The sequence below is a fragment of the Brevundimonas lutea genome, from assembly GCF_003704105.1.
In the GTDB taxonomy this organism is placed as follows: Bacteria; Pseudomonadota; Alphaproteobacteria; order Caulobacterales; family Caulobacteraceae; genus Brevundimonas; species Brevundimonas lutea.
In genome coordinates this window covers 717,819-773,193 of sequence record NZ_QUOQ01000002.1, presented here as the reverse complement: position 1 = coordinate 773,193, position 55,375 = coordinate 717,819, and the positions used below count along the sequence as shown (strand labels likewise).

Annotated in this window: 59 protein-coding genes (2 of these 59 only partly in view); 38 read left to right on the top strand and 21 right to left on the bottom strand. The window is 67.3% G+C overall.

Annotated elements, in window-relative coordinates:
* Nucleotides 1–486, top strand: partial view of a hypothetical protein gene (locus EES48_RS04010; RefSeq protein ID WP_122465053.1) — the 3' portion only. It extends 849 nt beyond the left edge of the window; the window shows 486 of its 1,335 coding nt (coding positions 850–1,335); the start codon falls outside the window, past its left edge; it ends in the stop codon at nt 484–486.
* Nucleotides 487–561: 75 nt separating this feature from the next.
* On the top strand, nt 562–813 hold the full coding sequence (locus EES48_RS04005; protein ID WP_122465052.1) for a hypothetical protein: 252 nt from the start codon (nt 562–564) through the stop codon (nt 811–813).
* A 32-nt stretch (nt 814–845) separates the two neighbouring features.
* Here EES48_RS04005 and EES48_RS04000 read toward each other — a convergent pair whose 3' ends face one another.
* The 3 genes from EES48_RS04000 to EES48_RS03985 all read right to left on the bottom strand — a co-directional run bounded on the left by EES48_RS04000 (nt 846) and on the right by EES48_RS03985 (nt 3,520).
* Entirely contained in the window at nt 846–1,298 is a 453-nt protein-coding gene (locus EES48_RS04000) for a hypothetical protein (RefSeq protein WP_122465051.1), read from the bottom strand.
* 159 nt (nt 1,299–1,457) lie between these two features.
* Entirely contained in the window at nt 1,458–1,832 is a 375-nt protein-coding gene (locus tag EES48_RS03995; RefSeq protein ID WP_122465050.1) for a hypothetical protein, read from the bottom strand.
* Between the two features lie 569 nt (nt 1,833–2,401).
* Nucleotides 2,402–3,520, bottom strand: coding sequence for a helix-turn-helix transcriptional regulator (locus EES48_RS03985; protein ID WP_122465048.1), 1,119 nt, complete (start codon nt 3,518–3,520; stop codon nt 2,402–2,404).
* A gap of 175 nt (nt 3,521–3,695) precedes the next feature.
* Here EES48_RS03985 and EES48_RS03980 point away from each other — a divergent pair, with 175 nt between their 5' ends.
* The 4 genes from EES48_RS03980 to EES48_RS03965 all read left to right on the top strand — a co-directional run bounded on the left by EES48_RS03980 (nt 3,696) and on the right by EES48_RS03965 (nt 7,388).
* On the top strand, nt 3,696–4,238 hold the full coding sequence (locus EES48_RS03980; protein WP_205679336.1) for a hypothetical protein: 543 nt from the start codon (nt 3,696–3,698) through the stop codon (nt 4,236–4,238).
* Nucleotides 4,239–4,407: 169 nt separating this feature from the next.
* Entirely contained in the window at nt 4,408–5,484 is a 1,077-nt protein-coding gene (locus tag EES48_RS03975; protein ID WP_162998002.1) for a hypothetical protein, read from the top strand.
* 307 nt (nt 5,485–5,791) lie between these two features.
* Nucleotides 5,792–6,133 (top strand): helix-turn-helix domain-containing protein, encoded by a 342-nt coding sequence (locus tag EES48_RS14985; RefSeq protein WP_205679335.1) that lies wholly within the window; start codon nt 5,792–5,794, stop codon nt 6,131–6,133.
* 4 nt (nt 6,134–6,137) lie between these two features.
* Nucleotides 6,138–7,388 carry a type II toxin-antitoxin system HipA family toxin gene (locus tag EES48_RS03965; RefSeq protein ID WP_122465045.1) on the top strand — a complete coding sequence of 417 codons (1,251 nt, stop codon included), beginning with the start codon at nt 6,138–6,140 and terminating at the stop codon, nt 7,386–7,388.
* Between the two features lie 60 nt (nt 7,389–7,448).
* Here EES48_RS03965 and EES48_RS03960 read toward each other — a convergent pair whose 3' ends face one another.
* Nucleotides 7,449–7,880 (bottom strand): hypothetical protein, encoded by a 432-nt coding sequence (locus tag EES48_RS03960; protein ID WP_122465044.1) that lies wholly within the window; start codon nt 7,878–7,880, stop codon nt 7,449–7,451.
* A 630-nt stretch (nt 7,881–8,510) separates the two neighbouring features.
* Here EES48_RS03960 and EES48_RS03955 point away from each other — a divergent pair.
* Together EES48_RS03955 and EES48_RS03950 are read left to right on the top strand one after the other, a co-directional pair.
* The gene (locus tag EES48_RS03955; RefSeq protein WP_162998001.1) at nt 8,511–8,903 is read left to right on the top strand and encodes a hypothetical protein; all 393 of its coding nucleotides are present in this window, start codon (nt 8,511–8,513) and stop codon (nt 8,901–8,903) included.
* Nucleotides 8,900–9,097 carry a helix-turn-helix transcriptional regulator gene (locus tag EES48_RS03950; protein WP_122465042.1) on the top strand — a complete coding sequence of 66 codons (198 nt, stop codon included), beginning with the start codon at nt 8,900–8,902 and terminating at the stop codon, nt 9,095–9,097. The genes EES48_RS03955 and EES48_RS03950 overlap by 4 nt, the downstream gene beginning before the upstream one ends.
* 263 nt (nt 9,098–9,360) lie before the next feature.
* Here the strand turns inward: EES48_RS03950 and EES48_RS03945 are convergent, their stop codons facing one another.
* Both EES48_RS03945 and EES48_RS03940 read right to left on the bottom strand, forming a co-directional pair.
* Nucleotides 9,361–9,759: a group III truncated hemoglobin gene (locus EES48_RS03945; RefSeq protein ID WP_122465041.1), complete on the bottom strand. Its 399-nt coding sequence runs from the start codon at nt 9,757–9,759 to the stop codon at nt 9,361–9,363.
* 158 nt (nt 9,760–9,917) lie between these two features.
* Nucleotides 9,918–12,158: a fused MFS/spermidine synthase gene (locus tag EES48_RS03940; RefSeq protein ID WP_122465040.1), complete on the bottom strand. Its 2,241-nt coding sequence runs from the start codon at nt 12,156–12,158 to the stop codon at nt 9,918–9,920.
* Nucleotides 12,159–12,684: 526 nt separating this feature from the next.
* Between EES48_RS03940 and EES48_RS03935 the strand changes: the two genes are divergently transcribed.
* Nucleotides 12,685–16,302: an SIR2 family protein gene (locus EES48_RS03935; RefSeq protein WP_122465039.1), complete on the top strand. Its 3,618-nt coding sequence runs from the start codon at nt 12,685–12,687 to the stop codon at nt 16,300–16,302.
* Nucleotides 16,303–16,369: 67 nt separating this feature from the next.
* Here EES48_RS03935 and EES48_RS03930 read toward each other — a convergent pair whose 3' ends face one another.
* Together EES48_RS03930 and EES48_RS03925 are read right to left on the bottom strand one after the other, a co-directional pair.
* Entirely contained in the window at nt 16,370–17,011 is a 642-nt protein-coding gene (locus tag EES48_RS03930) for a hypothetical protein (RefSeq protein WP_122465038.1), read from the bottom strand.
* A gap of 285 nt (nt 17,012–17,296) precedes the next feature.
* Complete coding sequence (locus tag EES48_RS03925) at nt 17,297–17,725, bottom strand: Rrf2 family transcriptional regulator (protein ID WP_122465037.1); 429 nt, start codon at nt 17,723–17,725, stop codon at nt 17,297–17,299.
* A 100-nt stretch (nt 17,726–17,825) separates the two neighbouring features.
* Here EES48_RS03925 and EES48_RS03920 point away from each other — a divergent pair, with 100 nt between their 5' ends.
* Together EES48_RS03920 and EES48_RS03915 are read left to right on the top strand one after the other, a co-directional pair.
* Entirely contained in the window at nt 17,826–18,734 is a 909-nt protein-coding gene (locus tag EES48_RS03920) for an NAD(P)/FAD-dependent oxidoreductase (RefSeq protein ID WP_122465036.1), read from the top strand.
* Nucleotides 18,731–19,399, top strand: coding sequence for a class I SAM-dependent methyltransferase (locus tag EES48_RS03915; RefSeq protein WP_122465035.1), 669 nt, complete (start codon nt 18,731–18,733; stop codon nt 19,397–19,399). Before EES48_RS03920 ends, EES48_RS03915 begins: the two co-directional genes overlap by 4 nt.
* Before the next feature lie 155 nt (nt 19,400–19,554).
* On the opposite strand, the gene EES48_RS03910 is transcribed toward EES48_RS03915, so the two are convergent.
* Nucleotides 19,555–20,331: an alpha/beta fold hydrolase gene (locus tag EES48_RS03910; protein ID WP_122465034.1), complete on the bottom strand. Its 777-nt coding sequence runs from the start codon at nt 20,329–20,331 to the stop codon at nt 19,555–19,557.
* Nucleotides 20,332–20,572: 241 nt separating this feature from the next.
* Between EES48_RS03910 and EES48_RS03905 the strand changes: the two genes are divergently transcribed.
* Nucleotides 20,573–21,199 (top strand): tyrosine-type recombinase/integrase, encoded by a 627-nt coding sequence (locus tag EES48_RS03905; protein ID WP_122465033.1) that lies wholly within the window; start codon nt 20,573–20,575, stop codon nt 21,197–21,199.
* A gap of 726 nt (nt 21,200–21,925) precedes the next feature.
* Here EES48_RS03905 and EES48_RS03900 read toward each other — a convergent pair.
* The 8 genes from EES48_RS03900 to EES48_RS03865 all read right to left on the bottom strand — a co-directional run bounded on the left by EES48_RS03900 (nt 21,926) and on the right by EES48_RS03865 (nt 30,474).
* Nucleotides 21,926–23,350 carry a hypothetical protein gene (locus EES48_RS03900; protein WP_205679334.1) on the bottom strand — a complete coding sequence of 475 codons (1,425 nt, stop codon included), beginning with the start codon at nt 23,348–23,350 and terminating at the stop codon, nt 21,926–21,928.
* 893 nt (nt 23,351–24,243) lie between these two features.
* Nucleotides 24,244–24,651: a hypothetical protein gene (locus tag EES48_RS03895; RefSeq protein ID WP_122465031.1), complete on the bottom strand. Its 408-nt coding sequence runs from the start codon at nt 24,649–24,651 to the stop codon at nt 24,244–24,246.
* An 81-nt stretch (nt 24,652–24,732) separates the two neighbouring features.
* The gene (locus EES48_RS03890) at nt 24,733–25,599 is read right to left on the bottom strand and encodes a hypothetical protein (RefSeq protein WP_122465030.1); all 867 of its coding nucleotides are present in this window, start codon (nt 25,597–25,599) and stop codon (nt 24,733–24,735) included.
* Nucleotides 25,596–28,079 (bottom strand): fimbria/pilus outer membrane usher protein, encoded by a 2,484-nt coding sequence (locus EES48_RS03885; protein WP_122465029.1) that lies wholly within the window; start codon nt 28,077–28,079, stop codon nt 25,596–25,598. Before EES48_RS03885 ends, EES48_RS03890 begins: the two co-directional genes overlap by 4 nt.
* Before the next feature lie 3 nt (nt 28,080–28,082).
* Nucleotides 28,083–28,832, bottom strand: a complete 750-nt coding sequence (locus EES48_RS03880; protein ID WP_162997998.1) for a fimbrial biogenesis chaperone — start codon at nt 28,830–28,832, stop codon at nt 28,083–28,085.
* Nucleotides 28,833–28,866: 34 nt separating this feature from the next.
* Complete coding sequence (locus EES48_RS03875; RefSeq protein ID WP_162997997.1) at nt 28,867–29,379, bottom strand: hypothetical protein; 513 nt, start codon at nt 29,377–29,379, stop codon at nt 28,867–28,869.
* A gap of 49 nt (nt 29,380–29,428) precedes the next feature.
* Nucleotides 29,429–29,893 carry a PLP-dependent aminotransferase family protein gene (locus EES48_RS03870; protein WP_122465026.1) on the bottom strand — a complete coding sequence of 155 codons (465 nt, stop codon included), beginning with the start codon at nt 29,891–29,893 and terminating at the stop codon, nt 29,429–29,431.
* A gap of 104 nt (nt 29,894–29,997) precedes the next feature.
* Nucleotides 29,998–30,474 carry a hypothetical protein gene (locus tag EES48_RS03865; protein WP_122465025.1) on the bottom strand — a complete coding sequence of 159 codons (477 nt, stop codon included), beginning with the start codon at nt 30,472–30,474 and terminating at the stop codon, nt 29,998–30,000.
* Nucleotides 30,475–30,991: 517 nt separating this feature from the next.
* Between EES48_RS03865 and EES48_RS03860 the strand changes: the two genes are divergently transcribed.
* The 3 genes from EES48_RS03860 (at nt 30,992) to copD (ending at nt 34,998) form a co-directional block, all read left to right on the top strand.
* Nucleotides 30,992–33,448, top strand: coding sequence for a membrane-bound PQQ-dependent dehydrogenase, glucose/quinate/shikimate family (locus EES48_RS03860; RefSeq protein WP_240623202.1), 2,457 nt, complete (start codon nt 30,992–30,994; stop codon nt 33,446–33,448).
* Nucleotides 33,449–33,737: 289 nt separating this feature from the next.
* Nucleotides 33,738–34,091: a copper homeostasis periplasmic binding protein CopC gene (gene copC, locus EES48_RS03855; RefSeq protein WP_122465023.1), complete on the top strand. Its 354-nt coding sequence runs from the start codon at nt 33,738–33,740 to the stop codon at nt 34,089–34,091.
* A gap of 1 nt (nt 34,092) precedes the next feature.
* Nucleotides 34,093–34,998 carry a copper homeostasis membrane protein CopD gene (gene copD, locus EES48_RS03850; RefSeq protein WP_122465022.1) on the top strand — a complete coding sequence of 302 codons (906 nt, stop codon included), beginning with the start codon at nt 34,093–34,095 and terminating at the stop codon, nt 34,996–34,998.
* A gap of 3 nt (nt 34,999–35,001) precedes the next feature.
* Here the strand turns inward: copD and EES48_RS03845 are convergent, their stop codons facing one another.
* Entirely contained in the window at nt 35,002–35,481 is a 480-nt protein-coding gene (locus EES48_RS03845) for a YybH family protein (protein ID WP_122465021.1), read from the bottom strand.
* Nucleotides 35,482–35,600: 119 nt separating this feature from the next.
* On the opposite strand from EES48_RS03845, the gene EES48_RS03840 reads away from it, so the two are divergent.
* From EES48_RS03840 to EES48_RS03810, 7 genes are all read left to right on the top strand, one after another.
* On the top strand, nt 35,601–35,876 hold the full coding sequence (locus tag EES48_RS03840) for a hypothetical protein (protein ID WP_162997996.1): 276 nt from the start codon (nt 35,601–35,603) through the stop codon (nt 35,874–35,876).
* A complete protein-coding gene (locus EES48_RS03835; protein ID WP_122465019.1) occupies nt 35,873–36,310 on the top strand; it encodes a Spy/CpxP family protein refolding chaperone in 438 nt (145 codons plus the stop codon). Before EES48_RS03840 ends, EES48_RS03835 begins: the two co-directional genes overlap by 4 nt.
* Nucleotides 36,311–36,317: 7 nt before the next feature.
* Nucleotides 36,318–36,875: an RNA polymerase sigma factor gene (locus tag EES48_RS03830; protein ID WP_240623201.1), complete on the top strand. Its 558-nt coding sequence runs from the start codon at nt 36,318–36,320 to the stop codon at nt 36,873–36,875.
* A gap of 79 nt (nt 36,876–36,954) precedes the next feature.
* Nucleotides 36,955–38,760 carry a copper resistance system multicopper oxidase gene (locus EES48_RS03825; RefSeq protein ID WP_122465018.1) on the top strand — a complete coding sequence of 602 codons (1,806 nt, stop codon included), beginning with the start codon at nt 36,955–36,957 and terminating at the stop codon, nt 38,758–38,760.
* Complete coding sequence (locus EES48_RS03820) at nt 38,757–39,833, top strand: copper resistance protein B (RefSeq protein WP_122465017.1); 1,077 nt, start codon at nt 38,757–38,759, stop codon at nt 39,831–39,833. The genes EES48_RS03825 and EES48_RS03820 overlap by 4 nt, the downstream gene beginning before the upstream one ends.
* Nucleotides 39,834–39,845: 12 nt before the next feature.
* Nucleotides 39,846–40,307 (top strand): copper resistance protein CopC, encoded by a 462-nt coding sequence (locus EES48_RS03815; RefSeq protein WP_240623200.1) that lies wholly within the window; start codon nt 39,846–39,848, stop codon nt 40,305–40,307.
* Entirely contained in the window at nt 40,307–40,762 is a 456-nt protein-coding gene (locus EES48_RS03810; RefSeq protein WP_122465016.1) for a DUF411 domain-containing protein, read from the top strand. Before EES48_RS03815 ends, EES48_RS03810 begins: the two co-directional genes overlap by 1 nt.
* 3 nt (nt 40,763–40,765) lie before the next feature.
* Here the strand turns inward: EES48_RS03810 and EES48_RS03805 are convergent, their stop codons facing one another.
* On the bottom strand, nt 40,766–41,179 hold the full coding sequence (locus EES48_RS03805) for a MerR family DNA-binding protein (RefSeq protein ID WP_122465015.1): 414 nt from the start codon (nt 41,177–41,179) through the stop codon (nt 40,766–40,768).
* A 69-nt stretch (nt 41,180–41,248) separates the two neighbouring features.
* Here EES48_RS03805 and EES48_RS03800 point away from each other — a divergent pair, with 69 nt between their 5' ends.
* The 7 genes from EES48_RS03800 (at nt 41,249) to EES48_RS03770 (ending at nt 46,347) form a co-directional block, all read left to right on the top strand.
* The gene (locus tag EES48_RS03800; protein ID WP_122465014.1) at nt 41,249–42,013 is read left to right on the top strand and encodes a glutaredoxin family protein; all 765 of its coding nucleotides are present in this window, start codon (nt 41,249–41,251) and stop codon (nt 42,011–42,013) included.
* 387 nt (nt 42,014–42,400) lie between these two features.
* On the top strand, nt 42,401–42,586 hold the full coding sequence (locus EES48_RS03795; protein ID WP_122465013.1) for a hypothetical protein: 186 nt from the start codon (nt 42,401–42,403) through the stop codon (nt 42,584–42,586).
* 241 nt (nt 42,587–42,827) lie between these two features.
* The gene (locus EES48_RS03790; protein ID WP_122465012.1) at nt 42,828–43,445 is read left to right on the top strand and encodes a hypothetical protein; all 618 of its coding nucleotides are present in this window, start codon (nt 42,828–42,830) and stop codon (nt 43,443–43,445) included.
* 154 nt (nt 43,446–43,599) lie between these two features.
* On the top strand, nt 43,600–43,995 hold the full coding sequence (locus EES48_RS03785) for a Rossmann-fold NAD(P)-binding domain-containing protein (RefSeq protein WP_205679333.1): 396 nt from the start codon (nt 43,600–43,602) through the stop codon (nt 43,993–43,995).
* Between the two features lie 121 nt (nt 43,996–44,116).
* Nucleotides 44,117–44,728, top strand: coding sequence for a hypothetical protein (locus EES48_RS03780; RefSeq protein ID WP_162997995.1), 612 nt, complete (start codon nt 44,117–44,119; stop codon nt 44,726–44,728).
* The gene (locus EES48_RS03775) at nt 44,721–44,942 is read left to right on the top strand and encodes a helix-turn-helix transcriptional regulator (protein ID WP_122465010.1); all 222 of its coding nucleotides are present in this window, start codon (nt 44,721–44,723) and stop codon (nt 44,940–44,942) included. The genes EES48_RS03780 and EES48_RS03775 overlap by 8 nt, the downstream gene beginning before the upstream one ends.
* A 49-nt stretch (nt 44,943–44,991) precedes the next feature.
* On the top strand, nt 44,992–46,347 hold the full coding sequence (locus tag EES48_RS03770) for an acyl-CoA thioester hydrolase/BAAT C-terminal domain-containing protein (protein ID WP_162997994.1): 1,356 nt from the start codon (nt 44,992–44,994) through the stop codon (nt 46,345–46,347).
* Nucleotides 46,348–46,479: 132 nt separating this feature from the next.
* On the opposite strand, the gene EES48_RS03765 is transcribed toward EES48_RS03770, so the two are convergent.
* On the bottom strand, nt 46,480–47,424 hold the full coding sequence (locus tag EES48_RS03765) for a DUF5996 family protein (RefSeq protein ID WP_122465008.1): 945 nt from the start codon (nt 47,422–47,424) through the stop codon (nt 46,480–46,482).
* Between the two features lie 430 nt (nt 47,425–47,854).
* Between EES48_RS03765 and EES48_RS03760 the strand changes: the two genes are divergently transcribed.
* Complete coding sequence (locus EES48_RS03760) at nt 47,855–48,166, top strand: hypothetical protein (RefSeq protein WP_162997993.1); 312 nt, start codon at nt 47,855–47,857, stop codon at nt 48,164–48,166.
* 164 nt (nt 48,167–48,330) lie between these two features.
* Nucleotides 48,331–48,465, top strand: a complete 135-nt coding sequence (locus tag EES48_RS15240) for a hypothetical protein (RefSeq protein ID WP_276309581.1) — start codon at nt 48,331–48,333, stop codon at nt 48,463–48,465.
* A 394-nt stretch (nt 48,466–48,859) separates the two neighbouring features.
* On the opposite strand, the gene EES48_RS03750 is transcribed toward EES48_RS15240, so the two are convergent.
* Nucleotides 48,860–49,120, bottom strand: a complete 261-nt coding sequence (locus EES48_RS03750; RefSeq protein ID WP_205679332.1) for a HEPN domain-containing protein — start codon at nt 49,118–49,120, stop codon at nt 48,860–48,862.
* Between the two features lie 39 nt (nt 49,121–49,159).
* On the opposite strand from EES48_RS03750, the gene EES48_RS03745 reads away from it, so the two are divergent.
* The 7 genes from EES48_RS03745 to EES48_RS03715 all read left to right on the top strand — a co-directional run.
* Nucleotides 49,160–49,423 (top strand): DksA/TraR family C4-type zinc finger protein, encoded by a 264-nt coding sequence (locus EES48_RS03745; protein WP_122465005.1) that lies wholly within the window; start codon nt 49,160–49,162, stop codon nt 49,421–49,423.
* Between the two features lie 3 nt (nt 49,424–49,426).
* Complete coding sequence (locus tag EES48_RS03740) at nt 49,427–50,020, top strand: alpha-ketoglutarate-dependent dioxygenase AlkB (RefSeq protein WP_122465004.1); 594 nt, start codon at nt 49,427–49,429, stop codon at nt 50,018–50,020.
* Between the two features lie 132 nt (nt 50,021–50,152).
* Nucleotides 50,153–50,551 carry a GFA family protein gene (locus EES48_RS03735; RefSeq protein WP_122465003.1) on the top strand — a complete coding sequence of 133 codons (399 nt, stop codon included), beginning with the start codon at nt 50,153–50,155 and terminating at the stop codon, nt 50,549–50,551.
* Nucleotides 50,552–51,366: 815 nt separating this feature from the next.
* Nucleotides 51,367–52,482 (top strand): glycosyltransferase family 2 protein, encoded by a 1,116-nt coding sequence (locus EES48_RS03730; protein WP_240623199.1) that lies wholly within the window; start codon nt 51,367–51,369, stop codon nt 52,480–52,482.
* 76 nt (nt 52,483–52,558) lie between these two features.
* Nucleotides 52,559–52,810 (top strand): Hpt domain-containing protein, encoded by a 252-nt coding sequence (locus tag EES48_RS03725; protein WP_122465001.1) that lies wholly within the window; start codon nt 52,559–52,561, stop codon nt 52,808–52,810.
* 307 nt (nt 52,811–53,117) lie between these two features.
* On the top strand, nt 53,118–53,303 hold the full coding sequence (locus tag EES48_RS03720) for a hypothetical protein (protein WP_122465000.1): 186 nt from the start codon (nt 53,118–53,120) through the stop codon (nt 53,301–53,303).
* A 547-nt stretch (nt 53,304–53,850) separates the two neighbouring features.
* Nucleotides 53,851–55,375 carry the 5' end (the start) of a DEAD/DEAH box helicase gene (locus EES48_RS03715; RefSeq protein ID WP_122464999.1) on the top strand. 1,772 nt of this gene lie beyond the right edge of the window, so 1,525 of the gene's 3,297 nt are visible here — the first part of the coding sequence; its start codon is at nt 53,851–53,853; the stop codon falls past the right edge of the window.

Sequence of the window (55,375 nt, the reverse complement as noted above, 5' to 3'; positions counted from 1 at the left end):
GGGCCCCTGGACAAGCTCTTCCCCTTCGGACCGCCCGCCCCCTCCAGCCTGCCCAGCTGGGCCCTGCGCCGCTACGCCGAGGAGCGCGGCCTCATGCCCATGGAGGACGGCGAACGCGCCGGGCCCAAGAGCGCCCTCCCGCCCGATGCCGTGCTGGACCAGCTGCAGACCCGGCTCGCCGACGCCGACACGGCCCAGGACACGGGCGCGGCCCTGTACGAAGTCCTCGACCAGCTGCGCGCCGAGCATGTCGAAAACCGCGCCCCCGCCATCGCCCTAAAGCAGCTCACGCGGGCCCGCACGGCCGTCGCCGGTCTCGAGCGGGGACGGTTCAGCGACAAGCAGTTGCGCGCGCTGCGCAGCGAGATGGTGGCGCTCCAGGCCGATGTGTCCGCCCTGCTCGAGGAGACGGCGCCCCCCGTCGCCGCCCCGCTCCCGCCCGCGCCGCCCAAGGGACTGTGGCGCACTTTGAGAGGCAAGGCCTGACGCCTCCAACCCCGGCCGTTTGCGCCGAAGGCGGATGATGTTACCGGCTCACCGCCACAGTTCGGAGTCTTCACGATGAGCGAGCACGACATCCGCATCGAGGCCGGGGACGCCTGCGCCGCCCGCCCCGGCTTGAGATGGGCCACGGTCACCGTCCAGGCCGCGGACGGCAGTGAGGTCGCCTGTCGCGTACCGGTTCCCGCCGACGCCGAGGGCGAGGCGCTCCGCCGCGCCGCCATCGGCCACGCCTGGGTCGTCGCCGGCGACGCCGCCGACCGCCTCGAGGCCCTGGAAGCGCCCACGCCGGACGATCTCGAGATCGCCTGATCGCCCCTGAGGCGCCCAGCCGCGCCCCAAGGTCAGAGCGGAATCGGGTGGCGAACGACGGCCAGGCCCGCGTCCATCGTCCACGCCACCATCTCCTCGAGGGTGGCGATCCGTCCCCGCAAGGCCTCGACCGCCGCCGGCGAGAACACCGCCGCGCCGCCCAGCACCAGGCGCGCGGGCGGGTGAAGGTCCAGCACTTCCAGCCGGCCGTCCTCGGACACCGACAGAGCGTCCCCGGGCGGGAACCACCGCATGAGCTTGAGGGTGACATCCCCGTCGCCGTCCCGGTGGAGCTGGAGCAGCGAGGCGATCACCTCGGGATCGAGCGGGTGGTCCAGCGTCAGCAGGTCGAGACCCTTCACGACCGCGTCGCGCAGCAGCGCCCTCCCCTCGCCGGCGGTGTCGGGGCTCCAGACCAAGGCCTGGCCCTGCGCCGAAGGCTCCACGCCCCTCGCCGAGACCACGGCGTCGCTGATCAGCCTCATGGAGCCCGCCTTTCGCGTTCGGGGCGCCGCCCGCGCGTTCGCCATGCCCGCCGCGATCCCACCCACGGCCCCGACTCATCGCGCAAGCGGACACCCATCCCCGCCCCTGGGGCCCCGCGGTCGCGCCAGACCGGCTTCGAACCTTGACTCGCCATGCCGTCAGTGGACCGGCTTGACCCGCGCCGCCGGCGCCGGGTCCAGCGCCAGGGCGCGGTCGACCGCCTCGGCGAGTTCCCGGGCCTGGCTCGAATCTACGAAGAAGGCGCGGCTGCCGAGATCGGTCGTGCGGAAGGAGAGGACGAGATCGCCGTCCCCGGTCATCCCGACCTGCCACCAGTCGGCCTCATGGGCCAGGATGTCGACCTCGCGTCCCAGGGCCCGCGCCTCGAGCAGATGGGAGCCCTCCGCGATCAGTCGGCGGAACGCTCCGTCGTCCAAGACGAGCTCCCCGACGCCGTCCTCGTCCTCGACCGTGACCGCCACGCGGCCGTCCCCCGCCTCGCGGACGTCCTTGAAGGCCCGGATGGTTTTCATGAGGCGCTCCCCCGATCGTCCGGGTCCTGACCACGACCGCTGCGCTCCGGCAAGCCCGCTCCGCCGTGTCCGCGTCCCCGTCCGTCATCTCCCGGCGCCCGGTCGTCGGGGCGACCGCCCTCGCGACGCGGCCGGGAGCGCTGGAGCGTCGCCATGAGCATCGCCTCGCCCACCGGAAGCGCCTCGCCCACGCTCAGCGGTTCAACGTCCATCTCGCCGCATTCCGGACAGGTGTCCACGACGCCGTGACCGCGACGCCCCACCCAGAGCTCATGGCAGGCGTGGCAGGAATATGTGGCCGTCATTGGCTACCCTCCCCTGGCCATACAGGCTCCTGACAAACGAAGCCCACCTTATCGGACCCCCGCCCGTCAGCGCGCAAGGTCCGCCGTCTGCCCAACGGCGTCCGTTTGACTGTGATCCCGAAAAGGCTTCGATGGGTCATCCTCGGCCCGACCCGCCGTTTCGAGGGCCATGTAAGGCCCCAGGGAATGGTGGGTATGCGCAATCGTCCCAAGGCCCACGACGTCAGCGCTCATGCCGGCGCTCCCCCGGCAGGTCGCGGCCAGCTAGCGCAGCGCCCCCATCAGCGCCGCGAAGGCGAGCTGATTGCGCACTCCCGCCTTCGCATAGATGTTGCGTATGTGAACGCGCACCGTGCCCACGGCGATGCCGAGCCTTTCGGCGGTTTCCGACGGTGAACACCCCGACAGAAGATCGCGAGCCACGGCCTCCTCCGCCCGCGTGAAGGCCATCGTCGCTCCCCCCAGAAAGGCGGCCCGCGAGGCGCTTCGCGCGGGGTCGAGGTCTCTGGCCAGAACCAGCACGGTATCGGCTCCCCAAGCGCCGGCTGCGATGTTCGGGAGACGCTGGATCTCGATCACCAGCGGCCGCTCGCCGTCGGAGTCTCGAATCAGCCGCGAAGGGACGGGCGATGCGGCGTGGGCGTCGGACGCCGCCGCGATCGCGCCGGACAGCCATTGAGCGGCCTTTCGCGAGGGCGACGTCAGGCGCCCGCACCTCGATACGAGTCTGTCTCCGGTCGCGAGCAGGGTGTCCGCCTCGGATGTGCAGGACAGGATTCTTCCGTCCCGGCGGCAGGCGAGGACCGCGCCCGACATGCGCCCCAAGGTCGCGACCACGAGGTCTAGCGCCCTTTGCTCAAGGGTCTGCTGGACCCGCAGCGCGTGGCGAACACGATGCGCAACGGCCGCGAACAGCCGTTTGCCGTCCGCGTCCAGCCCGCCCTGCGCGGCGCCCCGGGTGACGCTCAGATTGATCGTCACCTCCGGTGATCGGACGACCGGCGACAGGCAGATGTATGGATAGTCGTGACGCCTCAGAAACTCGCCGTAGGCGGGGTGTCTGCGGACATCGGCTTCGGTGTCGAAATGCGCCTCGTCCAAGATCGCCATGACCGGGGCGGACAGGCTGGCGCGCCTGCGGGAATTGATACGCAGATCGGCGACGCCTGCCTCCAGGCGCTCCTGCGGGGACTCCTGTCCCGTGCACCAGCCAAACGACGCGGCCGTCGCGCCGATGGCGGACAGTTGCCCGACCCGCGAGCCGGTCAGGTCGCGAAGCTTCGCAAGGGCGGTGGACCAGGCTTCCAGCCCAAGGGCGGCCGCGTCGACAGTGTCGAGCGTGTCGTCGAGACGATCGGAAAGGCCTGTGCTCCCGAACGACATGAGGCGATCCCTCCCCCGCCGGCCGCTCACGATAATCCGCGCGAGCCGACTACCTCATCCTGCATATGACAACGACAGCCGGATTGTCGAACCTCTCGGGACAGCACGTTTCGCCCAAGCTCGTCACGGACGCTCGATCATGGATGCCTTCTACCGTCGCCGAGAAGACAATGGCGTGACCGTCTTCGAGATCACGCCCGCGCCCTATCCTGGGGCCGCCCTGAGCAATTTCGGCTTCTACGCCGCGATCGCGGTCGCCCTCATCTCGATTCCCCTCGTCGTGATCCTGGCGGGCATCCCCCTTCTGCTTCTGAGCCTCTGGGTGATGTGGCTTCATCACACGAACAGAAAGCGGATCGCGCGGGAGATCGCCGCACGCCGGCCGTCGACCGTGACGGTCTCCAACGACGGCATCGCCGCGCATGGCTCCCGGTTCGCCCTGACCGAGGTGCGGGACATCCAGGTCGGCCATGCCCACACAGGCCCCGCCGTCAGCCAGGTCATCGACGTGAGCACCGCCGGCGCTCAGCTGGGACATAACGCCCGCCTCCAGGTCGAAGCCGCCCAGCATCACGTCAGTTTTCAGGTGCTCGCGCGCCTGGTCAGCGACAGCCGCCTGCGTCTTGTGGCCGCCGGCTTGACCCAGCAGACCGCGACCGCCTTCGCCGAGGACCTGCGTATCGAGGTCGCTCGTCGCGACAAGGCGGCGTCCCCATGACGAAGGCCCCGTCTGTAACGCACCGCAAAAGCGACGCCGTGGATCCGCCGTCCGCCGGCGCGGGAAAGCGCGTGGCGGCCCTTTCGCGAACCGAGCTGTGTCGAGACCAGCGCGCCGCGGCCTGCTCCGCAAGGCGTTCGCCAACAGACTGAAGGAAAAGGAGCCCGTCATGAAGCGACACGAGCCTTACCCCACCCGAAGGAAGGCCTCTCCCGGACATGCCGCCGCCCTCGGCCTGGTTTCGGCCGCCCTGCTTGGCGCATGCGGTCAAGCAGACGGCGGCCAGCCGCGGGGAGCGGTCGCGGACGGGGCGCTGATGGTCCGCACGGCCCTGACGGACGGCGGCGCTCTTGCAGGGGGCTCGACCGCTCTTCAGGGCTTCGCGCCTCGCGCCGTGGCAGCCGCGATCGAAGAGCATGCAGCCGAGTGCCGCGCCGAAGGGGGCCAATTGATCCGGGGAGAGGGTTTCGACACCCGCATCGCGCTCAATGGCGACGACGCCCCGGACCACGTCATCGACTATGGCGCTGCGGAGTGTCGCGGCGCCGGCGAGGACTACGTCGGCGCGGCGCGTGGCGGCCGGCGTGACGATGGCTGCGGTCGTCTCGGCTGCCGGGTCGAAGTCTGGCTGTCGGGTCGAAATGGACATCAGCTTGCTTTCGGCTCTTCGGTCTGGGGCGTGCAGTTCGTTCGCGAGGCCCGGCCGGCCCGGCTTCGCTTCTCGGCCCTGGGCATGCCGGGCTGCTCCGCCGCGGCGGCGGACGGATGCCATGCGGAATGGGGCTGGAACGGCGCATCGTTCACCCGCCTCCGCTGGCTGACCGAAGAGGACATGACCGCCGGCGATGGGGCGACTGGACTCCAGGACCCCATGGCGGACGGATCGGAGGCCTATCCCCCTGACGGGTCTGGCGTCTCTCACCCATGGCCCTTCCGGCAAGGGGCCTACGAGCCGATATCCGCTGATCCGGACTATACCGGCTCCCTGTCGATCACCGCCTCGTCGATAACCTACAGCGACTCCGCCATCGCAGAGTCATGCCGCATCCTATCATCGCGAACGGACGGTCCGCGGGTGTGGATGACCTTGTCGTGCGGGGAATGCATCAGAGGCGATTGCGGGACCGTGATCCCTTATGACGAGCATCAGGACTGGACCATTCTCGCGGAAAACCCCAAGACCATTCGCATCGACGGCATTCAGCTGGGGTATGGCGAGGGACGTTACGCCTACGCTGGCCCGTAGCGGGTCGCGCGTCCCTCCAGCATGGTGGCACGGCGGCGGCCGAACCCAGGAGGCCTGGCGCGGTCGGTGCTCATTTTCTTGCGACACTCGTCCATCACAGACCTAAGTGATCCGGCCAGAGCGGCATACAGGTCAGCCTCGCCTAGCGTAGCATTAGGCTTGATCGGACACGCCGTCGCACACCAAGGGCGCCGTCGGTCTGGCTCTAGATATGCGCCTCCGAGCGCCAGACTGCGATCGAACGCCCTCTAATGCATGATCTATCATTCTAATTGCTGTTTAACGCATGATATGTCATTCACTTCGAATGGCTCGCACATCCGCCTCCAAGACGTCGCTTCCCGAACCCAGCCGGGCCGCCATAGCGGCGTTGGGCCGGGACATCGCCACGGCGCGCAAACGTCGCCGCATCCCTCAGCAGCTGTTCGCCGACCGGATGCTGGTGGGGCGGCAAACGCTCCAGCGGCTCGAGGCGGGCGATCCCGCGGTTAGTCTCGGCGCGTTTGCCAGCGCTCTGTTCGTCCTGGGCTTCACGTCGCGACTGCAGGATCTCCTGGCTCCGGAGCGGGACGCCGCAGGCATGAGCGAGGAGATCGCACGACTGCCTCGCCGCACCCATGCTTCGTCCAACGACGATCTGGACTTCTGACGTCATGCCGACCGTCGAGACGATCGTCTTCATGCACCTCCCCGATGGACCCGCCCCGGCGGGGCGGCTGACGATGACCCGCGAACCGCGCGCGAGCTTCGCGACCTTCGCCTACGGCCGCCGCTATCTCGGACGTCCCGATCGCGTGCCGATCGATCCGGTGCAGCTGCCGCTTCCCGACGCGGGCGGCGAAGACATCGTGTTCCGCACCGACGAGGGATTTGCGATCTTCAACGGCATTCGCGACGCGGCCCCCGACGGCTGGGGGCGCTATCTGATGTACAAGGCGCTCGATGATCGGGAGCCGAGCGAAGCCGAAATCCTCCTGGCTTCAGGAGATCATCGAGTGGGCGCCCTGGCCTTCGGGCCGACACCGGAGAAGCCCGAGCGGCTCACGCCCTGGGGCGAGGGTGATGCGCCCGGCGAGCATTTCACCCTGGAAGAGCTGGCTGTGGCCGTCGAGCGGGTCCAGTCGGTCGATGAGCTCGACGACAATCTGCGTCGTCTCCTGACAGCGGGCTCGTCGCTCGGCGGCGCCCGGCCCAAGGCCGCGACGGAGGTCGAGGGTCAGCCCTGGATCGCCAAGTTTCCCGCCAACGACGATCGCTACCCGATCTGCCGCATAGAGCTGGCGACCATGCGCCTGGCCGCGCGCAGCGGCCTGGACGTTCCCCGGCTCGCCTTCCGGCAGGTCCTCGGTCGCGACATCTACATGATCGAGCGCTTCGACAGGACCCTCACCTCAGGGGAGCTTCGACGGACACCCTTCGCCTCTGGACTGACCTTCCTCGGCGCGCACGAGAGCGATGTCGGGCGCCACAGCTATGCGGACCTGGCCGCGGCCCTGCGGCGCTACGGCGCCGATCCCCGGAGGGACCTCGTCGAACTTTTCCGGCGCATGGTGTTCAACATCCTCGTCACCAACGACGACGACCACCTGCGCAATCACGGCTTCCTATGGGGGCCAAAGGGATGGCGGCTTTCACCGCTCTATGACGTCGTGCCCAAGCCCCAGGTCGGGCATGAGCGCACCCTTGTCCTCGGGGTCGGTCCCCAGGGTCGGTCCGCGACTCTGGAAAACGCCGTGGCCGGCGCCGCGACCTTCGGGCTGACGGCCGAGCAGGCGATAGCCATGGCTCAGGAGCTCGCGCAGGTCGTTCGAAGCGAGTGGCGCGCCTGCTTCAACGACGCCGGCCTGGGGGAAGCGGAGACGCGCCGGTTTGCGACCTGCTTTCGGCAGGCCGAACTGGCTTGATCGAACGGCCCGGCTTGAGCTGAGCTCAGGCGGCGAGAGCGATGAGGCGGATCATGGGGGCTAACGGCGGACCATTCTCACGGAGCCAATAGGTCCGCCGATTGGCAGGCGACGGACTCTCAAGTCGGCCACGCCCGCGAATCCTTCACGCGTTCGATTCTCCAAGGTGTAGATTATCGTGAATCCGTCGCTTGGCGAGGCTATGCGAAATTCGCCATTCCTTATCCTGCATTCGCCGGGATCCCCGTCGATGATACAGTTGAGGCGTCCATTGGACTGAGGCGTGATCGCCAATGGAAAATCAAGCCGCTGGCTCCCATCCCTGGCCTTGAACGTGACGCTCCGGCCCTGTCCTTCGGCAGGGGTTATCAAGAGCCTCCAATCACCGACCACCTCCCCATGCGTGATCGGCGTCGCGTCTTGGGCAAAAGCGGCGTCGGATATGGCCAGCCCTCCGATGAAGGCCGTCAGGATCGTCGTCAGCTTCGGCATATTGGGGCTCCAAAGCACTTTTCCGTAGCCTCAATCGTCCGCGTTGGATTGCCACGTGAACGTTTGGAAAATTTTCAAGCGAGCGCGACGGATCGAGGTCCAATGTCTGCTTGAGGCCGGGCCGGTCTTTTGCGCCCCGGCGGACACCGGACTTTGGACGTGCCGCTCAGACAGGACGAATGTCGCGTCTCCAGCGAGCCGCAAATTTCCACGCCTGTGCTCAGCAGGCTCGAATCTTGCGAAAAGCGCCTAGCGACCGACGATGTCCTCGGGATCAGGGCGATCTGAGATTCGAAGGTCCGCGCTGGGCCTTACCCGCCTCATGGCCTGGGCTTGGAAAAGCAATTAAATTCGAAACCCGTGCGCAAGGGCGGGCGCCCGCGCCGGACGCCCAAAGGTGACTTTTCAGCGTGGGCCCCCGAGCGGCCGAAATCCCGTCATCGCGGAGAATGGACGAGGCTCGGGCCTCGGCCTGAACCTCGCCTGTCTGCCTGGCGCGTGCGACCAGATACTAACTTCGCGACCGAGATCTTCCAGACGGCGGCGGATAAGGTCACCGGAGACGGACCAAATGTGAGGTAGACATCACATCCCTTCGATGTTAGGTTAGACTAACATCGGAGATTTGGCATGCCCGACATTCTTTCCCGCCCCGCGAAACTCTACGGGCCCCGGACGCTAGGCTTCCTGGGACTCTATGCCCTGGTCCTCGTGCTCCTGATTGCAGCACCGGCAGCGTTCAGGGGGTTCTCCATGGCCTGGATCCTGGTGGCCGCCATCATGGCGCCGATCCTCGGTCAGACCTGGGCGGTTCTGGTCTTCATGCGCGACTCTGACGAGGTCGTCCGCGCCCTCACCGCAAGACGCTTCATCGTGGCGGCCGGACTGGCGCTCAGCGTTTTCGCCGGCTGGGGCTTCGCCGAAACCTACGCCAACGCGCCGCACCTTGAGGGCTACTATGTCTACGCCCTGTTCTGGGGCGCGTTCGCCCTCGTCACGCCCCTGATCCGCAGCACCCAATGACCAACAGGGTGAAGGCCCTTCGGAGCGAGCGCGGCTGGACCCAGACCGACCTCGGCGAGCGGCTGGGCGTCTCGCGTTACGCCGTTCTCGCCATCGAGACCGGCAAACATCGCCCCTCGCTCGACCTCGCTTTCAAGATCGCCGCCCTGTTCGATCTGACCGTCGAGGGCGTGTTCGACAATCCGCACCGCTGAAACGCCGTCCGGCGATATAAGCCGGGGTTATGGGCACGGCAGCCAGCCCGGCTATTGGGTGGAGGTATCCGTGAGCGATCGGGAGGGGGCGCGGCCACGCATGCGCGGGGATGGGGGCGGCCCTGGGGACGATCACACGCCGGTTGGCTCGATCCCGTCAGGGCCTGATCAGCCGTCCCCCAACCTCATCAGGCTTGAAGCAGAGGCCCAGCATGGAGACCTGGATCACCTCCCGTCTCGGCCGGTGATCGGATGCACTGCCGCTAGGGAGCCATGGTGCCGCGGTCTCCAGAGTTTGTCCGAGGGACCACGGCCCGCGACAGGTTTCGCGCGATCCGCTCGGCCCTGGCTTGCATCGCCAGCGCGGGACCGGCCGCCAGCAGCTCGTCCGTCGTGGCCCGCCAGAGGGACAGCCATCGCGCAAAAGCCGGCGCGGTCATCGCGTCGGCATGAGGCAGATGCGCCGCCATGGGATCGCCCTTGTAGCGGCCGCTGGCCAGCATGACCGTGGACCAGAAGGCTTTCAGGCGGTGCAGATGGCGCGGCCAGTCCTCCACGGCGGCGTTGAACACGGGGCCCAGCATCGGATCCGTCCTCACCCGCTCGTAGAAGAGGTCGACCACGGCGGCGATCTCCTTGTCATTTGGCAGCGGGTCCTCCATCTCATCCCCCCTTTCTTGCGGAAACGAGCCTAGGCTCCGACCCGCGGGTCGCCTGGCGGCGATGTCTCCACGAGCCGGCGACGCCCGGCTCCACGCCGGCGCCAGCCTTGACGCCCGCGTAACGTACGCACCGCCGTCACGCCGACCGGATCGGCGGCCTAGCCCGGCAGCGCCTGATCCAAGATCGCACCGACGACATTGGTATAGTCATCGGTCCAGGGGCGGATACCCTTGTCGTCGGCCTGTCGCCAGCGAGGATCCCCGGCGAAAGGCGCCAGCGCCGCCGGGGTCCTGGCGACGATCATCACCTGGCTCGGCGCCGACACCACGTGCGGCGTGCCCGCAGGCGGCGCATATTCCTGCATCAGCACGTGAGCGCCCAGGGCCCTGGCCGTCGCCGCAGCCGGGGCCTCGAGCGCAAGGTTGCGGTTCGAGATATGCAACAGCAGAACACCTTCGGGCTTCAGGGCGTCGAGATAAAGCCCGAGCGCCTCCACGGTCAGGAGGTGGGTCGGCACCGCGTCGGAAGAGAAGGCGTCCAGGTGGAGCAGGTCGTAGCTGGCCCGGGGCTCGCGAGCGAGCGTGAGCCGGGCGTCTCCGATCACGACATCCACCGCGCCCTGGGCGCACTCGGCGATGTAGGTGAAGGACGCCGGATCGCGCGCGATCCGCTCGACCTCGGGATCGATTTCGAAGAACCGGAGCCGGTCGCCCGGCCTGGTGAAGGCCGCGACGCTGCCGCCGCCCAGACCGACCACGGCGATGTTCTTGCCGGGTCCGCCTGCGAGGACCTGCGTGTAGGTCTGACCGATCGCGCCGACCGGCGCGTAATAGTTCGTCGGCTGGCAGCGAAAGGCCGGATCGAGGGGCTGGGCGCCGTGAAGGGTGGTGCCATGGAACAGCAAATGAACCGGTCCGCCCACTTCCGGAACCGTGTCCAGGGTCACGCGGTGCACGCCGAAAAAGCTTCGGGCGACGTGCAGGTTCTGGAGCTTGTCGGGTGGCGCGATGATCGATTGCGCCACCAGCGCCGCCAGAGCGACGAAGAACCAGAGGGCGCGGCGCGCCAGAAACAGCGCCCCGCCCACGCTGACCACGGCCAGGAGGAGCGGCAGGGCCTCCAAGCTCTCGGTCTTGGGCGCCAGGGCGATCGCGCCGGCCGCGAGCACAGCCGTCGCAAGGCAGAGGATTTCCGCGCGGCTCAGGGAAACGCCGCGCCAGGGCCGCGCGAGAACGGCGAGGGCGAGCACCAGGGGGTACTCCACCACGGTTTCGAACAGGACCGGCGCCACGAAGGCCGTGAACGCGCCGCCCACCACCCCGCCCAGCGACATGACGAGGTAGAATTCGGTAAGGCGTGAGGGCGGCGGCCGCCGGTCCGCCAAGGCGCAGTGACAAACGAGCGCCGTGAAGAAGAAGGCGCCCAGATGCGTCACCAGATTGGCCGCGAGGCTGGTCTGATGGACGCACATCAGGCCGATCGCCATGGCCGCGAAGACCGCGTGCCAGCGAAGACCCCTGTCCTTGGAGATGAGCGGCCGGGTCTGGAAGGCGATGACGAAGGTGAAGAGGTAAAGGGCCAGGGGCGCGACCCAGAGGAAGGGGGCTGAGGCGACGTCGGCCGAAATATAGGTTGTGGCGCCGAGCATCAGGCTCGAAGGGGCGGCGGCCAGCAGGAGCCAGATCCCTCGCTCGCGCCACGTAATCCGGGCCGCGCTGCTCTCGGCCGTCGCATCGGCGTCGGCGGCGGCTCCGGCGCGATAGCGCCAGCCGGTGATGGCGACGAGCGCAATGACAAGAGAAAACAGGAAGTAGCCCAAGGTCCAACCCAGGGTCTGAGCATCGACCGTGGTGAAGGGCTCGATCACCAGCGGATAGGACAACAGGGCGAGCATGCTGCCCAGATTACTGGCTGCGTAGAAGGCGTAGGGGCTTCCGGCCCCGGGCTCGGCGCCGTGCGTCTTCGCATACCAGGCCTGAAGCAGCGGCGCCGTCGCCGACAGCGCCGCGAACGGCAGACCGATGGATATGGCCAGCACCGACAGGAGCCAGGGGACCGGCGCGTCGACGGGCGGCGCGCCGAATAGGCCCGTCACCCCCAGGGGAAGGACCACAGCCGCTCCCGCGAGGGCGGCGAGGTGGACAAGAAACTGGGCCCTGAGCGACGGCAGCCGCTGGAGCAGGTGAGCATAGGCGTAGCCGGCCAGCAGCGCCGCCTGGAAGAACGCCATGCTGGCGTTCCAAACCGCCGGCGATCCTCCAAGTGTGGGCAGGATCATCTTGGCGATCATCGGCTGGACGGTGAAGACCAGGGCGGCGCTGGTGAAGATCGCGGCGACGAAGAGAGCCGTGCGGGGCAAGCGAAGGGCAAGGCCCGGCGAGGCGGCGAGGTCGGTCACGGCTTACCCCCGAATTGTTCCGCCGACTGTCACCGGTCCAGGTTTCCCAATATCTAACGCTGGCGGCCCCGGCGGCGCCACGACGCTCCGATCGAAGTAGTTGTGATCAGAACGCCGGCTGTCCTTGGATTCAGGAGCCTCGCCCGTTGTCTGACGTTCCCATGGCCGGGTGCGCAAGTCCGGTTGCGGGGCCTCCGCCAGCGATTGCTCCTGGCGCTCAGCCGCCCCCCTCCCCGCTTCCCGGAGCCTCTTAATGTGCACTGAAGGGCGATTTCTGACTCCAAGGCGAAGTTCGGAAGATCCGCTCGTCGGCATCATGCTCAGCGCCGGCGACCAAGGCGCTGATCTGACTCGTTGCCAAACATTGGAAAGTCAGCTGAAAGAGTAGGACACTCGAGCGGTGACGCTTCAAAGCGGACGTCCCGACGGTCGCAGTAGATCTTGAGGCTGCAGCCAAAGTCGCAGACCTTTCGAGTTGGGAGTTTAGCCCCAAGGCGCTAAGCGATCGTGAGATCGGGGGCAGGCGATGACGATTAAATTCTCAGAGAATGGTCCGGAAATCCCGAGTGCCCTCCTGGATGCCCTCATCGCCGGCGACGTGGTCTTCATCTGTGGTGCGGGCATCAGCGCGCCGCAGCTGCCGCATTTCCGTCTGTTGGTTCAGCAGGTCTACGACCGGCTCAACGCCGAGATGGATCCTTCCGAGGAGGCATCGTTCATAGCCGGGCGGTACGAGGAGGCCCTGGGTTCATTGTCGCGGAGACTGGTCGGAGTCCGCGACGTCGTGGACACGGCCTCAGCCCTTCTGGCCGTACCTGATCCTGTGGACCTGACCCGCCACGCGACGGTGCTTCGGCTGTCCCGCGACATCGCCAACCAGGTGATCGTGGTCACGACCAATTTCGACACTTTGGTCGAGCGGGCTCTTGCGGCTCATACCGGTGCTGACGTTCGAGAGGACAGCTCCGCCGGCCAAGGTCTGCCGCCGCCGGGTGGCGCGGACTTCCGTGGGGTGATCCATCTCCACGGTCGGCTTCGGGACGAGGTGCTCGGGTTGGAGCCGACCCCGCTCGTTCTGACCAGCGCGGACTACGGCGACGCCTACATGCGCAGCGGCTGGGCGTCGCGGTTCTTGTTCGACCTCATCCGCTGCAAGACCATCGTCCTTCTGGGTTACAGCGCCTCTGACGCGCCTGTCCGCTATTTCCTGTCCGTACTGGCGGCGGATCGAGCGCGCTTCCCCACGCTCAACCCCGTCTACGCCTTCTATTCCGTGTTCGAGGACGTCGCGGAGGCGGATGCTCACTGGGGCACGCTGGCCGTCGAACCTATCCCCTACCGCGCCTTCCGTAATCAAGACACCGGAGACGAGGATCACGCGGCTCTGTATGATGACCTTGCCCAGCTCGCCGATGTCGTCGAACGACCTAAGGCATCTCGACGCGAGAGAGCGAGGGCGCTCTTGCAACGTGATCCGGGAGGCCTGACCCCGCTCGAAACAACCGAAGTGGATTGGCTGTTCAACGGTCGCTCCGATCTCTGGGACCTCGTTATCCGGCATGTGATTCAGGCCAGCTGGTTCGAGCATTTTCGTACCCGAAAGCTCTGGGAGACCAAAACGGCGGCCTGGGTCATCGCCGCTTGGGTAGCCTTGGAGCCCCAGTCCCGCGAACGATACGAGGCAGCCATTCGCTGGAAGACTTTGCTCGGCGAACCGTTCACCGACGAGGTCGCGCGGCGCATTCGACAGACTGCGGAGCTTCCTGACCTGTGGCGCAAAGCTTGGCGGTTGCTCTGTCTCGACCAAGTTCAGGAAGACAACCCCTGGGACCTGAAAAGCCCGTACGAGGTACTTGAAGCGATGAAGCAGGGTGTGGTGCTGGATCGCGATCTGGAGCACGCCGTCGGTTGGCTGACGCCTCGACTCGACATTGAGGCACACAGCGGTGCCCTTTACGGTTCGCCCCCGCCTGAGCCAGCGGCACGGTTTCATGATATTGCCTGGCCACGGCTCAAGCTGAGTGATCGGGGCGCACTGCCGGACCTCCTCAACGAAATTCTTGGATGGGGTTCCGAGGCACGTTTGCTCGATCTCATGGCGTCGGCCTTAGCTAGCACGTTGCTGGCTGCTCGTGACGCGGAGATGATCCGCGACGAGTACGACGCCATCGATGGCGGCTTGCCGTCCGTTGAGTCTCACAGGCAAAACGATCATCGGGATGGCGTCGTCCATCTGGCCCAGATTTCCGCTGCGCTCGTTCCGAAGCTGGCCGCCACGGACCGCGACGCCGCCAGAGCGGTCGCCGCACGTTGGCGGGAGTTGCCGGGACGTCTAGGGCTCAGGCTGTGGCTGCAGGCCTGTCGAACGCCCGACCTGTTCACGCCATCCGAAGTTCTCGCCGACCTTCAGGCCCTGTCGGAGATCGACTTCTGGACGCTGCGGCGCGAGCTCGCGCTCGTTCTCAGGGAGAGTCTAGCTGGAGCACTGGAGGACGAAATTCTGCGGCTCGAGACCCGCATCCTGGATACAGCCGACGCCTACTTCGGCCGCTACGAACTCGATGAAGGCCAGATGGACTGGCGGCCTCACGCACGGGATGCGGAGGTCTGGCTGCGTCTGATGATGTTGTCGGAGGCCGGCCTTCTCTCAAAACGTGGAGTGGACGAACTGGCCGCGATCAAGGTTCGACGCGACTACCTGGATCGTCCCGTCGAGGATCGAGATTTCTTCGGGTCCTATATGTCCGAGGTGACAGTGGTCACGGGTGATCCTTCTCCAATCGTCGAGGCGGCGGATGAGGATCGCCTACAGGTCGCCTTGCAGGTACGGGCCAGTCGTGATCTGCAGACCCAGCACGGTTGGAACGCCTACGCCAGACAGGATCCGGAAGGCGCTTTTAAGACGCTCATCGACGCTCCGCGAAGCGAGCCCAACGCACCCCTTTGGCAGGAATTCATCGGTGCGCTGTCGTGGCCTAATGATCAAGAAGACACCACCAAGGCCCGTCTAACCGTGTCGGTGTTCGAGGTTCTGGAAGGCGCAGAGGACGGCTTCATCGATCTCGTCTCGGGCAGGCTCGTCGATCTTCTCTGGGGCGCTGCGGATGGAGACGACATCGACAGCGGCGCTTGGTGGAGCCGCCTCTGGGCTTCGGTTGTTCGGTCTGACGACGGCGGGGCGCCCAAGGTCGACGATCTCTACTCGCAGGCCATCAATCATCCGGCAGGTCGCCTGACACAAATCGCGCTGAAGTCGGTTGAACGGCAGCGGCGAGACCCTGCGGATGTTCGGGAGCCGTGGTTGGAAAGGCTGCGCCAAGCGGGCTCCGAAGGCGGCCTTTGCGGGATAATGGCTCAGGCGGTGATGGCTAATGACCTCGTTTTCGTCTTGTCGGTGGCCGAGGAGGACGCCGTTCGCATCATGACGCCAGCAATGGGTGCCGATAACGATGTCGGAGCCGGTTTGCGCAAGGTCACGGTGGAGGAGGGCCGGGTCACGCCCCTGCTGACGAGAAGGTTCGGCCCGATCCTGGTAAGGGCGGCGACCGAGAACACATCGTCGGGATGGTCCCAGGTGCATGCTGCAGGCAAGCTTTTGATCCCCCTCGCCAGCATCGCCAGCGGGGACAAGGCGGCGGATGCCTGGGGCGTGACCACACCCGAAGTGGCTCAAGCGCTGAGAGTCGGCACACCCTCACTACGCGTCGGCGCCGCCGAGTGGTTTCATCGGGCGCTCGAGGAGGAGGCTGATGCTGCGGCTTCGTGGCGGGACTGGATGGGGGCGCTTTTCCGAGCCGTCTGGCCAAGAGAGGCGAAGTACCGCGATGCGGCCCTGAACCGTCACTTCGCTGACTTCGCCATCGCAGCCGGTGACGCCTTTCCGGAGGCGCTGCATATGTTACGCCCCTATTTCATGCCGCGCGGCGCGGGGCGCGGCGGGACATACTCGTTGACCAGATCGAACCTGCCGGAGCGCTTCCCGGACGCTTGCTTGAACCTTGTCTGGATACTGTTCGGACTCGGCGAAGCGATCGACAACTACGAGCTGCCCAAGCTGCTTGATCGTCTGATCACGGCGGAGCCGCGTCTGGAGGCTGACCGGCGCCTTCAGTGGCTCGAACATCGCGTTGTACGCTTCGACTGACTCCTCGAGGTCCGATTTGAGCTAGCCAACGCATGTCTGCAGTTGGCGCTTCGCTGGCAAAATCAGGTCAAGCCCCTTCAGCCTCATGCGGAGAGAGCCTGGCGGTTGTACTGCTCGGGTCCGCGCCGAGTCTGACGACCCGCAAGTCCATCGGCCACCCCACGTGGTCCGGGCAGCATGCCACGGCACGCTGCATGCATTCGAGAGCCAGCGCTCGAGGCTCAGGTGAACTGCCAGTGGATTCCGCCAGAACCGCTTCGGCTATTTCCTGAAATTCAGACCGCAAGGTCCCTTCCGCCGCGATGGCTAGCGGCTTCTGATCGACAGCGCCGGTTGTGAAATCGATGCTGAATATGTGTGCCGGCGCAGACAGCGTCGGGACTGCAGCCAGAATCGTGGCTCGAGCGACGGCCTTCTCCAAGGCATTAGGCCCATCGTGGATTGCGTCCATGACTTCCTGGCGTGCCTTCTCGAAGGCCGCCAGAAAACCCTCCTTGTCTGCGCTGTAGTCTGCCTCGCATAGCGCCATCTTGTCTGCGACACGTTTGACGAATGCGCCGGTCCCTGCTGCCCCAAAGGGGATTAGACCTTTCCAGCAATACGACTTCTCGACGACTCGGTTCGGCAGCCACCCCAAGGGGTCGACCCTCAGGGTATCTGTGGCGATGACCGCCATCTCATCGAACACAAACGCGAAGACCGCGGTCACGACTGCTCCCTATCGAACATGAACATTGACGCGGACACCGAAGCCTGCAGTCGGCAGAGGCAGATGATCTGTGCGGCGGTGAACCGAACGATCGAAAGCCGTCCAACCTGATGTCGCCTTTTCGGGAAGACTTCAACTTCCGCTCCTGGCGCAACGCGGCCGCAAGAATGGCGCTAGCCCGGCTGCGACGCCCTGACGCCGGGTGACCAGCAAGTCGCATCCTGATGCCCGGGCTGGTGTTCTAATGCGGGATGGCGACCCGAAGCACGAAAAGGTTGGCGCCGGTCAGGAGGCATTGCGGGACGAAGCGACATGTCGGGAAAGCTCGCCGATCGTCACCTCGCCAAACCGCTTCAGCAGGCGCTGTTCGGCATCGTCGAGCGCGTCCTTGAGGGCGTGGTTCGCGGCCTGCTCAATCAGGCATCGCGGGTTGTCGTCAGCCAGGCCGATGGCGAAAACTCGAGGAGCGCCCAAGGCGTCATGGATGTCGCGCAGCGTCACCTCGTCCAGAGGCCTGGCCAGGGTCCAGCCCCCGCCGTGACCCTTGACCGAGGTCAGATACCCGGCCGATCGGAGACCGGCCATGGTCCGCCGCACCACGACCGGATTGGTGTCCAACATCCTGCTGATGGTTTCGGAGGTCACGGGCTCGCCGATGTGATCCATGTGGATCAGGACGTGCAGCATGCGGGACAGGCGGTTGTCTGTGGGCATGACCGCACCCTAGCGCAGAAGAGCAAACGCAACAAAGAGAGTTGCGTGAAGGGGGCCAGGGGCCTATTACTCGTAACATAACGAGTTGCGAGAGTGTTACATGGATCGATATGACGCCATTGTGGTCGGCGGCAGCTTCGCCGGACTGTCTGCGGCGATGATGCTGGCACGCGCGCGTCGCCGGCTCCTGCTGATCGACGCCAGCCGGCCGCGCAACCGCTTCGCCACGGCCTCACATGGCTTCCTTGGTCAGGACGGCGTGGCGCCGGCGGAGATTATGCGGGAGGGGCTGACCCAGCTCTATCGGTATCCCACTGTCGACTTCGTCCATGCCGAGGCGCTGACGGCATCACTGGATGAGGAGGGCGCGTCGCTGACCCTGTCCGACGGCTCGGCCGTGCGGGCGCGCAAGTTGATCCTGGCGACCGGGGTCGCGGATGATCTGCCGCTGGAGTCGATGCGTCCGCGCTGGGGCGTAAGCGTCCTGCACTGTCCCTATTGCCATGGCTACGAAGTGCGGGACCGAAGTCTGGCCGTGATCGCCAACGTCCCGGGGGCCGCTCACCAGGCGCTGCTTCTACCGGACTGGGGCCCGACGACCTTCTATACCCAGGGGGTGTTCGAGCCCTCGCCAGAAGAGGTGGAGCGGCTGGCCGCACGAGGCGTGGAGATCGAACGCACGCCGGTGGTCGAACTCCTCGGGGAGGGGGCGGAGACGCGCGGCCTGAGGCTGGCTGACGGTCGGGAGGTCCCGGCCGGGGCGGTCTTCACCGCGCCGAAGACGCGCATGGCTAGTCCGCTTGCAGAACAGCTCGGATGCGCCTTCGCAGACGGGATGACCGGGCCTTACGTCCAGGTCGACGAGACGCAGCAGACGAGCCTTGCCGGCGTCTTCGCGGCCGGCGACGCGGCCTCGCAGATGTACAACGCCACCTTCGCCTCCGCCGCCGGCGTCATGGCGGGTGTCGCCGCCCACCGGGCCCTGGTTCTTGAGGCGGCCGCGGCATGAACGGCTTCGATGATCCCAAGGCGGTCGCACGCTACACAGACAATCCGCCACGGCTAGTTCCGGGCTTCGCCGACCTGCAGAAGATGACGCGACTCTTGCTGGCCGAGACGGCGTCGGCCGACGGTCGCATCCTGGTGGTCGGCGCCGGAGGCGGGCTTGAGCTCAAGGTCTTTGCGGAGGCCGAGCTCGGCTGGCGCTTCGTCGGCGTCGATCCCTCCGCCGAAATGCTGAAGCTCGCCCGGCGGACGCTGGGCGCTTTGGCGGATCGCGTCGACTGGCTCGAAGGCTATGTGAGCTCGGCGCCGGAAGGACCATTCGACGGCGCTTCATGTCTGCTGGTCCTGCACTTCGTGCCGGCCGAAGAGCGCGTCGCTATGCTGAAGGAGATTCGGCGTCGGCTGAAACGGGGGGCTGCTTTCGTGATCGCTCATCACAGCATACCTGACGGGCCAGAGCGAAATCTCTGGCTTGATCGGCTTGAGGCCTTCGCCAACACCAATGGCGTTTCGTTCGACAAGACAAACGGCGGTGCGCGGACGTTGGGGGAGCGGTTGCCGATCCTGTCGCCTGAAGCGGAATCCGATCTCCTGCGCGCGGCGGGCTTTGTTCATCCCCAGCTGTTCTACGCCGCCCTGACCTATCGGGGATGGGTTTCGAGGGCCTGACAACAATGTCGCCTTCCCGCCCTGCCGCCAACGTCCGCTGCTGGCGCGCAGCCGGCTTGCGCAGGCGAGCCCCTCGCGAGCGGCCAGACCGACAAGTGCCCCATTAAAGATTGCTGGTGTTGGCTCTCAACATTCTTGGAGAGGGCGGTGCGCCGTCAGCCTGTCGCCTGAAGTATGGCCTGCACCGCCTCTTCGGGTTGGTCCCAATGCGGGAAATGCCCGGACCGGTCGAACCAGCGTAGCTCTGCGTTCGGGAAGGCGGCCTGGGCTCGACAGGCCTGGCGGGGCAGCAGAAGGCGATCCTTTCGGCCCCAGCCGATCGTCACACGGCCAGGCGTGCGGAAGGCTCCAGCCTGCAAAGGACCGGTCGCCAGTTCATGCACCATGTCGTCGAATACCGTCGTCGCGGCAAAGGTCCGCATCTCTGTTAGCACGGTATCAGGCGCCAGCGCCCAGGGTCTGGCGGACAGTTGGGCCAGCAGCAGCGTCCGCGTCGCTGCATGGCGCGACAGAAACGGCAACGGCGGTTGGAGGCTCCGGACAAGCCGGATGGATGCGGCGATCGTGATTTGAAAGAACGTCGTCTCCCAGCCGCGCCAGAAGCCCCCTGGATCCAGGGCCACGCAGTGGCGACCGGCACCGCGACGGGAAAGCTCCAACACCAGGCGGGCGCCGACGGAGCTGCCAACCATGTCAATCGCTCCGAGCCGCTCGACTTCGATGAATCTCGTGAGAGCGTCCGCATAGGCGGAGATGGTTTGGCGCCCCGGAACCGGCGGTGACCTTCCATGCCCGGGCATGTCTACCAGGATCAATTCCCGCGACCGGCTGAGCGGCTCCGAAATCGTGTCCCACGACCGGACGCTCCCACCAAGGCCATGGACCAAAAGCAGAGGTGGCCCTCGGCCTACGCGCTCATAGTGTAGCGTCATGCCGATACCACGATGAAGGATGATGAAGGGTAGATGTTCGATTTGGTCAGCTTAAAGCCACGAGCGGCCTCATCGGTTGCACCTGCCGCGCAGGCTGGACGTTCTTGTCAGCGGAGTGCCGACGGTCACCAGTTAGCACATCAACTTCCGCTCTCCGGCCGCAGGCCAATGACCGCATCTGGCCCATCTGCGCTATCTGGAGCGTATCCTGAGGAGGGGGCTTTGATCCTGGGAGGTGGCCATGAGCCAGCCCGATCTGTTTCGTTTACCTCGCAAACCTTGGAACGCTGGTCGAATGACCGGCGCCAAGGCCCCACTCAAGCCAAAACATAGCTGGGCGATCCGACAGCATCTCAAGTCCGTCGGTTCAATCCGAGATCTGGCGATGTTCAACATCGCGTTGGACGCCAAACTTCGGGGCTGTGACCTGGTGAAGCTCCGGCTGGGCGACATCGCTCAGGGGGGCGTCATTCGCCAGCGATCGACAATCGTCCAGCAAAAGACCGGTCGGCCGGTGCCGTTCGAGATCACGGAGGCGGCGAGAGACGCTTTGGCTCACTGGCTGGAGCGCAGAGGGCGGCGGCATGACGACTGGCTTTTCCCTAGCCGCAGCCGGGATGGAGGACACATAGGCACGAGGCAATACGCTCGACTGGTCGATGCTTGGGTAAAGATGATCGACCTGAACCCCAGCGCCCACGGCACCCACAGCCTTCGACGAACGAAAGTGGCGTTAATCTACAATAAGACCGGAAACCTACGCGCCTGCCAGCTCCTGCTCGGCCACGGAAAGCTTGAGAGCACAGTCAGATATCTCGGTATCGAGGTGGACGACGCGTTGGAGATTTCGGAGCAGATCGATCTTTGAGCCGGCATGGGGCAGCCTGTCGAAAAGCGGACTGCCCCAAAGCCTGGGAGGGGTGGAAAGCAGCCTCAACGCATGCAAGTTTAAGCGAGTTGTTGGAGGGGCGATCATGCGCACAGGCGGATGGGCGATAGCCGTGAGCACAGCATTTCTGTTCGCGTTAGCTGCGGATGCCTCAGCGACTCCTCCCCAGAGCATTTCTGTCCGAGAGGCTAAGCAACGAGTGGCTGCGGCCCTCCAGCGTTCCGACGCGCTTATCCAGCGTTTTCCGAAGCTATTAGAAATCCGCAGTGTCGTTCGGGCGGACTGCGCTTCGAAGAACGAGGGGCAAACGACCGAAAGCGAGTTTTGTAGCTGCGCCTCGGCAGTAACGATGAGCCTGTGGGTCTCGGGCATCGACCCTCAGATGGTGCCTCGGATACAAACCTTCCTGAACACCCCGGAAGCGTCCGCCGAGCCATTTGTCGCCTACCAGGGGCCGGAACTCTACGCTCCACTGTGCCGAAGGGCGACTGAGCGATAAGGTCGATGTCCGCTATGGGTCGAGAGCAGACGGTCGCTTGTGGGGGCAAAGCAGACGCGAAGGTGACCTTGGCATAGGACGAACATACCGTTGTCTGACATTAGAGCGACCATGGAGGTGGGCGCGCATGGCACCCAGGGCGTACGCGTCTAATCGAGCTGGCTCCGCAATCATGTGACAAGACGCTGTGGCGCGCCTCAGGCTCATTATGGTCCTCGCCCGAGCCTGGCGAGACCTTCCCGGATCCGGTCGTCGTGGTCCGCCATGCGGTTTACGGGATCGACCTCGACGGCTTCGGCGCGACGGAAGGCGTCCAGGGCGGCCTCAAGCGCGGCGCCGCCGAGTTCCAGCGCTTCGGCGCGGTAAAGCCAGTACTGGCGCCTGAATTTGGGCTCCAGCAGCGGCGTGTCGATCACGCCCTCGGTAAGGTCGGCGCAGGCATCGATATTGCTGAGCAAATCCGCATCCGCATCGAGCCCGTAAAGAGCCGTCCACTGAGGGATGGCGCCCAGACAGCCGAGCACCGCAAGCCGTTTCCGAGAGTCCGTGAGATCTCCCGGCGCGCTTATGTGCAGTCGTGCGGCCTGCGCCATCTGGTCCGCCGACGCGGCCATCAAAACGGGATCGGGAGGCTCCGAGAGTTCGGCCATGAGGCCTCGGGTCACACCCGCGCGGAACAGCATATAGGCCCGACCCTCGTGAAAGACCGGCGGAAAGCGTGCAAGGGCGGCGTCCCGCAGGGCGATCTCCTCTCGATACAGCGCGGGATCCGCGGAGGCCCTCGCTTCTTGACCAATCAACCGGGCCAGGGTCTCCAATGCGCTCAGGATCCCGTTGTTCACCGCGTCGCTGTCTGCGATCTCTTCACGCAAAATCAGGATCGCTTCGCGCCGCGCTGCTGGTTTATCGACCTCGGGGGCCGCGGCCACGATCTGCTCGGCCAGTCGAATGGCGAACAGGGGTCGGTTTCGAGACGAAACGACCAGTCTCTGAGCGTAGGCGCTCCGGGCTGATTCGAGGGCGCGACGGCGATCCGCGTCGTCCCTGGTCAAATCGGCGATGTAGGCGAGGGCGGCCGCGCGCACGGAAATCAGCGTTGCGCGATCCTTGTCCGAGAGAAGGAGCGGCTCCGCCTCGTCCATCATCGCCACCACATCTCGATAACGGCTCAGATGATCGATGTCGGCCGACCATTGATCGCGGGTCTGCGCCAGTCGATGATCTCCAAGCGAAATCCTCGTGATCGCCCACTCCGCCGGGTAGGTGTCCCGGGGAACCAGCGCCAGCATGTCCTCTATAAGCCGGAGCGATCGATCCATGACCTGAGGGTTCGGCATCTCCGCCAGCTGTCCACTCGCTCGGCCCAAATAGCCGCGCTTCAGCACGGGTTGGCTGCTCGGCACGAGATCAGCGGCCTCCTCGAAGAGATCCGCCGCGCCTTCGAAGTCGAAGATCGAGGATCGCACGACGGCCCGCTGGGCGACGACGTCAGCCTGGCGCAGGGCGAGATCATCCACTTGGCCCTGAAGGTTCGAGCGTGCGCTCCCGAACTGGTCGGCGGCGGCGGCCAGCTTTTCCTCGGCCAAATCGAGATCACCCGCCTCGATGGCGGCGTTGGCGGCCTCCAGCAACGGCTGAACCGCGCGGGCCAACCGCATGGAGTCGAGCGTCTCCAGCTGGCCCTCAAGCTCCGTGATCTTGTCCCGCGCCGCCACCAGATCGGCCGTTCGCCTGTCGATCAGATCAAGTATCTGGCCGGGGTCGGTGCTTGTCAGCCGCGCGCCAAGCTTTCGAGCGATGGCTCGGACCGCCGCGACGGACGTATTGCGCTGTACCGAAATTCGCTGGATGTCGTTTTCCAGCGCCGTCAGCCTGACGCGCTCGGCGGCGCTCAGGGGGCGGTCGCGCATGGCGGGAAGCTGAGCCAGCGCCGGACCCGCACACAAAACGACCATAGCGCCGACGACACACATCAAGCGTTTGATCATCAGGACCTCCCACCGCTGAACAACCGTAGCCGGGTCATCCCCGGCCGAACAGCGTTTTCCAGATCGGTCCTTCCCGGCTCGGCGAGCGTGTCTGGCGTCAGGCGAGGGCAGTATGAGCCCGCCCAGCCTCCGGCCGGGCGCCCCGCGAAGCAGCCCAGGTCCGGCGCAACAGAGGATGGCGCCCTGGCGCGACGGCTGGTTTGTCGGGAGACTTTTTCTTTTGCGGCGATGCGACACGCCAGACCATCGAAGTCTGACAGGTTGCTTCATCACGGCCGAGGACGTCGTCCGCAGCGAGGTTGAGGCGGAGCTCTGAAGGTCAGCTCTGCGGCCGCTGGCGGATGTCCGCTGCTGGCGCTCAGCCGCCTCCCCTCCCCGCTTCCCAGCGCCCCTTAATGCGCACCGAGGGGCGATTTCCGCCTCATCAGAGAAATTCGAGACGTCCGAAGTCGCGCATCGCGGATCTAGTGAGGGCGAGCCTGCCTCAAAGCCGCAACGGCGAACCTTCAGGTCGGCTTGCGAAGTCCAGCCTGATGCTAACTCACTTCGACGTTTAGTTTCAGCCCTCGCGCGATTGCGGACACATGCGCCGGGTCGTCGTCGCCGCAATCGATCACGATCTGGTCTAGCCCATCGACATACCGCTCCGGCTGCACGAAGACAGCTGAAGATCCCGAGACGGTGCGTCCGGTGCGGCGCTCGATAATGGTGACAGGCCCGCTTGCATCCGGTGTGGCGACATGGATGGCGTGGCCTGTATTGCAGGTGCGCCGCAGATTAACGGTAATCGTGCTGCCATCGATGGCGCCGTCCACGAGGCGCGCCTCACATTGGACCGGGACATAGGCGACAAGCCGCATGGTGGCCCGAGACCCCGCGGTTGCTGGAACCGCAGCGGCTGCGGCCAGAACAAGTGCGGCGATGAACGTTCGAGTGGTGCGCATGAGGCATCCCTTCTGGATGCTTCGAGCCTCGCATGATCATCTTAAAGCCAGCCGAAACGACGTGGCTTATAGTTCCTTACCTCACTGGGGGTTCACGGACACCGTGATGACGTCTTGGTAACGACCGGCGTAGCGACCCGAAACGTCCCCCACGGTCACCACCAGCGGATAGGACGCCCCACTCAGGGACATCGGCGGGTTCCGGCCGATTGTCGCGGGCCCAGCCAGGGACCGGGCCTCGCCGTCGATCGTCACGGAATAGGGCACCGAAGGAAGTTGCGGGCCGTCTTCGTGCTGCATCACCCCCCCGTGGTCGGAAGTCAGCGTGACCTGAACGGATGTGTTGGCCCAGACGTTGATGAAGACGCGGGCGTTCTCCCCGGTCTCAAGCGTCTTGAAGTCGATGGAAGGCGGCGCCATGCCCAGGCTCCCACGACCGGGCGAGGACACTCCGGAAATGCTCATCTGTGATCGAGCGGGCACCAAGGTCGACAGCGATATCGCCCTGTCCGTGACGATTGGTACTCCCCCGCTCGAGACCGTCAGGCCCAGCCTTTGCTGATATGTGTCCGGAGACACCACCGCGCCGACAGGCAATTCCGCCACGAAGGAGACTGTCTGCTCGCCCTTGGCCGGCACCTGCACCGTGACCGGACCAACAAGCGCACCGCTCGCCAAACCGCCGGGCTGGACGAATCCATAGTCGATCGCGCCACCGAGTTTCAGGACGCCGCCATCGGGCTGCAGCATGAGGTCGACCGAGCATCCCTGGGCGTCCGGGTTGCGGATGACCACGTCGAACGCGAGCTGCGTCGGCGATGGCGAGAAGGGATCGTACAGTTGCAGCACCGGCGAAGCCGAAGCGACGGTCGCACCCGGACACGCGCTGAGTGTTGGGCTCGCAACGGCCGCAGCAGCCAGCGCGATGAAGATCGCAGCGATTCTCATTGCGTGTCGCCTCCATAGGTCAGGGTGCCGATATCCACCATGCCGGCTGAATCTTCCGGCACTTCGATCTCGCCGACAGGCGTGTCCGAGCCGAAGACGAACACCTGATATCGTCCGGGAGCAACCTGCTGCGCAACCAGGCGACCGGTGCGGTTGGTGAAGAAGGAGGTTTCCACCGCCTCTTGCCCCGAGACCGGCTTCAGAACGCCGCCCACCAGAGCGGCTGGTTCGCCATCGGCTTGCACCAGTCGACCCATCACAGTGTTGGAGGCCGCCGAGCCGATCGGCAGGACATAGCCGCTGGCGGCGCCCGGCACGACATCGATGCGACCCGCTCCGATGTCGTAGCCGTCTGGTGCGTCTTCCACCCGCACCTCGATCGAGTCATAGGCATACGGGCGTTGCAGCGGCGCCAGGGCGGGACCCAAGGCGCCGCTGCGCGCGGTGTCGCCGAAGCTGGAGCGGCTGCGCGCGAACACGGGAGCGCCTCCCAAGGTCGGGTGCGGATCGACGATCACGAAACCCCGGTCCGCCTCTCGACCGAGGGCCAGACGCCCATCGGCCCAGCCGATCCCGAAGGTCACCCCGGCATTGGTCACCTGGGTCTCGAAGCCGTCGGTATCGCTGTAGTCGTGGGTGATACGGGCGCGGAATCGATTGCCGAAATATTCCAGGTCGGCGTTGGCGAGGGGGCCGCCGTCACTCGTGCCGAGCGCGACGCGGTAGCCGAACTCGTCCAGGCTGTCGTAGGCGCGGCGGTCCAGCTCGACCACCGCTTCGTCCCGGGACGAATTGTAGCGCGCGCGCGCCGACATCCGTTCGCCCAGCGGCACGCTGATCGAAAGGCCAATCCGGCTTTCGTCGGAGAAGCCGCCGTCGCGATGTTCCAGATTGAGGCCGAGCGAGAAGCGGCCGAAGCTGCGCGACAAGGCCAGGGTCGCGCGCTTCTGGTCATCAAACGGGCCACGCGAGCGGCTGTAGCCGGCGCCCAGGGTGGCGAAGACGCCGAGTGGAAGTTCGGTCTGATAGCGCGCGTCGACCTCCCATTCATTGGCGTTGAAGGTGGTGGCGGTCGGCAGCATGGGCGAAAAGCCCTCGGACACCGCTTCAAAGTCGACCTGCACGCCGCTCTGGCGGCCGCTCTCGCTCAGGCCGAACAGGCGCCAGGTCAGCAGCAGGGCCTGTTCGGTGTCGTCGTCTTCGTTGATGTCGAGGGCGGCCTGGATGCCGAAGACGCCGAACCGGGTGGCGTAGGCGGCCTGGCCGGCGAACAGGGCGTTCTCGGGATTGATCTGGCTGGCGGCGCCCAGGGTCAGGGCGTCGGTCACGCCGCGCTGGTAGAAGCCGCTGAAGACCAGGTCGTCGCCGTACTCGGGGTCCTCGAAGAAGCCGCCGCTCTCCTGCTGAACGCCCAGGCTGGCCGAGAAGATGGAAACGCCGGGCTCAAGCAGCTCGATGTCCGAGAAGAATGAGATGGACGAAACCTCGCGCCGGCCGGTGTCGTCCTCCACCACCAGCTGGACGTCGTTGTAGCCGTCCAGAAAAGGAAAATCGCGCAGGTCGTAGCGGCCGGGACCGAGGCGGAGCGTCTGTTGGACCACGCCGTTGACCAGCACCTCGACCCGTGATGCGCTCTCCAGGGTCAGCTGGCCGCGACCTGAGGGTCGCACGTTCCGGTAGGGCTGGATCTCCTGGTACAGGCGCTCGATCGACAGGCCCGCCAGGCTGATCGGCGCCTGATAGGCGCCTAGCGTCTCGGGATCGACGTCGCCCAGGGCGTAACGGATGGCGCGCGGGACATCGTCGTAGAACAGGGTCGTCCGTCGCCGGGCGAAGTCGCCGTCTTCCCGGTAGCCGGTCTCGAAGGCGAGGTTCAGGCCGTCGACGCCACCGACATTGCCGAAACCCCGGATGGCCACCTCGGCCGGCTCGCGCACCAGGTCGTTGAGAAAGCCCTCGTGCTCGATCTGGGTGTTGAGGGCGACGGTGATGCCAAAGGCGCGGTTCGATGGGGGCGTCAACCTGGCGCCGCCGCCCTGGCGCGTGGCGTCGATCAGGGACAGGCGATTGAGGGCGCGGGCGTCGGCCGTGATCTGGGCGGACAGAGCCAGGGCGGCCTGATCGAAGGTCAGGGTTAGGTCCGGTCCCGACAGCACGGACGTCGACGCCATCCCGGCCCCGGCCGAGCGGGCCACGAGGCCGTCGATCACTTCGGGCGCGACCAGGGGACGGAGCAGTTCGACCAGACGCGCCACCTCCACCGAGGCGTCGCCGGCCAAGGACGCTTCGACCGGCACGTCACCGACGTAGGCGCCGTTCAGGGACAGGGAGATGCTCAGGCGGAATCGCTGGTCCTGCGCGGCGGCGACGCCGGCGACCGGCACAGCCGGGACCGTCGGGACAGCTGGAGTCGCCGCGAATTCCTGCGCCCCGCCGTTGAGGGCGGCGGCGGCGATCAGGGCGGCGAGGCTGACCGACATGAACTATCGTCCGGACGTGATCGGCACGTATTCGAAGCGAGCCGAGGCTCCTTCGCGCACGAAGCGCTCGCTGACCGGCAGCTCGATGATCCGGGTCGCGCCCGGCTCGATCAGGGGCTGGGACACGGCCGCGCGGAGATCTTCGCCGATCAGGGTTTCGCTGGCCCCGCCCGCGGTGGTGAAGGTCCAGCTGCCGTTATGCAGGCGCGCATAGCGGTTTCCGCGATTGGTCACAGTGACGCGCAGCTTGTTGGCTTCGGCCGCGGGCTCCACCGAAGTCACCTGAACGTCGGCCGTCGAGCCTTCGGGACTGACCGCCACGGAGGTGCCCAGGTTGAACAGGAATTGGACGCCGGAGGATTCCGCGCCCGTGGTGTTCACCGGCAGCTGAGCCACCGTGATCACATAGAGGGCGGTCTGCGTCAGCGCCGGATCGCCGATATACTGGACCCGGAAATTCTGGAAGCCGTTGGGCGGCACGATGCCCTGGGGCGGGAAGACGAGAAAGTCGTCCTCGGCCGGCTCGCGCGTCTCCTCGCCGTTCAAGCCGATGTGGCGGCGCTCGACGCGGATCTCGACCGGCATGGGGGTGGCGTTGGTGTTCTCGACACGGATGTCCTGGGTCGCGCCCCGGCCCGACGGCGTCAGGTCATAGGACATGGGTTGCACGCGCATGGCCGAGGCCGGCGTAACCACCAGGCCAAACGCCAGGACGGCGCCCACGAGGGCGCGCCAGCGGGCGGGTTTGAACATCCTCATAAGCCTTTACCCCCGGGTGGACGGCCGCCTATTCGGCGGTGATCTCGACCGTCACCGTGTCTTCGTAGGCGCCGGCGAGTAAACCAGTGGTTGACCCCGGCATGTAAACCGACACCGGCCCGCTCTCGCCAACCGTGATGGCGCCGAAGGGCGCCACGGCCGTGGTGACCGGCGAGCTCAGCTCGGTTGGCGCCAGCGCCAGCGGAGCCGCGCCGCCATGGGCGAACCGGTATGCGATGCGGTCGTCGCCGCGCACCAGGGCGCCGTTGTTCTCGCTGAAGATGCGCCGACTGAAGCCCGAGATGCTGTTGCAGACATAGGTCAGGTCGCCCAGCACCTGCCCCGAGGTCGTGGTCAGGTCCACGGTGGTGACCTCCGCCACCCCGCTGACCACGGTGCACACCTCGGGCGTCGTGGCGCGCATCTCGATGGTGCCCGACGTGGCCATGTTCGCGCCCGCGCCCACGTCTGCCTGCTGCGCAAGCGCCGGAGCGGCAGCTGTCGCGAGCAGGAGACCAGTGGCGAGGGTGCGAAGGATCATGATGCGAAAAACCTGAGCAACGCCTGACCGGCGACGCTTTGTCTTTGCCCTAGTTGGCGCTGATCGTGAACGTCACCTGATCGGTATAGTCGCCGGCAAAGGCTGGGCCGGTGATCGAGCCGACCGAGATATCGAGCCCGACGACTTGCGGCGTGACATAAAGGCCCGCGCCTCCGATGTCGTTGGCATTGACCGGAACCCCGAACCGAACCGCGCCCCATGGCGTCGAGTTCATGGTATAGGCATAGGAAGAACCAGGCGCCTCGGTATGGACCAAGGCGCTGTTCTTGGCCGATGTCGCGGTGACGGTGAAGCCCCCGGGATCATTGCAATGGATCGTGACGTCGCCCACGTCTTGGGAACCCGAAATTAAATTGATCGTCTGGTCGCCGCTTGTGGCGATGGTGCAAATCTGCGCCACTTCACCGCTCAGATTGATCGAGTCTGATGACTGGGCGAAAGCGGGCGCTGCAAGCGATGAGACGGCTGCGACGGCGATGAGGATGCGCTTCACGGTGATCTTCCTGCGACAGCGTAGACGGGCCTTGAGTCTCAGCCCGACGGATGGTCAAGAGTATAGGGGGAGGCGACGCCGGTCGGCGCCGCCTCCCGTTCGTCTCAGTTTGCGGCGATCGAGAAGGTGATCGTGTCGGAGTAGCTGCCGGCGAAGTTGGAGCCGACGCGAGCCACGTTCTGCAGGCTCACCTGAACCGGAATACCACCGACGGCCGCAGCGGCGGCGGCACCAGCATTGCCGCCGAGGCTAGCGGTGCTGAAGGAGACCGGGCTGGAAAGATTTTGATTGCCGACACCGTTCACACCCAACTGGTAGGTGTAGTAGGTCGGGTTGTTCGCTTCAACGAGGCGGCCGCTGTTCAGCGACGAAGCTGAGGCGGTGAAGCCTTGAGGATCATTGCACTGAACGGTCAGGCTGCCGAGCGTGGTGGCGCCCGACAGGTTCACGGCGTTGTTGTCGGCCGGAGCGGTGATGGTGCAGACCGGGGCCACCGAACCCGACAGGTTCAGAGCGTCTTGAGCGAACGCCGGAGCGGCGATGGCGGAGAGGGCGGCGGCGGCGACGAGGATGCGCTTCATGATGAGTGTCCTTGGTTTCAAGATGTCGGTCATGACCCGCAGGTTCGACCGCAGTGAAGTGATGATGTTTGAAGCTTCAGTCCAACCGTCAGGCGTGCGTCATCCTTCACGAAACTGACGCGGTCGTGACGCGTACGCCAAAAAACCGCCACCGTGCTTCGTTTACGGGTTCGATGAGCCCGCGTTTGCTAACGGATGACTTTCCCCCTCCAGCCCTCCCGAGGCCTTAACGGTTTCTTAATAACCGAGCCAAATCAGAAAGCGCAAGCACAAAGAGCAGCGTTACGTCGCTTTCAACCGCAATGGCGGAAATTGACGATGTTTGGCGCGGTGGATTCGCTTGAGAGGCGAGCTGAGATGCGGATGTACCGGGGCCGCGTTGCGCCCAGCCTTGGCGTCCTGAGCCTGAAAGGCCGGAACCAGTCCGGGCGCGGTCGGTTCACACTTGGGGTGAAGCTGGGGCGAGGCATTCGAAATGGGGACGGTCAAGACGGTCAGAGGAGTCGGGAGCATCGCCGTGCGAGTCCTCGCGGCTGTTTTCGTGATCCTCGGCCTGGTGCTGACGGTCGGCGGCGCATGGCTGCTGGCGTTGGGCGGCTCTCCCTATTATCTGCTCGCCGGTCTGGGGTTGATGGCCTCCGGCGCGATGCTGTGGCGGCTCAGCCTGGTCGGGGCCTGGATCTACGTCGTCGTATTCGTCCTCACCGTGCTGTGGGCTCTTTGGGAGGTCGGGCTCAACGGCTGGGCCCTCGTGCCGCGCGTGGTCGCCCCGGCGGTTCTGCTGATGCTGGTGATCGCCGCCCTGCCCGCACTGGACACGCGCCGCGGCGGGCGGCTGGCCCTGGGCGGGGCCGCGGTGTTCATCGTCGGAGCGCTGCTCTCCGGCGTCGTGATCGCCCAGGCCAACCGCCCGATGCCGCCGAACGACCCGCGGACAGCGGCGCTCGCGCTGATGTCGGACCCGTCCCTGCGCGCCACCGGCGCCGACTGGCCAGCCTACGGCGGGACGGAGAGCGCGCGGCGCTATTCGCCGCTTGCCCAGATCAATCGCGAAAACGTCGGCGAACTGGAGCGGGTCTGGACCTTCCGGACCGGCGACACGCCCGAAGAGAAATGGGGCGCGGAGACGACGCCCTTGAAGATCGGCGACACCGTCTATCTGTGCTCGGCGCGCAATATCCTGATCGCTCTCGACGCCCGGACGGGCAGGCAGCGCTGGCGCTACGACCCCGACGTCTCCGACGACTGGATTCCCTACACCGCCGCCTGTCGCGGGGTAGCCTATCATGAAACCGGGGTACCGACCTCCGCGTCCGCCCCGGCCGAACGCACCGGCGACGCCACGCCGGCTCCTCCCGCGGCATCGCCGGGCGGCGCTGGGGAAACGGCGCCGTGCCGCGCCCGGATCATCGAGGGGACGCTCGACGGCCGCCTGATCGCTGTCGACGCCCGCACCGGCCGTCCGTGTTCCGATTTCGGGACCAACGGCGCGGTCGATATCAAGATGGGCATGGGCGACGTTATCCCGGGCATGGTGTCGATAACCTCCGCCCCCACCATCGTCCGGGGCGTGATCGTCACCGGCCACCAGGTGCTGGACGGCCAGTATCGGTCCGCGCCGTCGGGCGTGATCCAGGGTTTCGATGTCGTGACCGGCGAGCTGCGCTGGGCCTGGGACATGACCCGTCCCGACCTGACCGGCCGTCCGGCGGAGGGCGACACCTTCACACGGGGGACGCCCAATATGTGGACCACCGCCTCGGGCGACGAACAGCTGGGGCTGGTCTATCTGCCGATGGGCAACTCCGCCGCCGACTACTACAGCGGCGATCGGTCGGAGGCCGAAAACCGCTACGCCACGTCGCTGGTGGCGCTGGACGTGACCACCGGCCGGCCGGCCTGGTCGTTCCAGACGGTTCGCAAGGATGTCTGGGACTATGACCTCGGCTCGCAGGCGACCCTGATCGACTATCCCACGGCGTCCGGCGTCGTTCCCGCTCTGGTCCTGCCCAGCAAACAGGGCGACCTCTATATCCTGGACCGCCGCACCGGCCGGCCTCTCGTCCCCGTCGAAGACCGCGCCGCGGCCCGGGGCGGGGTGGAACCGGCGGAGCGCGCCCCGACCCAGCCCTTCTCCCGCTTTCATACCCTGGCGAAGCGCGATCTGACCGAGCGCGACATGTGGGGCATGTCGCCGGTCGACCAGATGATCTGCCGCATCGGCTTCCGTCAGGCCGCCTATGAAGGCATCTACACGCCCCCGACCACCGATCGGCGCTGGATCCAGTACCCCGGCTACAACGGCGGGTCGGACTGGGGCGGGGTGGCGGTCGATCCCCGACGCGGCTGGGTCATCGCCAACTACAATGACATGCCGAACTACAACCGTCTGGTGCCTCGCCAGGTCGCCAATGAGAAGGGCTGGTTCCCGCATGGCGATCCGCGCCTGAAGGAACAGACGCCGGGTTCGCGCGGCGGCGTTCCCCAGGGCGCAGAAGGCGCGGGAGATCCGCAGATGGGCGTGCCCTACGCCATCGACGTCAACGCCGGATGGCGCATGGGGTCGACCGGGATGCTGTGCAAACAACCTCCCTACGGCGGCATCCGCGCCATCGACATCCGCACCGGCGAGACCGTATGGGACCGGCCGCTGGGAACGGCGCGCAAGAATGGACCGTTCGGCATCCCCTCGATGCTGCCGCTCGACATCGGCACGCCCAACAACGGCGGGTCGGTTGTCACCGCGGGCGGGCTGATCTTCATCGCCGCCGCGACCGACGACCTGATCCGGGCGATCGACATCGAAACCGGCGAGACGGTCTGGTCCGAGGTGCTGCCGGCCGGAGGACAGGCCGGACCCATGGTCTATGAGCAGGACGGGCGGCAGTATCTGGTGCTGATGGCGGGCGGCCACCATTTCATGGAGACGCCGGCGGGAGACCATGTGATCGCCTGGGCCCTGCCTCGCAGGTGAGACCGCTAACGCGGACGGTCGACGAGGGCGTCGCTCGGTTCGTTTGGAAGACCCGAGCGGATACCCAACCGCATCACAGCTGGCTAGGTCTAAGCTTTCTATAGGTGGAGAAGCCCAATTGCCTCCCGGATCCCTTACTTTGGTCTGGAAGGTCCGCTTCCGATGCGTGATGAGAAGCTTGCATGTTCCAGGGCCAGGCCTCGATCATGATCTGGCCAAAGCGCCCTCGCCTTCCCCATGAGGGATGATCACGGAGCAGGCGTAGATGACAGCACTGAAGGAGTTGCCCATGAACCGGATCCTACCGTTCGTCATCGCCTCGGCCGTGGCTCTCGGCGCGCCTCCGGCGCTGGCCCATGCCAGACTCGTCTCCGCGACCCCCGGCGATGGCGCGACCGTCACCGCGCCCCGGGGGCTCAGCCTGACGTTCAGTGAGCGGTTCGCGGCGCCCTTCTCCAGCGTCGAGGTCGAGGACGGACGGGGTCGTCCGGTGCCCGTCACCAAGGCGGTGTCGCAGGACGGCAAGACGCTGGCCGGATCGTTCCCCGCGCCCCTCACCGCCGGGACCTATCGGGTGACCTGGGCCATCGCCGCGGCCGACGGTCACCGCATGACGGGAACCTACAGCTTCACCGTCCGCTGACGTGCCGATCGACCTGACCGTGGTCGCCCTTCGGTGGCTGCAGGTCTCTGCGGCGGTCGTGGCGCTGGGATTGCCGTTCTTTCAGACCTACGCCCCGGACGCCCGCCCGACGGGAGCCTCGACTAGGGTCGCCGTCTTCGCCGGGCTGGCTCTGGCGGCCGGCGCGGTCGGCGGGCTACTCGCCCAAACGGCCATGATGGCGGGCGGCTGGGCGGCGGGGCTGGATGCGGCGGCGATCGGCTACGTCATTCAATCGACCGGTCTCGGCATGGCTCATATCGCCCGCGCCGCGCTCGCCGTGGTGGGCAGCGCCCTTCTGGCGTTCGGGCGGAGCCCGACGGTCACGCGGACACTGGCTGTCCTCGCCTTCGCCGGAGCCACGGCCAGCTTCGCCTGGAGCGGCCACGGCGCAGCCAGCGGCGGCGCGTTCGGATGGGTTCATCTCATCGCCGACATCGTCCATGCCCTCGGCGCCGCCCTTTGGCTGGGCGCCCTGGCCGGGTTCTGCCTCATGCTCTTGCGGGTGTCGCGAACCCCGTCGGACACCCTGGCCCGATCCCTGGCGGGCTTCGCCAACATCGGCACGGCCGCTGTCGTGGCGCTGGTGATCACGGGATTGATCAACACGGCTTTCCTGGTGGGCTCGGACGGCGTCGCGCGCATCGCCACTTCCACCTGGGGCCTGCTGCTGCTCGCCAAGCTGGCGCTGTTTGGCCTGATGCTGGGTCTGGCCGCACATAATCGCTTCACGCTGACGCCGGCCCTGGCCGACGCTGTCGCGCGCGGGGCGCCGGCGCCTCCCCTCACACGCCTGCGGATCAGCATCGGCGTCGAGCTGGCGGCGGGCGTCGCCTTGCTCGGTCTGGTCGCGGCGATGGGCGTCCAGGCGCCGCCCGCCTCCATGTGAGGGTCAGGCCGGCGCGCGCGAGGACCAGTGGATATGGCGAATGCGCCAGACGTCGCCGTCGCGGTGCAGGATCATGGTCTCGGCGGTCAGACGAGCGACGGGCCGCCCGTTGAACGCGCCGACCGTGCGGCCCTCGGTCAGCACCCAGGCGACATCGCCCTCGACCCAGGCGGCCCGACGCGTGACCTCGGCGGTCGTGGCGGCGGCGAAGGTCATGTCGGCGGGCAGGTGATGGCCGGCGTATTCGTCTCGCGACCGCTCGGCCCCACCCTCCTCCAGAACCATGACGTCCTCGGTCAACAGGGACATCACCGCCTCGGGATCGCCGGATCCGAGGGCGGCGTGGAAGGCGTCCACCACCGCGACCGCCGGGGCCGCCGCGTCACTCACCCTTTGGACCGAACCTGTTGAGCCAGGACCGTCGTGCGCCACGGCGGCGGGCGCCGAGAGGGCGAGAGCTGCGGCAAGGATCAGGCGCTTCATCGACGACTCCTGGATGACGGATCGGATTATGCTCCCCCTACGCTGGCTGTGAAGCGCCCCCTCACGAGGGTGTGGCGAGATCGCCGCGTAGGGAACTGGGTTAGTTGGAGACGTTCGGCATGACCGATCTGGACACCCTCATCGTGCGCGGCTCGCAGGACGCCGTCCTCGCGCTGGACGGCCTGGAAGACGGCGTGTGGTCCCGGGTCGACCAGGCGCGGTCGAAGGCTCGCGAGCGGACCGTGCGCCTCGCCGCCCTCGGAGCCGCGGCGGTCATCGGCGGGGTCGCGGGCGGGGTGACGGCGCCCGACCTCCAGACGACCCCGAGCGAACTGTCGATCTTCAGCCCGCGCATGGCCGCGACGCCTCTCGATGTCCGGAGCGCCCTGGGATGAGCGGGCTGAAATCCACCCTGACCACCGCCGTCATGGCCGCCGCCGTCGGGGCCGCCGCCGCCTGGGGCGCGATGACCCTGCAGGCGCGTCAGGACAGGCCCACTGACCTCCACCAGATCGTTCACGACCGGCTTGATCTCAGCCCGGAGCAGGATCGGCGCCTGGACGAGATCGAAGACGCCTTCGCCGCGCGCCGCGCGCCCCTGGAGGCCGAGGTGCGCGAGGCCAATGCGGAACTGTCCGCGGCCATCGCCCAGAGCCGGGGCGACACGCCCGAGGTCCAGGCCGCCGTCGATCACTTCCATGCGGCCATGGGCGATCTCCAGATGGCCACGATCCGCCATGTGTTCGAGATGCGCGCCGTGCTGACGCCTGAACAGGCGGAAGTGTTCGACCGCGCCGTGGCCGAGACCCTGCGCGCCGACGCCGACTGACGCGAGCGTGGGGGCGGGCGACACCGAGGAAGCCAAGGCCGCCCAGGGAGACCGGGCGGCGTTTTCGCGCCTCATGACCGCCACCAAGGGCGACCTGCATCGCTTCGTCGCCCGCTATGTCGGCGACCCCGACGAAGCGCTGGACCTTGTCCAGGAAAGCTACGCCGCCGCCTGGCTGTCGATACGCCGCTATGACCCGGCGCGGCCTTTCGGGGCCTGGTTGCGGACCATCGCCCTCAACAAATGCCGAGACTGGAGCCGCCGTCGCCGGGTGCGGCGAATGGTGCGGGGCGTGATGGGACTAGACGCGCCTCAGGCCATGGCGGTCGGCGACCCGGCGCCGGGCGCGGATGTCCGCGTGGATGAGCGGCGGCGTCTCGAACGGCTGAACCGCGCGCTCGCCGACCTGCCCGGCGGTCAGCGCGCGCCGCTTATGCTGGCGGTCCTCGAAGGCCGGTCGCATGCCGAGATCGGCGAGATCCTGGGCCTCTCGCCCAAGGCGGTCGAGCTGCGGATCGCGCGAGCGCGCAGGGCCTTGCTGGATCGGATTGGCCCCTTTGATTGAGCCCCTGCGACCAGCTGTCGCGAGGGTCGGGCTCGACAACGGCGTAAGTCGGATCAGACAGACAGGCTGAACCTGACGCATGACCTCCCTACAGACTGACCGCCGCGCGCTCCTGCGTGGCTTCGCCGGCGGCGCGGGGCTGCTGGCCGCGCAGGGCCTGCTGCCCGCCTGGGCCCAGACCGGCTCGCCTGGCCTGCGCGCCGATCTGCCGACACTGGAAGGTCCCGACGTCCGGCTCAGCGTCGGTCATTCGCCCTTCGCTGTGGGCGGTCGCACCGGCCATGCCATCACGGTCAACGGCACCCTGCCCGCGCCCCTGATCCGCCTGCGCGAAGGTCAGCCCGCACGGCTCTCAGTCGCCAACACCCTGGACGAGGACACCTCGATCCACTGGCACGGCGTGCTGCTGCCCTTCCATATGGACGGCGTGCCGGGCGTCAGCTTCCCGGGCATACGACCGGGCGAGACGTTCCAGTATGAGTTTCCGGTCATCCAGTCTGGGACCTTCTGGTATCACAGCCACTCCAACCTCCAGGAGGCGATGGGCCACTACGGGCCGCTGATCATCGACCCCGCGGGGGCCGATCCCGTGGCCTACGACCGCGAGCATGTGATCGTCCTGTCGGACTGGAGCTTCCTTCATCCCCACGAAATTCTGGACCGGCTGAAGAAGAGTCCCGGCTATTTCAACCGGTCGCGCACCACCCTGTCCGGTCTGATCTCGGGCGAGGACGGCATGTCGCTGGCCGACCGCCAGATGTGGGGCCGGATGCGGATGGATCCGCGCGACATCGCCGACGTCAACGGCACGACCTACACCTATCTGGTCAACGGCCATGGCCCGGCCGAGAATTGGACCGGCCTGTTCCGGGTCGGCGAGCGCGTGCGTCTGCGCGTCATCAACGCCTCGGCCATGTCGATCTTCAACGTCCGCATCCCCGGCCTGGCCATGACCGTCGTCAACGCCGACGGCGAGAACGTGCGCCCGGTCGAGACCGACGAGTTCCAGATTTCGGTCGCCGAGACCTATGACGTCATCGTTCGCCCGAACGAGGACCGCGCCTACACCCTCGTCGCCGAGTCCGTGGATCGCTCCGGCATGGCGCGGGCGACGCTGGCGCCCCGTCTGGGCATGACCGCCGAGGTTCCGCCGCTGCGCGAGGTTCCGACCCTGACCATGCGCGACATGGGTATGGGGGGCATGACGGGGATGGACCACTCGGCCATGGGTCACGGCGGCATGGATCACGCCGCCATGGGTCACGGGGAGCCCGTCGTCGCGCCGAACGATCACGCCACAATGGGGCATGGCGGCATGGATCACGACATGCGCAATCCGGACAACGCTCCGGCCGGCATGGCGGTCGGCGTCGGGGTGGACATGATCTCCCCGGACCCGGCCAACCGCCTGGGCGAACGGCCCATGGGGCTGGAGGATGTCCCGCACCGGGTGCTGGTCTACACCGACCTCGTGTCCCTGGCTCCCAACAGGGACCAGAGGCCGCCGTCCCGCGCGATGGAAATCCACCTGACCGGCAATATGGAACGGTTCATGTGGGGCTTCGATGGCCGCAAGTTCTCCGAGATCGTCGAGCCGATCCGCTTCGAGCGGAACGAGCGGGTGCGGGTGACCCTGGTCAACGACACCATGATGGCGCATCCGATCCACCTGCACGGTCACTTCTTCGAACTGGTGACGGGCGGCCCGGCCGGGCATCAGCCGCTGAAGCACACGGTCAATGTCGCGTCGGGGTCCAAGGTGACTTTCGACCTGACCGCAGATGCGCCCGGTGACTGGGCCTTCCACTGCCACATGCTGATGCACATGCACGCGGGCATGTTCAACGTCGTCACCGTCCGCCCTCTGGATGGAGCGGCGTCATGATCCGCCTGACAGCCGCCCTCGCACCCCTGCTGCTGGCCGCCGGAGCCGCGACCGCCCAGGATCACAGCCAGCACACGGCTCCGCCGCCGAGGCCAGCTGAGGCACCGACGGCTGACCCGCACGCGGGTCACACCATGCCCCCCGCCTCGCCAGCACCGAATCCGCACGCCGGGCACGACATGGGCGCGCCGTCTCAGGCCGGCGATGCTCACGCCGGTCATGCGATGCCCGCCCAGGCCGATGCCCACGCGGGTCACGACATGGGCGCCCACGCGGCGAGCGGCCCGCCCGACGTGCCCACCAGCGCGGACGACGAAGGCCGTCCGCGCCAGCCGCCCCTGCCACACGCCGCCCTGTCGGGTCCGGCCCATGCCGCCGACGCCCTCTGGGGAGCGGACCGGATGGCCGGCGCCCGCGAAGGCCTGAGGCGCGAGAACGGCGACGTGCGCGCCACCGCCGTCATCGTCGACCGCCTGGAGGTCGGCTTCGGCGACGGCGAGGAAGGCTGGACCTGGGACGTCGCGGGCTGGACCGGCGGCGACATCAACCGCTTCTGGTGGAAGTCCGAGGCCGAGGGAGACTTCGACGGCGAGATCGAGGGCGAGGTCCAGGCCCTGTACAGCCGCGCCATCTCGCCCTTCTGGGACGTCCAGGCGGGCGTGCGCCAGGACTTCGGCGAGGGCGACGAGACCCCGACCCACCTGGTGCTCGGCTTCCAGGGCCTGGCGCCCTACTGGTGGGAGGTCGACGCGGCCGCCTTCCTGTCGACCGAAGGCGACCTGACCGCGCGGGTCGAGGCCGAATACGATCAGCGCATCACCCAGCGCCTGATCCTGCAACCGCGCGTCGAGGTCGAGGCCTCGGCCGCCGACGTTCCCGAACTGGGTCTGGGATCGGGCCTGACCCACGTGGAGGCGGGCCTGCGTCTGCGCTATGAAATCGCCAAGGAGTTCGCGCCCTATGTGGGCGTGGAGTGGACTCGCGAGCTCGGCGACACCGCCGATTTCACGCGTGCGGCGGGCGGCGACCCCGAACAGACCCGTTTCGTCATCGGCCTGAAGGCCTGGTTCTGAGGAGCACCGTCCATGCGCAAGATCATCCCCGCCCTCGTCCTGACCCTGGCTCTGGCGGCCCCAAGCCTTGCCCAGGCTGCTGCGGCATGCTGCTGCTGCGGCGAGATGGGGCAGGAGGCCCAGGCCGGGCACGCCGCGCACGGGTCGCAGCAAGCCCATGCGGCCCATGGCCAGACGGCGTCCGCCGACCATGCTGACCACGGCGTCGTCACCAGCCCGGCGGACGGCGACATGACCAATGGCTCGCCCGACTGGTTCACCGCCACCTTCCCCCACGCCATGACCCTGAAGGCCGTCACCGTGACCGCCGAGGGCCAGACCGCCGTGTCGGTGCCGGTCGTCGCAGCCGCCGCCACCACGCGGGTCTCCGCCGACCTGCCGACGCTGACGCCCGGCAACTATGTCCTGAACTGGACCGCCGAGGGCGCGGACGGTCACCAGATGACGGGCGCGGTGCGCTTCATGGTGCACTGATGATCGCCGCCCAGACCCGGCGCACCATTCTGGGGGGTGTCGCCGCCGCGATCGCCGCAGGGCCGGTGTCGGCCCAGGACCGTCGCATGACCGCCTACAAGACGCCGTGGTGCGGATGCTGCGACGGCTGGGTCGCGCACATGCGCGGCGCCGGTTGGACCGTCGAGGTGATCGAGCGCGACGATCTCGCCCCGATCCGCGCCCGCCACGGCGTGCCGGATCGCTACGCCGGATGCCACACGGCCGTGGTCGGCGCCTACGCCATCGAGGGCCATGTGCCGGCCGCCGATGTCGCGCGGCTGCTGCGTGAGCGACCACGGGCCGTGGCGCTCGCCGCGCCCGGGATGCCCGCCGGATCGCCCGGCATGGAGGCGGCGGGACGCGAACCCTATGTCACCCTGCTGATCGACCGCAGCGGCAAGGCCACCGTCTTCGGCCGCCACAACGGGGCCTGAGTCTCAGGCGGTTTCTCCCTGGAAGGCGGCGATGATCGGACACGGTCCGCTGTCCTTCACGGCGCAGGCGCTCGCCAGCCGCCTCAGGGCCGCTCTCGCGGCCTCCAGATCGGCGATGGTCCGGTCCAGCGCCTCCAGTCGCTCCGCCGCCAGCACGCGGGCCCGCGCCCGATCCTCGCCCGCATCCAGCGACAGCAGTTCCTTGATCTGCTCCAGGGTGAACCCGGCCGTCTGGGCCGAGCGGATGAACTTCAATCGGCGCACGTCCTCCTCGCCGTAGCGACGAATGCCCGCGCCGACGCCGTCGCGCGACCATCGCCCCGGCGTCGGCATCAGGCCGCGCCGCTGATAGAAGCGGATCGTCTCCACGCCGACACCACCCTCCCGGGCCAGGCCCGCGATCGTCCGCTCGGTCATGCTTGACTCCGTACCACGGTCCGGAACTTAGGGTGAGGGCCTCGAATTGAGAAGATCACGGAGGCTGCAATGACCAAGACCGCCACCATCCACCGCATGGTGATGCCCGACCACACCTGTCCCTGGGGGCTCAAGGCTCGTCATCTGCTGAAGAGCCGGGGCTACGAGGTCGACGACCGCTGGCTGACGACGCGCGAGCAGACCGACGCCTTCAGGGCCGAGCACGGGGTCAAGACCACGCCCCAGGTCTTCATCGACGGACGGCGGATCGGCGGTCACGACGATCTGCGCCGTTTCCTCGGTCTCAAGGTCCGCGACCCCAAGGCGACGACCTACACCCCGGTCCTGGTCGTCTTCCTAACCACCGCCGTCATGGCCGCCCTGCTGAGCCTGACCGTCTATGGCGCGCCCCTGACCGTGCGCGCGGGCGAATGGTTCATCGCCCTGTCGATGATGGTGCTGGGCATGCTGAAGCTCCAGAACGTCGAGAGCTTCTCGACCATGTTCCTGAACTACGACCTGCTGGCCAAGCGCTGGATTCCCTACGGCAAGATCTATCCCTTCGCCGAATTCGGCGCCGGGGCCCTGATGGTCGCGGGCGTCCTGACCTGGCTGTCGGCGCCCGTCGCCCTCATCATCGGCGGCATCGGGGCGATCTCCGTGTTCAAGGCCGTCTATGTCGACAAGCGCGAACTGAAATGCGCCTGCGTCGGCGGAGACAGCAACGTGCCCTTGGGTTTCCTGTCCCTGACCGAGAACCTGATGATGATCGCCATGGCGGTGTGGATGCTGGTCACGGCGTTCCGGGGCGCCAATCCGGCGATGGCGATGTAGGGCCACGACCGCACCACGCCCCGGGGCCTGCGACCGAACGCCGCTGAGGCGCATTGCTGGAACGGGCCCGGCCACCGGGCGTGCCGTCCGGAGGGACAATGAAACTTCAGCGCGCCGGACCTTATCTTGGACTCATCTCGGTGATCTTCGCTCTGAGCGCGGTCGTCGGGCGTCTGGTCGCCGGAGCCTGAACCCGATCTTACAGGGCCGAGGTGAGGTCGTGGTGCACGCCCCCGGTCTTCAACGACGCCTACGGGCTCGATTGGAGGATCAAGACCTGAGTTCGGGCAAATTCCTCTTCCTGTCGGCTGGGGCCGTGACGCGGTGACGGCGTGTTACCGTTTGCCGAGCGACAGTGTCCGACCATCCCAGCGGAGGGCCGTGACAATGGACGCGGATCTACGAATTCGCACGGCGACCGCCCGTCGACTGGCCGCGCAGATCGGCACGCCGAACCTGGCGCGCGCCCTGCTGGCCTCGGCGCGCGACCTGGATGAGCGGTTCACCGGCGGCCCAGGCCCGTCGGAGCGTACGATTGTTCCGTTGTGTGGACGCGCGCCTCAACAGACCTGACGGAGTCCGCGCCGCGCGTCGCCGGATCAGTGTAGCGCACGAACGTCTTCCAGGCGGCTGGAAGCCGAAGCAATCCGGCACGGAAGAGCCTCGCCCTCCGTCAGGCCGAGAAGCCTCGCCGCAAGCCGGCGACGCCAACGGACGGATGTTGGTCGCTTGAGCCGCAGCAGGCTGAAACCCAGCGGTCTGGATAGGCGCGAAGAGACGGACCCTGTAAAGCGGACAGCGACGGTGGGGGATTATGAGCGCTTTCGAATTCTTCTTCAGCTTCTATGGGCTGCTGCTGGGCCTTTCGGTGGCGGAACTGGTCGGCGGGCTCGCCCGTGTCCTGCACGAGCGGGAACGCATCCGCTTCGGTCTGCTCACACCGATGCTCGCGCTGTTCGTCGCGATCGACATCACCACCTTCTGGAACCAGGCCTGGGCCTTGCTCAGAGGCGCTCCCTACAATTTGGCCCTTCTGGTCATGGGCCTGGCCATCGCGGCGACCTTCTATGTCGCGGCCAGCATCACCTTCCCCCGAACCTCCGCCGAAGGGGCTAATGCGCGCATCGATCTCGACGCGCATTTCTGGGCCCACCGGCGGCTTATCTTCGCCTGCATCCTCGCCGCCAATCTGATCGTGGCCCTGCTGGTCATGGCGCTGGCGGCGGCCGACCCCGGCTTCGCCGAGATGGCGCGCTCGCCGAGACTCTGGATCGGGGTCGCCATCTTCGTCTGCGGCACGGGCGTGGCCGCCCTGGCGTCCTGGCGGCCGGCGGTGGTCGGGGCCCTCGGCGTCGTCCTGCTCTACTCGCTCTGGAATGTCGCCCGTGCCGCGGGCGGGCTCATCGCCGCCGGCGGGTGGTCTCCGCCATAAAGCCGTTCAGACGCAGCTAACGTTCGATCCCGTCGGGGCGGATGGCTCGAACCGCTCTCTCGGCGTCGGGCTCGCGCGTCGGCCTCGAACAGGTCCCTCGACAGCACGACCTCGGCTTTGTGCTCGCGATGCCTGTGACGCGCATCAAGGCGGCATGCGCTCGGGCCCGACAAGCCTCTGGTCCTGTCAGCGCCCCGAAAGCCTGCTCGGCGGCGACTGGTCTGATGCCGCGCTCCGCGATGCTTGGGCACCCGGCGTCAGTTATCGCCCTTGGGCTGTTTCCGAGCCGTCCGCCGCCCTGAAGAGCTTCTACGATGGCCGCAGCCGCAACCAGGCCGGCGATCCGGCCCGGCTGGGCCAGGCCCTGGTGGCCCTGGCGAACGCGGCGAACCCGCCGGTGCGCTGGGCCGCCGGATCCGACGCCCTGCGTCTGGTCCAGGGCAAGATCGACAGCCTCCAGGCCGAACTGATGGCTTGGCGCGAGCTGAGCGCCTCCACCGATGGCGACTTCGAATTCCGCGAGGAAGTCGCGACCGGCGCCTGGGCCTGACGGGCCGGCCGCCGCGCCCAGATCTTTCGCAGCTGGCTCACACGCATAAAGCGGACATGGCCGTACGCTTGACGCGACATAATGTACGCTATACCAGACATTATGTCTGGTGGGGAGTACTATGTTTCGGATTATCCTCGTTATGGCCGGCGGTTTGGGTCTGGGCGGCGCCTTGGCCTGGAGCTGGGCGATGTGGCCGCTCTGGCCCGGGCTGGTCGGCGCCGTACTGCTGGTTGCCGCGGCCGGCATGGCACGCCGCCGTTGGGACCACGGCGCCGCCGTCACCGGAGACGAGCCGGGCCCGTATGAGCGGCGGGCCTGGCACGCGATGGCGTCACTGTCGGTTGTCTCTAGCCATCTCTCCGTCGCCCTGCTTTCCGGCCTGGACCTCCACGTCGGCCGCGGAAACACCTTGGCCGTCGACAACTGGCTCCTGATCCTCGGGGCGACCGCAGGGTGGGTCATCCTGCGGCCCCGATCGATGGATCGCGACGAGCGGGACGCCGAAATGGCCAACCGGGGAGCGCGCGCCGGATATGGAGGCCTCATTGGCCTGCTGGTCGTCCTGCTGCTGACCCTCGGCTTCGCCCCGGTCGTGGTGACGGAGCGGCTGACTCCCTTCGTCATCGGCAATCTGCTCGTCGTGCTCATCCTGATCAGCGGCGTGGTGGCGTTCACCACCCAACTCCAGGGCTACTGGGGGGCGTCCAGGCCGGAGGACTCCGATGGCTGAGCACGCGATCGGAAATAATCTGCGGCGGCTGCGGTTCGACCACGACGAGATGACCCAGGAAGCCCTGGCCAAGGCGGCGGGCGTGACCCGACAGACAATCATCTCCCTCGAGGCGGGCCGGTACGCGCCATCGCTCGAACTCGCCATGCGCCTGGCGCTCGTCTTCCGGCGACCGGTCGACGATCTCTTCTACTGGCGGTCCCCGCCCGGCTGACTCTTTCCTCCACAGAAACGCGGCGCTGATGCGCCGACAAGGAGCTTGCATGCACCGCAAACCATGGGCCTCCCCCGGCGTCGCGGCCGTCGCGGCTCTCGCCCTTCTCGCGCCCGCAGGACAGGCCGCCGCCCAATCCTTCCAGATCGAACCGGCGGGAGCCGTGCTCCAGGGTCAGCCCGTGACGATCCGTCTGGCCGCCGTCGCGCCGGGCGCCGACGTGGAGATATCGGCCGAGCGTCGCTTCGGCAGGCCGCCCCTCCTTTATGCGTCCAGCGCCCGCTTCGTCGCGGATCCAAATGGCGAGGTGAATCTGGCCACCGCGATCCCGGTTGAAGGCAGTTATGAGGGCGCCGACGCCGCCGGCCTGTTCTGGTCGATGACGCCGTCGGATCGAACCCCGCCGGAGACCTGGAGACGCGGCGAGGTCCGTCTGACGGCGCGCATTGACGGGATCGTCGTGGCGGAGGGCTCGACGCAACTGATCGGCGGCCTGGCCGAGGTGATGACCGAAGCCGTCCCGGGGTTTCCCTCGGCGACGCTCTACCGCCTCCCCGGCCGAACGCCCCGCCCCGTGGTCGTCGTTCTCCACGGCGCCGATGGCGGCACGGGCGCTAGCGAGCGGTTCGGACCCAAGCTGGCGTCGCTTGGCTATGCCGTCGTGGGCCTGCCGTATTACTCACCCGACTGGGGAGAGCATGCGCCGCCCAAGGCAATCGCCGAGCTTCCGGGCAGCTTCATCGATATCCGGATCGACCAGATCGCCGAACTTCGCGAATGGCTGCGCACGCGACCGGAGGTCGATGCCGAGCGCATCGCGCTGTTTGGAGGGTCCAAAGGCGCCGAGTTCGCCCTGATCGCCGCCAGCAAATACCCGTGGCTCACCTCAGTCGTCGCCATCGCCCCGTCCGACCTGGTGTGGGAGGGGTGGGGACTGGAGACGATCGAGGCGGAAGGTGTCCGGTCATCCTTCTCGTTCGAGGGTCGGCCCCTGCCCTTCATGCCCTATGTCGGCTTCGTCGACGGCCTTCTGGCCGGGCCCGGCGCCGATCTTCTGAAAATCCACGAAGATGGACGCGCGGCACATCCCGAGCGTGAGGCCGATGCACGCATTCGCATCGAGGACTTTCCGGGCCCGGTCATGCTGGTTGCCGGAGACGCCGACAGCGAGTGGAAATCCGGCCAAATGGCCCGCAATCTTGCGGCGGCTCGCGATGTAACCGGGCTAGACACCACCCTGCTAGTCTATCCTGACGCTGGGCACGATGTCAGCGGCGACGGCTGGGCCCCGACAATCGTCGGACTGGACAGAGGGGGAGGTTCGGCCTCAGCCAATGCACGGGCTCAAATCGACGCCTGGCCGCAAATCCTCGCCTTTCTGAAACGAACGCTGACGCCCCATTGATCGCAGACACGGCTGTCTTTCCGCTGGATCTCATCGAGACCGGCCGTCGCCCAGATGCGACCAAGCCGGTCAGCTGTGTCCCGACCGCCGCCTCCGACGCCCGCGACGGCGACGCCGCTCCCCGACCGCCAGTCACACCTTCCGCGGAGACCCGTGACGCCCATGGTCGCAATCCAGGGCGTGACGGTCCCACGCGGCAAGGTCGGCGGCGGCCTCATAGGCCGACTGCAGGAAGTCCAGCAGCATGGCCTCCGGATCCGGCGCCGTGCGCACGGCCTCATAGGGCAGGAGGAATTCACCCAGGCTGGTATCGAAGCGCGCGGCGTCGGGCCGGATCGACGCCTCGGCGTAGCCCGCCGGCGTGGGATAGGCGTAGGCGTAGAAGGACGGCGCGATTCCCGCCCCTCCTGGCCAGAAGCCGGCGCTCGCCACCTCATGCGAATAGGCCTCCCGCGTCACGGCGTCGGGAAGGTTCGGGATCCCGCCGGGGTGTGGGGGCGCGCGTCGGCCCGAGAAGCGGGTGACCGCCAGATCGAAACTGCCCCAGAAGAGATGGACCGGGCTCGACTTGCCGAGGAATCGGGTCCTGAAGGCGTTGAACACCCGATCGATACGGACCAGGGCTCGCCACAGCGCGACGGCGGCGGCCGGATCATAGGACCGCGGCGCGCGGTCCTGCGAAAACGGGACGGCGTCCGGAATCTCGTTGGGTCGGTCGTCGATCGTGACTTCGAGCCCCATTTCGGCCAAAGCCCCACGAACCTGCGCATGGAAATCGGCGATGCCGCCCGCGACAAGGGCGATCCGGCGCTCCGGCCCGGCCGCGTCACGGATCACCAGCGCGCCGTCCACGACGTCGAACTCCATTTCGACGGCCCGGTCGCCGATGTGGAAGAGCGAGGTCGTCAGACCGCGCGCGGACACATAGAGGGTCGCGTGCCAGGAGTGGTTGACCCAGGGCGTGTATCGCAGCCGCACCTTGCCGACGATCTGGCTCCAGAGCTGCAGCGTCCGCGCGGTCTCGTCCAGCGTCGGACTTGTAAGGTCCGGCCAGAGCGTCGCGTCTGTCCCGCTCATACTCGTTTCCATCTTCGCGTCCAGGCTGTGCCCCGCGGCACGCAACATCTCGCAAGTCCCACGTCCGACCGGCCGGGGGCGCAGCCGGGTTCCGCGAGCGATCATGTTCCGACGCGCCATGCCCTGGCTAACACCATACCACACGTCGCGTTGCCGACGAGATCTCGGGCCCCTTGCTCCCGGCGCAAGACCGGACGGCACAACCCCCCAGATCGAAGGGGGCGCGGCTATCGCTCTGGCCTGAAGGCTTGCCCATGGTGACGCCCCGGCCCCGGGCGGGACCCGCGGTTGCCGGGTGCGCCCATGCGCAGCTAGGCCCTGACGGTTCGCCCAGGACGCAAGATGGCATGCCGCCCCCGGCGCCCGTCGCCCGCCGGACTCAGGGAACAATCGATGCGCGTGACCATTCCGAATGGCGAAGGAGACCTCCGTGATCAGCTTGTTCGCCGCCGCCGCACTCATGATCGCCGCTCCGGTGGAAATAGCTCCGGTCCCGGTCGGCGGCGCCGTGAAACGAGACCTTCCGGCCGTCGGCCCGGCGAAGAAACCCCTGGCCGACGTGTCCGTGACACTTAGCTGTGCGGTTGGGCCCGACAACCGGGCTGAGGATTGCCGGGTTATCCGGGACAGCCACCCCGGGCTCGGCTTCGCCGACGCCGCCCTCGCCCTGATAGAGGGAGAGACCTCCGACGCACCCGCCGGCGCCGCCTCCTTCGTCCGCACAATCCAGTTCCTTCCGTGACGGCGCCCGGCCCGCGCCTCCGATCCGACGCCCCCACGGCGAGCCCTGGCCCGCTCGCGGAGGACCCGGTTCGTGATCGCATCCGCGAGGGCATTGACCATCGCCGCCGCCAGGGGCTCCGGCTGCTGCACGTCGAGCTCACCCCATCGGACCTGAGCGCGCTGATGACGCCGGACGCCCGGCGTGTTCGGCGCTATCGCTTCCAGGGGCTCGAGGTGAAACCCCTGATCAATGTTCCGCGCAGCGCCGTGGTGGCGGGCTATCCGAACCAGCCGGGTCGCGTTCGCTACCTCTTCTGACCGCTCGGCATCCCGCTATTCCGAGCCGGGCAGCGCCATCTCGTGGCCGATTGTCATCATACTCCGGGAGGCGCGCGCCCGCGTCGCTCGGCGAGCCTCGCCAGAATGCGGCCCCGATCAGGGCGCGCGCCAGCCGCGGCGCGGACGCCCCGAAGTCCGGCGGCTCCGCCGCCGCCCTCACGGGACCCGCCTGCGGACCGCCACCGCCGGCCCGTTCTCAGTGCATCGGGCGGGCGCCCCGGACGCGCGCATGAGAGGTTCAGAGACGTCCATGCCTTCCCAATCGTCGAGCCCTTCGAAGATTTCGCTGCGTCGTCCCCGATCGTCGGGGTTCAGGCGCCGTAACCGGCCTTTGCCCGGAGCCGCTCGATCCGCTCGCGGCAGGCCTCGGCCACTAGGTCCCAAAGCCGGCTCGCGGCCCCTGTGAGCGCCGCAGATTCTCCGGCGTCACGTCGTACTGGTCGGAGTAGCGGGCCTCGACATAGGCCCGCTTCAGAAGCTCGAACCGACACCGATCCGCTCGAGCTTCCCAGGGCCATGCCGCCGTCAGCCGCCGATCCACGTCCTCGGCCAGGGAGCGGAGGAATTTGATGTTGTGGGAGCGCGGGAAATTCCTGCAACCGGTAAGGCTTGGTTTCTTAGCGGGAATTCCCATCTCCAGCGTCTCCCCCCATTCAAGTCATGGAGTTCCCCGATGGCCGGCGGCTGGACCCGCGATGGCGCGGTCCTGGATCAGATCGACGACACCGTCCTCGACGGCGTGCTCACAGCCCGCGCCCGCATGCCCGCCGGCGAGGGAACCGAAGACTGTGTGGAATGCGGCGACCCCATCCCCGAGGCGCGGCGTAAGGCGCTGCCCGGCGTCACCACCTGTGTTCCCTGCCAGTCCGGCCGCGACAGTCGGGTCGTCATCGCCGGCATCAACCGGCGGGGCAGCAAGGACAGCCAGTTGCGCTGATCGATGGACGACACCCCCTCGCTTTTCCCCGAACTGAGGCAGGCCCCAGCCGTGACCGAGCCCGTCGGCCTGCAGTACGCCGAAAACGCGGTTTCGCCCCAAGCCCGTGACAGTCTTGTCCGCCGCTTCCAGACCCTGGCCTTCGCCCCTTTCGACTTCCGCGGTTTCAAGGGCAATCGCCGGACCGTCGCCTTCGGCTCCCGCTACGACTTCACCCACAATCGCGTCGACCGGGCCGACCCCCTGCCCGAGTGGCTTGAGCCGCTGCGCGCGGCGGCGGCCGCCTTCGCCGACATCGCACCGGCCGATCTGACGCAGGCGCTCGTCACCGAATACGCGCCCGGGGCCGGCATCGGCTGGCACCGGGATCGCCCCGAGTACGGCAAGGTCGTCGGCCTGTCCTTCGGTTCGGCGTGCGTGCTCCGCTTCCGGCGACCGACAGACGAAGGCTGGCGGCGGGCGTCGCGACCTTTGCCGCCGGGTTCGGCCTATCTCCTCGACGGCCCCGCCCGCGAGGCGTGGCAGCACAGCATCGCCCCCGGCGATCAGCTCCGCTACTCCGTGACCTTCCGCACGCTCCGTCCCCGGGCCGGCTGATGAGGCCCGCCCGCGGCGGGTGCAACAGTCTGACGGCGGCCCCGATCGGAGGGTCGGCGCCGCCCAAGCGTCCCGCACGCGGCTTGACCGAGGACGACGGATCGAACAGTCCGAACTGACGTTGGAGCCCCCATGCAAGGGAATTCGAAGCGTTTCTCCGGAGGATGTGCATGCGGCGCGGTCCGCTTCAGAGCGCGGGCGGAGCCTTTGCGGGTCGGGCTTTGTCACTGCCTGACCTGCCGGAGGGCTCACGGCGCGGCTTTCAATCCCTTCGTTGTCTTTGACGCGGCGGCCGTCGAAGTGACCGGTAGCCCGCGCAGCTGGTTCAGCTCCCCCGGATATGACCGCCAGTTCTGCGACGCCTGCGGGTCACGGGTCATCGCGCTCAATGGCGACGAGGTGGAAATCTCGATCGGCAGCCTCGACGAAATTGGACTGCTGGAGCCGCAGTACGAATCCTGGATCGTCCGGCGGGAACCCTGGCTTAGCGCCCTGGACAAGCCCCAGCACGCGCACAAGCGGGCGCCCTAGAGCCCCCTCGCTACCGGCTTGCCGCCAGATCTCATCTGATGGCATGGTCTGCGCCATGATGATGAAGGCCATTTTCTTCCCGCTGATCTGAGGGCGTAATCGCCCGGCGCACCCAGGCGCCGCCTAGATCAATGTTCGGCCCTTCAGGGCCAGGGAAAATAATCGTCGCCTTATCCTGAGCCTGAGGGGCTGAGGGACCGTCAGATCCCCACTTTCCATCAAACCAGTCGGCGGGGACGACGGCTGGCACATCGATGTGAGCTTCGGCGATTCCCCGGATTTCATGGAATGGCGGGCCAATATCAAGAGCACCGGGGCGCGCTCCTGCTGCTGTTCCTGCTGTCCGATGTCGGCCAGAACGACGCCCCGACGCGCATCCGGCGCGGGTCGCTTTGACGATCGCTCGCGAACTCCCGCCTTGCGGAGAGCGGGGCGCATCCCTGCGGCAGGCGGCGGACGGCTTCGCCTCCCCCCGCGATTGCGGGGTCAGCCTGGCGACCGGTCCGGCGGGCACGTCTTTCTCTGTTATCCGTTCCTCGTCCATTCAGCCCAGGCGCATCGTGGATTTCGCCCCGCGCTTCATGGCCCAGCCTCCCCTGTTTCCCCGGGGCGAGTTCGATCCGGATCGCCGCCGTCGCCCGTACAGCTCTCCAAATGCCGGGCCTGCGGCTTGATTATGTGACGGGAGCGCCTGGGGGGCCTCCACCCCAGGCGCTCTTCGGCTCCGACCTTCCACCCGGACAAGCAGGGCATTCTTCCCTGGCTGTCGGTCCGCGCGCCGTTGCAACGATGGATCGAGCGACCGGACCCTGCAGGTGCTCATCGACACCTTCGAGCTCAGGCCGGCCCAGCGGCACTACGACCTGGCCATCGCCCATGCCCCCATCCGGGGAATCTATACCGCCACCCATCAGCCGCGCCTGATCGTGATCGACAAGGAGAACGGCGGTAAGGCCGACGCCCTCAACGCGGGTGTCAACGTGTCCCGCGCGCCCATCTTCTGCTCCATGGACGCCGACTCCCTGCTGGAGCCGGACGCCCTGCTCAGAGCCGTCAGGCCGTTCGTGGAGGACCCGGAGCGCACCGTCGCGGTCGGGGGCACCGTCCGCATCGCCAACGGCTGCGTCATCTCCCACGGCCGAGTGGTCGAGGTCCGCCCTCCGCGCAATCTGCTGGCGCTGCTCCAGACGGTCGAATATCTCCGCGCCTTCCTGATGGCGCGCCTGGCCTGGAGCCGCATCAACGCCCTGACCATCATCTCCGGCGCCTTCGGGCTGTTCCGGCGCGCCCGGGTCATCGAGGTCGGCGGCTACACCCATGGCACGGTCGGCGAGGACATGGAGCTCGTCGTCAAGCTGCACCGGCTCATGCGCGACAAGCGCCAGCCCTACCGGGTCGCCTTCGTACCCGAACCGGTCTGCTGGACCGAAGCGCCGGAGAGTTTCCGCGTCCTCGGTCGCCAGCGCGCGCGATGGCATCGGGGCGCCCTGGAGACCTTCGAGCGTCACCGGGACATGCTGGTGAAGCCGCGATACGGCCGCGTCGGTTTCGTCGGCTTCGGCTACATCCTGCTCGTCGACGTCCTCGGCCCCATCATCGAACTGCTCGGCTACCTGCTCATCCCCGCCTTCTGGGCGGCCGGCGTCCTGTCCACCGACTATCTGCTGGCCTTCCTGGCCGTCAGTTTCACCTTCGGCGTCGTGATCTCGGTAGGCGCCCTGGCCCTGGAGGAATCGGAATTGCGGCGCTTCCCGCGCGCCCGCCATCTTGTCCTTCTGACCGCGATGGCCGTGCTGGAGAACTTCGGCTACCGCCAGATCAACAATCTGTGGCGGCTTCGCGGCGTCTGGCAGTACCTCAGGAAAAGCCAGTCCTGGGGAACCATGACGCGCCGCGGTTTCGGCCCCACCGGCGGCGGAGCGGCCACGTGACAGCCCGGTCGCGCGGCGCCGCCGGCGCGCCCGGCCGCCCGGCGCTCCCGTCGTCGATCTCTTTCGGACGCGCCCGATGACCGATCCGCTCCAGCCTCTGCGTGAGCAGTTCATCGCGCGGTGCCGCCAGGACAGGGCGCGCCTCATTACGCCTGTTTCGGACGAGGACGTCGCTCACCTCATTCACCGACTGGCGGGCGTCTCCGGGGTCTTCGGCTACACGCAGCTCGGCGAGATCGCGGGTCGACTGGATGGCGCCATCGCGGACGGCGCCCGTCCGACGTCCCTCGACCTGGCCGAGCTCCTCGAAGCCCTCTCCAGCCTGTGACGACCGATTGCGGATCTTCTGACGGCGGTGCGCAGCAGGGCCGGAACCACGCCAGCCGGCCCCAAAGAACCGACGCGGCGAGCGGCCAGGGCCCCAAGACAGTTCAGGCAACCCGCGAGCGGCTGGAGGGCGCGCACTAGCGCAGCGCCAGCGTCACTCTCCCCCGGGCCAGGCGCCGGCGGAGGCGAGAGCGGCGTCAGCGTCGCCTGCACCTGACCCGGTCCCGTTCCGTCACCAGGACGGCGTCGAAGCCGGCGACGAGCTTTGGGAGAAGGCCGAGGGTCCGCTGCCCTCCCTCTATCTGTCGGTGGCGTTCGGCGGCCTTACCTACGCGGCCGCGCGCATCGAATTGCTCGCCGCCCTGACGCAGCTGGCCGATGGCGCGAGCGGCCGGCGCCTGCTGCTCGGCCTGGCCGGCGCCACCCGCCCTGCCAACGTCGACGATGACCAGCCTGTTCGCGCCGGCAGGCCTTCGCGCGTGAAGTGCTGGTAGAGCGCCCTCCCTAGGGATCTGCCACACAACGCCGGACTTCGGGAATATGCGTCGCTGGCCCGGGGTGACTAGGCCGCTGGGTCGTCGCCGCCCGGAAAGCCCGTACGGCTGCGGGCGAATACGGGGTGTCTGGTCATAGCGACGGGGTCTATGCTCGGGCGGCGGGATCTACTCACCTATCCGACGACCTGATCTTCCGTCGATGCCGAGACGCCGCCATCTTGCGGCATTTTGATGTGCACGAGATCTGCGCGGCTTAGACGCTGAGCCCGCAGTCATCGCACAAGGGGCGGGTCGAACCACGCTTCGTCGCCGCCCCCTTCGTCGTCAAGAGGACATAGGAACTGCCGGCTTCGCGACGGATTGGCGGACGGAGCGCGGGCACCGGCCGACCTGACGGTTTACGCGGTTCCAGACATGAAGGCTCATCCCATGGCCCGCGCGAAGACATCACCCTGCGGCACAGCTTCCGTTGGGTCGCCAGCCGACCGCTCCGTGGCGCCCGGCTCAGCCCGGCGGCGCGGCCCCCAGCCGGAGGCGCGCATCCTTGTCTGATACCGTTCAGGCAGCCGCCGGCGACGTTCTCGGCCCCACGCCACTCGTCGGTGGGCCCCTGCCGGACGACGGCCGTTCGCCGCGACGGGCGATCAAGGTCAGTCCGGCCTTGATCGCCTCGCGCCTCGCCGCCCGGCCGGGCAAGGGGCTGACGCTCATGCTGACGACCAGCGAGGCGCGGGCTGACGAAATCGGCCGCGCCCTCGCCGGCATGGCGGACCCGACCCTCGAGGTCCTGGTGCTGCCACCCTGGGACTGCCTGCCCTATGACCACGCGTCCCCCTCGCGCGAGAGCCAGGGGCGTCGTCTCGCGGTGCTGGACCGCCTCGCGGACCCGATAGGGCGCAAGCTACTCATCACCTCCCCGGAAGCGGCGCTCCAGCGCGTGCCGCCGCCCGCCGCGTGGTCGGCGGCCTTCGATCTGACGGTGGGCGCGACGCTGGACCGCGAGGCGCTCGAAGCCTTCTCCCGCCGGACCGGCTATGTGGTCGACGACCGGATCGACGAACCCGGCGAGATCGCCTTCCTCGGCGAAGTCATCGACATCTACCCGGCCGCGGAACAGCAACCGGTCCGCCTCGTCCTGGCCGACGGGCGGATCGACTCGCTGCGATGGTTCGATCCGCTGTCCCAACGATCCGAAGACGAGCTCGACGCCCTGACCCTGCGAGGGGCCTCCGAACTCCACCTGCCCGACGAGGAGCCGCGGGAGGTCGGATGCGAACACCGGATGGGAAAAATCGCCGGTCCTTTGGATAGCCTCTTCACCCTGGTCGAGGGCGCCGCGATCCTGGTCGAGGCGGAGACCGGGGATCGCTGCCGAGGCGTCCTGGACCAGATCGCGGACGCCCATGCGACGGCCCTGGCCTTCAGCAACGGCGGCGCGCCGCTCGGCCCGTCCGGCCTCTATCTGACGGCCGATGAGGTCGAGGCGGTCTTGGCCAGGGCGAGCCCGATCGAGAATCTCGACGACGCCGCGCCCTCACCGATCTTCGCCATGGAGCGCCATCCGGGTCGGGCGCTGCGCCAGTATGTCGAGGACAAGTGTAACGCGGGCCGCCGGGTGGTCTTCGCCGCCACCGAAGCCGAGCTTCGGCTGATCGGCCGTTTTCTGAAGCGGCACGCGATGGAGACGCCGGACCCCCTGGCCACCTGGAGCGAGGTCGCGGACGCCCTCCCCGGCCGATTGTTCACCGTCGTGGCCGATCCCGGCTCGGGGTTCGACGATCCGCAGACAGGCCTGACCCTCCTCACCGCCACCGACGCGCTGGGCGGCCGGGTGGCGCAGACCCGTTCGCCCGGCCGAAGCTTGATCGGCGAGCCCGAGCTGCGCGTCGGCGATGTGGTCATCCACGAGGATCACGGCCTGGGCGTCCTTCAGGCGCTCGAGCGGATCGAGATCGACGACCTGGAGCGCGACGTCCTGCGCCTCGAATACCACGGCGGCGCGACCATACTGGCGCCCGTGGAGGAGTTCGACCGCATCTGGCGTTACGGGTCGGAGCCCGACGCCGTGA

Coding starts and splice junctions, on each gene's coding strand:
- EES48_RS04005 (WP_122465052.1), top strand. CDS start 562: ATGAGCGAGCACGACATCCGCATCGAGGCCGGGGACGCCTGCGCCGCC.
- EES48_RS04000 (WP_122465051.1), bottom strand. CDS start 1,298: ATGAGGCTGATCAGCGACGCCGTGGTCTCGGCGAGGGGCGTGGAGCCT.
- EES48_RS03995 (WP_122465050.1), bottom strand. CDS start 1,832: ATGAAAACCATCCGGGCCTTCAAGGACGTCCGCGAGGCGGGGGACGGC.
- EES48_RS03985 (WP_122465048.1), bottom strand. CDS start 3,520: ATGTCGTTCGGGAGCACAGGCCTTTCCGATCGTCTCGACGACACGCTC.
- EES48_RS03975 (WP_162998002.1), top strand. CDS start 4,408: ATGAAGCGACACGAGCCTTACCCCACCCGAAGGAAGGCCTCTCCCGGA.
- EES48_RS14985 (WP_205679335.1), top strand. CDS start 5,792: ATGGCTCGCACATCCGCCTCCAAGACGTCGCTTCCCGAACCCAGCCGG.
- EES48_RS03965 (WP_122465045.1), top strand. CDS start 6,138: ATGCCGACCGTCGAGACGATCGTCTTCATGCACCTCCCCGATGGACCC.
- EES48_RS03960 (WP_122465044.1), bottom strand. CDS start 7,880: ATGCCGAAGCTGACGACGATCCTGACGGCCTTCATCGGAGGGCTGGCC.
- EES48_RS03955 (WP_162998001.1), top strand. CDS start 8,511: ATGCCCGACATTCTTTCCCGCCCCGCGAAACTCTACGGGCCCCGGACG.
- EES48_RS03950 (WP_122465042.1), top strand. CDS start 8,900: ATGACCAACAGGGTGAAGGCCCTTCGGAGCGAGCGCGGCTGGACCCAG.
- EES48_RS03945 (WP_122465041.1), bottom strand. CDS start 9,759: ATGGAGGACCCGCTGCCAAATGACAAGGAGATCGCCGCCGTGGTCGAC.
- EES48_RS03935 (WP_122465039.1), top strand. CDS start 12,685: ATGACGATTAAATTCTCAGAGAATGGTCCGGAAATCCCGAGTGCCCTC.
- EES48_RS03925 (WP_122465037.1), bottom strand. CDS start 17,725: ATGCCCACAGACAACCGCCTGTCCCGCATGCTGCACGTCCTGATCCAC.
- EES48_RS03920 (WP_122465036.1), top strand. CDS start 17,826: ATGGATCGATATGACGCCATTGTGGTCGGCGGCAGCTTCGCCGGACTG.
- EES48_RS03915 (WP_122465035.1), top strand. CDS start 18,731: ATGAACGGCTTCGATGATCCCAAGGCGGTCGCACGCTACACAGACAAT.
- EES48_RS03910 (WP_122465034.1), bottom strand. CDS start 20,331: ATGACGCTACACTATGAGCGCGTAGGCCGAGGGCCACCTCTGCTTTTG.
- EES48_RS03905 (WP_122465033.1), top strand. CDS start 20,573: ATGAGCCAGCCCGATCTGTTTCGTTTACCTCGCAAACCTTGGAACGCT.
- EES48_RS03895 (WP_122465031.1), bottom strand. CDS start 24,651: ATGCGCACCACTCGAACGTTCATCGCCGCACTTGTTCTGGCCGCAGCC.
- EES48_RS03890 (WP_122465030.1), bottom strand. CDS start 25,599: ATGAGAATCGCTGCGATCTTCATCGCGCTGGCTGCTGCGGCCGTTGCG.
- EES48_RS03885 (WP_122465029.1), bottom strand. CDS start 28,079: ATGTCGGTCAGCCTCGCCGCCCTGATCGCCGCCGCCGCCCTCAACGGC.
- EES48_RS03880 (WP_162997998.1), bottom strand. CDS start 28,832: ATGTTCAAACCCGCCCGCTGGCGCGCCCTCGTGGGCGCCGTCCTGGCG.
- EES48_RS03875 (WP_162997997.1), bottom strand. CDS start 29,379: ATGATCCTTCGCACCCTCGCCACTGGTCTCCTGCTCGCGACAGCTGCC.
- EES48_RS03865 (WP_122465025.1), bottom strand. CDS start 30,474: ATGAAGCGCATCCTCGTCGCCGCCGCCGCCCTCTCCGCCATCGCCGCT.
- copC (WP_122465023.1), top strand. CDS start 33,738: ATGAACCGGATCCTACCGTTCGTCATCGCCTCGGCCGTGGCTCTCGGC.
- EES48_RS03845 (WP_122465021.1), bottom strand. CDS start 35,481: ATGAAGCGCCTGATCCTTGCCGCAGCTCTCGCCCTCTCGGCGCCCGCC.
- EES48_RS03840 (WP_162997996.1), top strand. CDS start 35,601: ATGACCGATCTGGACACCCTCATCGTGCGCGGCTCGCAGGACGCCGTC.
- EES48_RS03835 (WP_122465019.1), top strand. CDS start 35,873: ATGAGCGGGCTGAAATCCACCCTGACCACCGCCGTCATGGCCGCCGCC.
- EES48_RS03825 (WP_122465018.1), top strand. CDS start 36,955: ATGACCTCCCTACAGACTGACCGCCGCGCGCTCCTGCGTGGCTTCGCC.
- EES48_RS03820 (WP_122465017.1), top strand. CDS start 38,757: ATGATCCGCCTGACAGCCGCCCTCGCACCCCTGCTGCTGGCCGCCGGA.
- EES48_RS03815 (WP_240623200.1), top strand. CDS start 39,846: ATGCGCAAGATCATCCCCGCCCTCGTCCTGACCCTGGCTCTGGCGGCC.
- EES48_RS03810 (WP_122465016.1), top strand. CDS start 40,307: ATGATCGCCGCCCAGACCCGGCGCACCATTCTGGGGGGTGTCGCCGCC.
- EES48_RS03805 (WP_122465015.1), bottom strand. CDS start 41,179: ATGACCGAGCGGACGATCGCGGGCCTGGCCCGGGAGGGTGGTGTCGGC.
- EES48_RS03800 (WP_122465014.1), top strand. CDS start 41,249: ATGACCAAGACCGCCACCATCCACCGCATGGTGATGCCCGACCACACC.
- EES48_RS03795 (WP_122465013.1), top strand. CDS start 42,401: ATGGACGCGGATCTACGAATTCGCACGGCGACCGCCCGTCGACTGGCC.
- EES48_RS03790 (WP_122465012.1), top strand. CDS start 42,828: ATGAGCGCTTTCGAATTCTTCTTCAGCTTCTATGGGCTGCTGCTGGGC.
- EES48_RS03785 (WP_205679333.1), top strand. CDS start 43,600: ATGCGCTCGGGCCCGACAAGCCTCTGGTCCTGTCAGCGCCCCGAAAGC.
- EES48_RS03780 (WP_162997995.1), top strand. CDS start 44,117: ATGTTTCGGATTATCCTCGTTATGGCCGGCGGTTTGGGTCTGGGCGGC.
- EES48_RS03775 (WP_122465010.1), top strand. CDS start 44,721: ATGGCTGAGCACGCGATCGGAAATAATCTGCGGCGGCTGCGGTTCGAC.
- EES48_RS03770 (WP_162997994.1), top strand. CDS start 44,992: ATGCACCGCAAACCATGGGCCTCCCCCGGCGTCGCGGCCGTCGCGGCT.
- EES48_RS03765 (WP_122465008.1), bottom strand. CDS start 47,424: ATGAGCGGGACAGACGCGACGCTCTGGCCGGACCTTACAAGTCCGACG.
- EES48_RS15240 (WP_276309581.1), top strand. CDS start 48,331: ATGACGCCGGACGCCCGGCGTGTTCGGCGCTATCGCTTCCAGGGGCTC.
- EES48_RS03750 (WP_205679332.1), bottom strand. CDS start 49,120: ATGGGAATTCCCGCTAAGAAACCAAGCCTTACCGGTTGCAGGAATTTC.
- EES48_RS03745 (WP_122465005.1), top strand. CDS start 49,160: ATGGCCGGCGGCTGGACCCGCGATGGCGCGGTCCTGGATCAGATCGAC.
- EES48_RS03740 (WP_122465004.1), top strand. CDS start 49,427: ATGGACGACACCCCCTCGCTTTTCCCCGAACTGAGGCAGGCCCCAGCC.
- EES48_RS03735 (WP_122465003.1), top strand. CDS start 50,153: ATGCAAGGGAATTCGAAGCGTTTCTCCGGAGGATGTGCATGCGGCGCG.
- EES48_RS03725 (WP_122465001.1), top strand. CDS start 52,559: ATGACCGATCCGCTCCAGCCTCTGCGTGAGCAGTTCATCGCGCGGTGC.